Origin of the sequence: Microcystis sp. M31BS1 (assembly GCF_020245285.1) — a bacterium.
GTDB lineage: Bacteria > Cyanobacteriota > Cyanobacteriia > Cyanobacteriales > Microcystaceae > Microcystis > Microcystis panniformis.
This window is the reverse complement of record NZ_JADBVE010000254.1, coordinates 1-44923: the sequence shown is the minus strand read 5'-3', so window position 1 is coordinate 44923 and position 44923 is coordinate 1. Positions and strand designations below refer to the sequence as shown.

At 41.0% G+C, this 44923-nt stretch carries 39 protein-coding genes and 1 pseudogene; 25 read left to right on the top strand and 15 right to left on the bottom strand.

Going from position 1 to position 44923, the window contains the following annotated elements; translation table 11 throughout:
• Nucleotides 1-278: 278 nt before the first annotated feature.
• A complete protein-coding gene (gene rseP, locus IM509_RS15045; protein WP_052275477.1) occupies nt 279-1370 on the top strand; it encodes an RIP metalloprotease RseP in 1092 nt (363 codons plus the stop codon).
• A complete protein-coding gene (gene nth, locus IM509_RS15040) occupies nt 1370-2026 on the top strand; it encodes an endonuclease III (RefSeq protein ID WP_072924402.1) in 657 nt (218 codons plus the stop codon). Before rseP ends, nth begins: the two co-directional genes overlap by 1 nt.
• 103 nt (nt 2027-2129) lie before the next feature.
• Here nth and tnpA read toward each other — a convergent pair.
• Nucleotides 2130-2551, bottom strand: a pseudogene (gene tnpA / locus IM509_RS15035) (IS200/IS605 family transposase); the annotation flags it as partial.
• A gap of 62 nt (nt 2552-2613) precedes the next feature.
• Between tnpA and IM509_RS15030 the strand changes: the two are divergent.
• Together IM509_RS15030 and IM509_RS15025 are read left to right on the top strand one after the other, a co-directional pair.
• On the top strand, nt 2614-3873 hold the full coding sequence (locus IM509_RS15030) for an RNA-guided endonuclease InsQ/TnpB family protein (protein ID WP_052275479.1): 1260 nt from the start codon (nt 2614-2616) through the stop codon (nt 3871-3873).
• A 15-nt stretch (nt 3874-3888) separates the two neighbouring features.
• Complete coding sequence (locus tag IM509_RS15025; protein ID WP_036401120.1) at nt 3889-4497, top strand: rhomboid family intramembrane serine protease; 609 nt, start codon at nt 3889-3891, stop codon at nt 4495-4497.
• Here the strand turns inward: IM509_RS15025 and IM509_RS15020 are convergent.
• Nucleotides 4494-4820 carry an antibiotic biosynthesis monooxygenase family protein gene (locus IM509_RS15020; protein ID WP_002759792.1) on the bottom strand — a complete coding sequence of 109 codons (327 nt, stop codon included), beginning with the start codon at nt 4818-4820 and terminating at the stop codon, nt 4494-4496. The genes IM509_RS15025 and IM509_RS15020 overlap by 4 nt on opposite strands.
• A 160-nt stretch (nt 4821-4980) precedes the next feature.
• Here IM509_RS15020 and IM509_RS15015 point away from each other — a divergent pair, with 160 nt between their 5' ends.
• Nucleotides 4981-5523 (top strand): NADPH-dependent FMN reductase, encoded by a 543-nt coding sequence (locus IM509_RS15015; RefSeq protein ID WP_002759793.1) that lies wholly within the window; start codon nt 4981-4983, stop codon nt 5521-5523.
• Here the strand turns inward: IM509_RS15015 and folB are convergent.
• Nucleotides 5510-5866, bottom strand: coding sequence for a dihydroneopterin aldolase (folB, locus tag IM509_RS15010; RefSeq protein WP_002770608.1), 357 nt, complete (start codon nt 5864-5866; stop codon nt 5510-5512). The genes IM509_RS15015 and folB overlap by 14 nt on opposite strands.
• Before the next feature lie 224 nt (nt 5867-6090).
• Entirely contained in the window at nt 6091-7074 is a 984-nt protein-coding gene (locus IM509_RS15005) for a glycosyltransferase family 2 protein (protein WP_052275480.1), read from the bottom strand.
• 265 nt (nt 7075-7339) lie between these two features.
• On the opposite strand from IM509_RS15005, the gene IM509_RS15000 reads away from it, so the two are divergent.
• From IM509_RS15000 to IM509_RS14965, 8 genes are all read left to right on the top strand, one after another.
• Complete coding sequence (locus IM509_RS15000) at nt 7340-8260, top strand: glycosyltransferase family 2 protein (RefSeq protein ID WP_052275481.1); 921 nt, start codon at nt 7340-7342, stop codon at nt 8258-8260.
• Nucleotides 8261-8274: 14 nt separating this feature from the next.
• The gene (locus IM509_RS14995; protein ID WP_002770602.1) at nt 8275-9234 is read left to right on the top strand and encodes a GDP-mannose 4,6-dehydratase; all 960 of its coding nucleotides are present in this window, start codon (nt 8275-8277) and stop codon (nt 9232-9234) included.
• A 2-nt stretch (nt 9235-9236) separates the two neighbouring features.
• Nucleotides 9237-10454 carry a glycosyltransferase family 4 protein gene (locus IM509_RS14990; protein ID WP_052275482.1) on the top strand — a complete coding sequence of 406 codons (1218 nt, stop codon included), beginning with the start codon at nt 9237-9239 and terminating at the stop codon, nt 10452-10454.
• A 29-nt stretch (nt 10455-10483) separates the two neighbouring features.
• Nucleotides 10484-11461: a glycosyltransferase family 2 protein gene (locus tag IM509_RS14985; protein WP_002788256.1), complete on the top strand. Its 978-nt coding sequence runs from the start codon at nt 10484-10486 to the stop codon at nt 11459-11461.
• A 32-nt stretch (nt 11462-11493) separates the two neighbouring features.
• On the top strand, nt 11494-12048 hold the full coding sequence (locus IM509_RS14980) for a phycobiliprotein lyase (RefSeq protein ID WP_052275483.1): 555 nt from the start codon (nt 11494-11496) through the stop codon (nt 12046-12048).
• Between the two features lie 85 nt (nt 12049-12133).
• On the top strand, nt 12134-12526 hold the full coding sequence (locus tag IM509_RS14975; protein ID WP_052275484.1) for a MerR family transcriptional regulator: 393 nt from the start codon (nt 12134-12136) through the stop codon (nt 12524-12526).
• A 5-nt stretch (nt 12527-12531) separates the two neighbouring features.
• Nucleotides 12532-13752 (top strand): hypothetical protein, encoded by a 1221-nt coding sequence (locus IM509_RS14970; protein ID WP_052275485.1) that lies wholly within the window; start codon nt 12532-12534, stop codon nt 13750-13752.
• Nucleotides 13749-14531, top strand: coding sequence for a hypothetical protein (locus IM509_RS14965; RefSeq protein ID WP_185237065.1), 783 nt, complete (start codon nt 13749-13751; stop codon nt 14529-14531). The genes IM509_RS14970 and IM509_RS14965 overlap by 4 nt, the downstream gene beginning before the upstream one ends.
• 229 nt (nt 14532-14760) lie before the next feature.
• Here IM509_RS14965 and IM509_RS14960 read toward each other — a convergent pair whose 3' ends face one another.
• A complete protein-coding gene (locus IM509_RS14960; protein WP_072924413.1) occupies nt 14761-16176 on the bottom strand; it encodes a mechanosensitive ion channel domain-containing protein in 1416 nt (471 codons plus the stop codon).
• 9 nt (nt 16177-16185) lie between these two features.
• On the bottom strand, nt 16186-16836 hold the full coding sequence (locus tag IM509_RS14955; RefSeq protein ID WP_052275488.1) for a nitroreductase family protein: 651 nt from the start codon (nt 16834-16836) through the stop codon (nt 16186-16188).
• Between the two features lie 206 nt (nt 16837-17042).
• On the opposite strand from IM509_RS14955, the gene IM509_RS14950 reads away from it, so the two are divergent.
• The gene (locus tag IM509_RS14950) at nt 17043-18467 is read left to right on the top strand and encodes a PP2C family protein-serine/threonine phosphatase (RefSeq protein ID WP_185237064.1); all 1425 of its coding nucleotides are present in this window, start codon (nt 17043-17045) and stop codon (nt 18465-18467) included.
• Between the two features lie 28 nt (nt 18468-18495).
• Here IM509_RS14950 and IM509_RS14945 read toward each other — a convergent pair whose 3' ends face one another.
• The gene (locus IM509_RS14945; protein WP_052275490.1) at nt 18496-19737 is read right to left on the bottom strand and encodes an AmpG family muropeptide MFS transporter; all 1242 of its coding nucleotides are present in this window, start codon (nt 19735-19737) and stop codon (nt 18496-18498) included.
• A 307-nt stretch (nt 19738-20044) separates the two neighbouring features.
• On the opposite strand from IM509_RS14945, the gene IM509_RS14940 reads away from it, so the two are divergent.
• Together IM509_RS14940 and IM509_RS14935 are read left to right on the top strand one after the other, a co-directional pair.
• The gene (locus IM509_RS14940) at nt 20045-20665 is read left to right on the top strand and encodes a GNAT family N-acetyltransferase (RefSeq protein ID WP_052275491.1); all 621 of its coding nucleotides are present in this window, start codon (nt 20045-20047) and stop codon (nt 20663-20665) included.
• A 343-nt stretch (nt 20666-21008) separates the two neighbouring features.
• Nucleotides 21009-22421, top strand: coding sequence for an LCP family protein (locus tag IM509_RS14935; RefSeq protein ID WP_002770582.1), 1413 nt, complete (start codon nt 21009-21011; stop codon nt 22419-22421).
• A 23-nt stretch (nt 22422-22444) separates the two neighbouring features.
• On the opposite strand, the gene IM509_RS14930 is transcribed toward IM509_RS14935, so the two are convergent.
• Nucleotides 22445-23128 (bottom strand): Uma2 family endonuclease, encoded by a 684-nt coding sequence (locus IM509_RS14930; RefSeq protein ID WP_052275493.1) that lies wholly within the window; start codon nt 23126-23128, stop codon nt 22445-22447.
• A gap of 155 nt (nt 23129-23283) precedes the next feature.
• On the opposite strand from IM509_RS14930, the gene IM509_RS14925 reads away from it, so the two are divergent.
• Nucleotides 23284-23925 (top strand): Uma2 family endonuclease, encoded by a 642-nt coding sequence (locus IM509_RS14925; RefSeq protein WP_052275494.1) that lies wholly within the window; start codon nt 23284-23286, stop codon nt 23923-23925.
• Nucleotides 23926-24063: 138 nt separating this feature from the next.
• The gene (locus IM509_RS14920; RefSeq protein ID WP_052275495.1) at nt 24064-24567 is read left to right on the top strand and encodes a hydrogenase maturation protease; all 504 of its coding nucleotides are present in this window, start codon (nt 24064-24066) and stop codon (nt 24565-24567) included.
• On the opposite strand, the gene IM509_RS14915 is transcribed toward IM509_RS14920, so the two are convergent.
• The 3 genes from IM509_RS14915 to IM509_RS14905 form a co-directional block, all read right to left on the bottom strand.
• Nucleotides 24494-26176, bottom strand: a complete 1683-nt coding sequence (locus IM509_RS14915) for a mechanosensitive ion channel family protein (protein ID WP_185236760.1) — start codon at nt 26174-26176, stop codon at nt 24494-24496. The genes IM509_RS14920 and IM509_RS14915 overlap by 74 nt on opposite strands.
• A 3-nt stretch (nt 26177-26179) precedes the next feature.
• On the bottom strand, nt 26180-27277 hold the full coding sequence (locus IM509_RS14910; RefSeq protein WP_052275497.1) for a saccharopine dehydrogenase family protein: 1098 nt from the start codon (nt 27275-27277) through the stop codon (nt 26180-26182).
• A gap of 89 nt (nt 27278-27366) precedes the next feature.
• Nucleotides 27367-28809, bottom strand: a complete 1443-nt coding sequence (locus IM509_RS14905; protein ID WP_072924422.1) for a sensor histidine kinase — start codon at nt 28807-28809, stop codon at nt 27367-27369.
• A gap of 392 nt (nt 28810-29201) precedes the next feature.
• On the opposite strand from IM509_RS14905, the gene IM509_RS14900 reads away from it, so the two are divergent.
• The 5 genes from IM509_RS14900 (at nt 29202) to IM509_RS14880 (ending at nt 37407) form a co-directional block, all read left to right on the top strand.
• A complete protein-coding gene (locus tag IM509_RS14900; RefSeq protein ID WP_052275499.1) occupies nt 29202-32324 on the top strand; it encodes a DEAD/DEAH box helicase in 3123 nt (1040 codons plus the stop codon).
• Between the two features lie 13 nt (nt 32325-32337).
• On the top strand, nt 32338-33177 hold the full coding sequence (locus IM509_RS14895; RefSeq protein WP_052275500.1) for an SWIM zinc finger family protein: 840 nt from the start codon (nt 32338-32340) through the stop codon (nt 33175-33177).
• Between the two features lie 225 nt (nt 33178-33402).
• Entirely contained in the window at nt 33403-34674 is a 1272-nt protein-coding gene (locus tag IM509_RS14890; RefSeq protein ID WP_185236761.1) for an AAA family ATPase, read from the top strand.
• Nucleotides 34674-35099 (top strand): hypothetical protein, encoded by a 426-nt coding sequence (locus IM509_RS14885; RefSeq protein ID WP_052275502.1) that lies wholly within the window; start codon nt 34674-34676, stop codon nt 35097-35099. The genes IM509_RS14890 and IM509_RS14885 overlap by 1 nt, the downstream gene beginning before the upstream one ends.
• Before the next feature lie 283 nt (nt 35100-35382).
• Nucleotides 35383-37407: a potassium channel family protein gene (locus IM509_RS14880; RefSeq protein WP_185236762.1), complete on the top strand. Its 2025-nt coding sequence runs from the start codon at nt 35383-35385 to the stop codon at nt 37405-37407.
• 187 nt (nt 37408-37594) lie between these two features.
• On the opposite strand, the gene IM509_RS14875 is transcribed toward IM509_RS14880, so the two are convergent.
• Nucleotides 37595-39379 (bottom strand): hypothetical protein, encoded by a 1785-nt coding sequence (locus IM509_RS14875; RefSeq protein ID WP_185236763.1) that lies wholly within the window; start codon nt 39377-39379, stop codon nt 37595-37597.
• 264 nt (nt 39380-39643) lie between these two features.
• Between IM509_RS14875 and groL the strand changes: the two genes are divergently transcribed.
• The gene (groL, locus tag IM509_RS14870) at nt 39644-41326 is read left to right on the top strand and encodes a chaperonin GroEL (RefSeq protein WP_185236764.1); all 1683 of its coding nucleotides are present in this window, start codon (nt 39644-39646) and stop codon (nt 41324-41326) included.
• Between the two features lie 190 nt (nt 41327-41516).
• Entirely contained in the window at nt 41517-43406 is a 1890-nt protein-coding gene (locus tag IM509_RS14865; RefSeq protein WP_185236765.1) for an ABC-F family ATP-binding cassette domain-containing protein, read from the top strand.
• A gap of 29 nt (nt 43407-43435) precedes the next feature.
• On the opposite strand, the gene IM509_RS14860 is transcribed toward IM509_RS14865, so the two are convergent.
• The 3 genes from IM509_RS14860 to IM509_RS14850 all read right to left on the bottom strand — a co-directional run bounded on the left by IM509_RS14860 (nt 43436) and on the right by IM509_RS14850 (nt 44802).
• The gene (locus tag IM509_RS14860; protein ID WP_002759849.1) at nt 43436-43903 is read right to left on the bottom strand and encodes a hypothetical protein; all 468 of its coding nucleotides are present in this window, start codon (nt 43901-43903) and stop codon (nt 43436-43438) included.
• A 267-nt stretch (nt 43904-44170) separates the two neighbouring features.
• The gene (locus IM509_RS14855) at nt 44171-44362 is read right to left on the bottom strand and encodes a hypothetical protein (RefSeq protein ID WP_002759850.1); all 192 of its coding nucleotides are present in this window, start codon (nt 44360-44362) and stop codon (nt 44171-44173) included.
• Nucleotides 44363-44454: 92 nt separating this feature from the next.
• The gene (locus tag IM509_RS14850; protein WP_249264958.1) at nt 44455-44802 is read right to left on the bottom strand and encodes a hypothetical protein; all 348 of its coding nucleotides are present in this window, start codon (nt 44800-44802) and stop codon (nt 44455-44457) included.
• Nucleotides 44803-44923: the final 121 nt, after the last annotated feature.

Genomic DNA, 44923 nt, shown 5'->3' with positions numbered 1-44923 from the left:
GAAAGTCCTTGACTTGTTTCAGTTTTTCTATTAAGCTCAACATATATTTGAAAGGTTGGCGGTCACTTCTCATTTTACCTGATAGTGATCGCTTTTACTTTTGATATTCTGATGGGAGAATGAAACAGCCCTACCCTTAATAAGGGGGGCATCTGATAATTTTTAACGCCTACCTACTTAAATGATCGGAAAATTAGCGATAACTAAAGATTTTTTGCAATCTGCTTGGGAGGATCGCTTACAATAAACAAAAGCTAAGTCATTATAATTTGATCATCATGTCAGTTTTAATAGCGATCGGTGTACTTGCCCTATTAATTGTCGTTCACGAATTGGGTCATTTTGCCGCTGCTCGTTGGCAATCTATCCATGTTAATCGCTTTTCCATCGGTTTTGGTCCAGCTTTAGCTAAATATCAAGGTAAAGAAACGGAATACGCCCTCCGCGCCATTCCTTTAGGGGGTTACGTTGGTTTTCCCGATGACGATCCCGATAGTCAAATTCCCAATAACGATCCTGATTTATTACGCAATCGTCCTGTTTTCGATCGAGCTATCGTCATTAGTGCCGGGGTAATTGCTAATTTAATTTTTGCCTATTTTTTGCTTGTTACCCAAGTCGCTACGGTGGGGTTTCCCCAAATTAACTATCAAGAAGGGGTAATTATTCCTGAAGTTTTCACTGCTGAAAATTCCGTCGCTAAACAAGCGGGAATGCAAGCGGGGGATATTGTTCTCGCTATCAATGATCAGCCCCTTGGTGCTTCTCAAAATGCCATTATTGACTTCCGTGACATTATTCAATCTTCCCCCGATCAACCCCTAAAATTAACCATCAAACGCCCGACAGAAACGATCAATTTAATCGTTACTCCTGAATTGGGAAGTGATGGTCAGGGTAAAATTGGGGTTAGATTGGCTCCTAACGGTGAAGAAACTCGCCTGAAAGCCGATAATTTTGGGCAAGCTTTTAGCTTAGGTGCGGGTGAATTTCAGCGATTAACCCTATTAACCGTTCAAGGTTTTGGGCAGTTAGTTAGTAACTTCAAAGACAGTGTTCAACAGGTAGCAGGACCGGTGAAAATTGTCGAATATGGAGCGGCAATCGCTCGTAATGATGCGGGTAATCTTTTTCAATTTGCCGCCCTAATTAGTATTAACTTAGCGGTAATTAATATTCTGCCTTTACCTGCTCTTGATGGCGGTCAATTAGTATTTTTATTAATCGAGGCTTTGGTAGGTAAACCTCTCCCAACTAAACTGCAAGATAACATCATGCAAACAGGTCTAGTTTTACTCTTAGGATTAGGAGTTTTCTTAATCGTGCGCGACACGGCTAACCTAGCAGTTTTTCAGGATTTATTCCAGTGATGGCCCCGCGAAAAAAAACTAAGCTTCAACTGCGCGCCCTAGAGATTTTAAGCAACTTAAAGCGATTATATCCAGAGGCAACCTGTAGCTTAAATTATCAAACTCCCGTGCAGTTATTGGTGGCAGTGATTCTCTCGGCACAATGCACTGATGAGCGGGTAAATAAGGTGACTCCTGCTTTATTCGCCCGTTTTCCCGATGCTAAATCCTTAGCTTTTGCCGAGCGAGAGGAGTTAGAAACCCTGATTCGTTCCACGGGATTCTATCGCAATAAAGCTAAAAATATTCAGGGTGCTTGTCAAAAAATCCTCAAGGATTTTCAAGGAGAAGTACCCAAGACAATGGCGGAATTATTAACTTTACCCGGGGTAGCTAGAAAAACGGCTAATGTGGTACTTGCTCACGCTTACGCGATTATTGAGGGGGTGACAGTAGATACCCACGTTAAGCGCTTAAGTAATCGTTTGGGTTTAACTACTAATAACGATCCGGTGAAAATTGAACGGGATTTAATGGCTTTACTGCCTCAACCGGATTGGGAAACTTTTTCTATTAGTATTATTTACCACGGCCGGGCGGTTTGTAAAGCAAGAAATCCCGCTTGTTTTTCCTGTCAATTAGCCTCTCTTTGTCCCGCAGCAAACAGTAAACAGTAAACAGTAAACAGTAAACTCACACCTGATAACTGGTAACTGAATCACTGATAACTGATCTGGTGGCTATCTCAATGGAGCGAGATGAATCGCCACCAGAATAAAACTAACGCGGTAGGGTTTCCACTTTTGGGGAGTTTTTTTGGTTCTCGACGTATTTTTTTAGTTGTTCGACGGTAACGCCGCCACAACTAGCCACGAAATAAGCTCCCGTCCAAAAATAGGGTTTATTGTCGAAATACTTTGCCGCCAAATCCGGAAATTCCTTTCTAATTAAGCGACTACTAACTGTTTTAAGGTTAGCGATTAGTTTGGATAAAGCGATGTCAGGCTTGTCATCGATAATCCGGTGAACGTGATCCGATTCACCGTTGAAATCAAGCAATGCGCTTTCCCATTTTGTGAGCGTTGATACAAAGATTTCTTTCAGTCGGGCTAAGATTTCATCGTTAATAGCAATGGTCGGTATTTGATGACGAATACAACGTGGGCGGTAAGTCTATAAACAGAACGAAATCCATGATTGTAATCAGTTGACATATTAGGCAGTAAGTGTTATAATCTAGCTATACATCACGAAACTAACGACAGTGATAACGCTTACCTACCAGTACAAACTAAAGGTAAACAGGCAACAGGAACGGGAGATCGTCCACATTCTTGATGTTTGTAAGAGCGTTTATAATTACGCGCTCTCGGAACGGAAAGATTGGTTAAACTCTCGAAAGTGTCTTGCGGATCGTTGTTCGTTAGTTTCCGAGTACATAATTCCTGCGGATGAACCCTATCCTAATTACTTCGTTCAAGCCAAAAATCTAACGGAAGCTAAAAAAGTTTACCCGATATTAAAGACGGTTAACGCTCAAGTCTTACAGCAAGTCTTAAAAACTTTAGATAAAGCGTTTGACCAGATGAAATCGAAAGGCTTCGGCTTTCCTAGATTCAAGAAAAAGATGCGAAGTTTTGTTTTCCCCGCGCTGTCAAAAAACTTTCTAGGGGATGGATGTTTGAATTTTCCACAATTGGGAAAAATTCGGATTAGGAAATCCAGAAAGTACCCGTCTGGGTTCGAGCCTAAACAAGCTCGAATTATCCAAAAAGCGTCGGGATTTTACGTTTCGGTTTCCTTCCAATCTACGGAATTAGTTCCCGATATGACATTTGGGAAAACCTGTTTAGGAATCGACGCGGGGATTGAGAGTTTTGTCGCTACTTCACGAGGAGATTTAATCAAAGCCCCTCGATTTTTGTTGAAAGTACAGAGTAAGCTTAAATTGCTACAAAGACGCTTGAAACGGAAAACTAAAGGCTCTAGCAATTGGTTAAAACTTCAGGAGAAGATAGCAAGATTACACGAAAAAGTGTCTAATACTCGTAGAGATTGGCACTTTAAACTAGCTCATTACCTTTGTGATCTTGCTGATAATATCTTTGTCGAAGATATTAACTTCGTTTCCTGGTCTAGAGGGATCGTTAGAAAACAATCTCTGGATTCAGGCATCGGTAGTTTTATTAATGAGATACTACCGTTTGTTATTTGGAAACGGGGAAAATATTATCTTAAGGTTGATAAAAACGGAACTTCGCAAGAGTGTCCTAATTGTGGCGCGATTACCGGCAAAAAAGCGTTATCAGAAAGAGTTCACCGGTGTGATTCTTGCGGCCACATTGAACCGAGAGACACGGCATCAGCAAAGGTAATCGAGAACCGGGGAAAAAACGCGGTCGGACTGACCGTGTTAGAAAACGCTCGCGGAGGCGATTTGACGGGGATCGACCGGTTAAACCAAGTCGATCTAGTTAAAAGCCTAAGAACCGAGAATCCCCCGCTACACCGCGCGAGCGGTTAGCGGGGGAGAGTCAAAATGGGAAAAAATAACTCATCCATCAATCTTATGAGTCAAGGATCACGGCAAGAAATAAAAACCCAAGCAATAATCCTCGCTACCTTTGTGGCGATTTTTTGGCTGTTAGAGATTTTAGATCAATTTGTTTTTCGGGGCAGTTTAGACAATTTCGGGATTATTCCCCATCAAGTCATCGGATTGCGGGGTATTCTCTTTGCACCTTTCCTACACGGTAACTTTCCCCATCTTATTGCTAATACGGTTCCTTTCCTGATTCTCGGTTGGTTGGTGATGTTACAGGAAACCAGCGACTTTTTTATTGTGACTGGGTTGACTATGCTGGTGGGGGGGTTAGGAGTCTGGTTATTTGCTGCTCCGGGATCCATCCATATCGGGGCAAGTATCTTGATTTTTGGCTATTTAGGTTTTTTATTACTGCGGGGCTATTTCCAAAGAAATATTCCTTCTATACTCTTGTCAATTCTAGTCTTTTTACTCTACGGTGGCACAATTTGGGGCGTTTTGCCTTCCCGTCCGGGGATTTCTTGGCAAGGACATTTATTTGGTTTCCTAGGCGGGGTTTTAGCCGCCAAATTAATCGCCACCGAAAAGAAACATTATTCCTAAATGGGGGAACCTTCTATCTCGCTACATACTTCGTAAAAATCGGTGACAGGAGGTTTCGCAAACAGAGGAGCCATGGATTTCAGCAATAATTCGTGGGCTTCGCTTTTATTTGCCTCCATATCATCGATTTTATCCCAGATGATCACGGCAATTCCTTCATCGGTTCCGGGTTTTTGCAACAGAAAAGCTCCCTGGAATCCCGTGGAATAGGTGGAAACGGCTTTTTCGTAGAGTTTTTGGGCTTCGGAAAAACACCCCGGTTTAAATTCACCAATAGCCACATAGGCATATTTATGTTTGAGAAAATCGAGAAATTCTGGCATGGCAATGAGGGGAAATGGAATAAATCTTTCTTTCTACTCCTATTAAAACTTAGATCGATCGCCCCCTCCGCCCCATCGACATATTTTTTTAACTAAGCTTCCCCAATTGTCTCTTTTTTTGTTAGCTTATATGTAGTCGTTATGAGTTTGTATAAGTTCTATGATCAAAATTGTTGGTATTAATGGCAGTTTACGCCCAGGATCCTATAGTGCGATGGCGTTAGAAGTTGCTATCAGTCGAGTACAGGCGTTAGGAGTAGAAACGGAGATAATTGACCTGAGAAAACTCTCTTTACCCTTCTGTAACGGGGGAGATGACTATTCTGACTATCCCGATGTGGCCAAAATGCAGCAAACGGTTAAATCGGCAGCGGGATTAATTTTGGCGACACCGGAGTATCATGGCAGTGTCAGTGGTGTGATGAAGAATGCCCTAGATTTAATGAGTTTTGAGGAGTTATCGGGAAAGGTTGCTGGATTAATCAGTGTTTTAGGCGGCCAATCCAATAGTAACGCCCTAAATGACTTAAGAATCATTCTCCGTTGGGTTCATGCTTGGGTAATTCCCGAACAAATTAGCTTAGGACAAGCGTGGAAAGTCTTCAACGAAGACGGAAAAATCCTTGACGAGAAGCTTTCCCAACGTTTTGACGCTTTTGCGCGAAGTTTAGTCGATAATACCCGTAAACTCAACGGGATCTAGTAATATCGATGGTGATTTTACCGGTGAAATGGGGAATTGGGGCGGCAGGTTTCGATAATTGTACTCTTACCTGTCGCACTCGATCGAGTTTTAGGATATCCTCAGCGATGACTGTGGCCAATTTTTCCACTAGGGCAAATTTGCTGGTTTCAATCTGGTGTTTGACAATTTTGATCGCCTGTCGATAATCTAGGGTATCTTCAATCGCGTCACTTTTGCCAGCAATGCTGATGTCAACTTCTAGGGATAAATCCACCTCAAACCATTGACCTAAAACCTGTTCTTCGGCCAGATATCCTGTGTAACCGTAGGCCCGAATTCCTGTAACGTGAATAGTATCCATAGATAGTTAAATTAAAAAACTGGCAGCGTTGGTCACAAAGATGAAGTGTAACCTAATTTGGTATCGACGACCCACTCCCCAAAATGAAAACTTCCTACCCGACCATTAGGATAACTGCTAAGTACCTAGGCAAAATTATTTACACATGACGATCATTGCCCCGTAAGGGTTTTAGCTCGATCGGGCAGGTAATTAATTTTGCATGACTACTTATAAATTATAGTTTAGACGGCTCTTACCTGTTCGGTGTAATCTTTGGAGCGTAGTTGACGGAAACCTTGAAAAGCCAGTTGTCTCAAGTTCAGAGGTAAATAGGAAAGCAGTAAACCCAGTCTAGCCCGTCGGGATTTTCCTGACAATTGCGAGGCTTTTTCTATTAAAACTCGCCCGGCTTCGTTTTCTCCCTTTTCAATTAATTTTATTCCCAAAGATTCCTGTAAAAAAGCCGTTTTTTTTACTCTTTCTTCTTCTAATTTTACATCATTAAAGTGATAACTTTCTGTACAAAACAGTTTTGCTTGCAAAAAGTGAACCGCTTGTTTTAAGCTAGTTTGACCGCCATGGAAACGATATTCCATTAATAATTCTGGCAGAAAATAAGCTTGTTTTCCCGCTAAAGCTAAACGCACTAATAAATCAAAATCTTCACAACCATCCGCTTGAGAGCGCATATAATCCACATCGACTAAAGATTGATAACGAAAAAGAGTCGAACCCACCTGTAAACTTTGATAGGAAAAAGTTTGTCTTTGTAAATCAGGAATAATCCCTTGTTGTAATCTGTCTTTGCCCCATTTCGCTGAATTTTCTTGGGTGGCAGCTGTAACTTTTTGTCCAAATTTATCAATAATCCAGTGATCAGTACAGACAAAATCAACGTTTTTTTCTTGCTCTAAAATAGGTACAGTTTTCGCTAAAAATTCAGGAGTTAGTCCATCATCATCATCGAATTTAATAAAATATTCTCCCCGAGCAGCCGTAAAACCTGATCGCATATTTAAACTTCTACCAAGATTTTGGGGATGACGCAGATAAATTATTCTCGAATCCTGAAATGCTGCCACCACTTCTGGGGTATGATCAGAAGAACCATCATCACAAACAATTAACTCAAAATCTTCATAAGTCTGCCGCAAGACAGTATTAATCGAATAGGTGAGATAATCGGCGCGGTTATAGGTGGGAATACAAATAGTTACTTTCGGCATAATATTTTCAGTTATCAGTAATCAGTTATCAGTTATCAGTGGAGAGTGTTATAGCAGTTATCTTCATGGTGAGATAGGAAGTTTTCCTTTTGGGGAGTCGGTCGTCAATACCAAATTAGGTTATACTTCATCTTTACGAGAAACTCTATAAGTAAAAAGCAATCTCCTGTCTCCTGTGTCCTGTCTCGGAGTCTCCTCAAGCATTTTTACATTTTTGCAAAGGAATGTTAAGTTTTAGGGTATTGAATGAGTAACCTTGATAGCCATGGCTCCTAAAATAGCAGGGATTATCTGTACCCACAACCGCGATCACTACCTAGCAGCAGCGATCGATAGTCTTTTAGCGCAAACCTGCCCAGATTGTGAGATTTTAGTGGTTGATAACGCATCTACCGATAAAACCCGTCAAGTGGCCCAGTCACGTCTGGGAGATGGGCGGCTAAAATACGTTTACGAACCTATTTTAGGGCTATCTACCGCCAGAAATCGCGGGGCGAAGGAAACTAGAGCGCCGATTTTAGCCTATTTGGATGACGATGCGATCGCTAGTCGTCAATGGTTGCAAATTCTGTTAAATGCCTACGAAAATAACGAAAAACTGGCAGTAGCGGGGGGAAAAGTCACCTTAATTTGGCCGCAAGGCTACAGTCAACCCAATTGGTTATCCGATCAGTTAGCAGCGGGTTTAGGGGCTTTCGATTTGGGCGACAATGTGGTATATATCAGCCAAGCGAATTTAACTCCGCGAGGGGTTAATTACTCAATTCGGCGAGATTTCTTGGAGAAGATTGGCGGTTTTGACCCTAATTTGGGAAGAATTGGCAAAAAACTTCTATCTAACGAGGAATTATACACTACAGAACTGGCACTGGCCCAGGGATGGCAAGTGGGCTATTTTCCCGCAGCACTGGTGGAACACAATGTTGCCCCAGAAAGAATCAATCGTCAATGGTTTATGCGTCGCAGTTGGTGGCAAGGCATCAGCGAACACTACCGGGAAGAAGTGGCAGGAAGAACGGGATTGGCTCAATTTAGGCGAGGAGGTGAGCGTTTGGTGAGAGGATTGGTTAAATCTGTCAAATTTATCAATGATCCTGCTAAAAGCTTTGATAATCTTCTCTATGCCTATGGACAAATCGGTTATTTAAGCGAAGCCGCCAAGGCGATGTTAAACCCTCAAAAGTAAATTTTTGTAAATAAATGAGTAAAAAAGCGTTAATTTGTGGTATATCGGGGCAGGATGGAGCCTACCTAGCCGAATTACTGTTAAAAGCAGGCTATACAGTTTGTGGCACCTCCCGGGATGCCCAAATGTCATCTTTTAGTAACCTGAAACGTTTGGGAATCAAGGAACAGGTAAAACTAGAATCGATGGCACTGAACGACTTTCGCAGTGTCCTACAGGTCTTAATTAAAATTCAGCCGGATGAGGTCTATAATTTGGCTGGACAAAGTTCTGTGGGTTTATCTTTTGAGCAGCCAGTGGAAACCTTAGAAAGTATTGCCACGGGAACCTTAAATCTCTTAGAAGCAATTCGATTTACTGGAGCAAAAATTAAATTATATAATGCCGGATCGAGTGAATGTTTCGGGGATATCGGCGATAATTCTGCCGACGAAAATACCCCTTTTCGTCCTCGCAGTCCCTACGCTGTGGCTAAATCGGCGGCTTTTTGGGAAGTGGCTAATTATCGAGAAGCCTACGGAATTTTTGCCTGTTCAGGCATACTTTTCAATCATGAATCTCCCCTGCGTCCCGAGCGCTTTGTCACCCAAAAAATTATCGCTGCCGTGGCTAGAATTGCCCAGGGAAGTCCTGAAACTTTGCAACTAGGAAATATGGATATTCAAAGGGATTGGGGTTGGGCGCCGGAGTACGTTGAAGCGATGTATTTAATGCTGCAACAGGAGCAACCCGATGATTACGTCATTGCCACGGGAGAAAGTTCAAAACTAGAGGATTTTGTCGCCACAGCTTTTGCTACTGTGGGCTTAAATTGGCCAGATCATGTAATTTCCGATCGAAGTTTATTAAGACCAACAGATTTAGCCATTAGTCGTGGCAATCCCAACAAAGCTAAGGAAAAATTAGGTTGGCAAGCACAATACAAAATGACCGATATTGTCCGCATGATGGTAGAAAATCGTTTAGAAAAATAGCTATGAATATCTTAATGATTAGTTCCACCTTTCCCTATCCACCTAGCAAAGGAGGAACTCAGGGCAGAACTTTTAATTTACTCAAGCATCTCAGCAAAAATCATGATATTACTCTCATCGTTCAGCGTACTGCTGATGTCGGAGATGAGGAGGTAGAAAAGTTAGGTAACTTTGTTAGTAAATTGGTAGTTTTTCCCCGTCCTCGAGATGCCACAACTGGAATAATTGCTAAACTGCAAAGATTAGCTCAATTCCTGCAAACGGGAACCCCTCCCAATGTACTTTTTGGCTATTCTCAAGAGATGCAGAACTGGATAGATAGGGCAGTTAAGAGTCAAAAATTCTCAGTAATTACCAGCGAACATAGTGTTAATGAAATTTATATTCGTTCCGAATGGCAAAGGCAAATTAGGACAGTAATTGATGTGCATAGTTCCCTCTATCAAACCTGCAAAAGTCAATTAGAAATTGGGGTTTCTAGTCAAAAATTACGGGATCGTCTCTACCTTCCTCTCCTGCGTCGCTACGAACAAAAAACTGTGCAGAAATTCTCAAAAATTGTCGTCACCACCGATGAGGATCAAAAACAAATGGAAGAATTTGCCCCCAATGGAGAGATTTATTTAATTCCTAATGCAGTAGATTTAGATTTGTTTCCCTATCGTTCCCAGGATGCTGCGGGACATAATTTAGTGTTTATCGGTGGTTTAGATTATTGGGTTAATATCGATGCGGCCTGTTTTTTAGCTAGAGAAATTTTACCTCGTATTCAACTTACTTACCCCGATACTACTTTAACTCTAGTCGGTGCTAATCCATCCCTAGAAGTGCAAGAATTAACTAAGTTAAAAGGAGTGATTGTGACGGGACGAGTACCATCAATGACCACCTATCTTCATCAGGCAACTGTGGCAGTTATTCCCCTAAGAACGGGTTTTGGAATGAAGTTCAAAACCCTAGAATCCATGGCGGCGGGGGTGCCAGTGGTGGCCAGCGATCGAGGTTTAGAAGGATTAACAGTGGCAGGAAATAATGTTCCTATAGTAGCCTTAAGAGCTAATAGTATTGAGGAATATTGTACGGCGATTAGTAGTCTTTTTGAATCGGCAGAGTTGCGAGAAAAATTATCTAGAAATGCTCGCAAGTTAATCGAAGATAAATATACTTGGCAACAAGCAGCAGGTAAGTACGAACAAGTTTTAATCGCTGACATTTGTTAGGAAATTTCTCTAGTTTTTTGTCAATTAATATGCTATCAAATCAAATACCTGTAAAAATATCTGTTGTTGTTCCTCTGTATAACGAAGAAGAAAATATCGATGCTCTCTTTCGGCGACTTTTAGCAGTTTTAGAGGCACTAAATACCAGTTATGAGATTGTTTGCGTTAATGATGGGAGTCGTGACAATACTCTCAAAAATCTCGTGGAATATCATCAACGTTATCCACAAATTAAAGTAGTTAATTTATCCCGTAATTTTGGTAAAGATATCGCCATGTCAGCAGGAATTGATTATAGTCAAGGGATGGCAGTCATTCCTATTGATGCTGATTTACAAGATCCCCCCGAATTAATTGCCGAGATGATCGAAAAATGGCAGCAGGGTTATGATGTGGTTTATGCGTCCCGTCGGGTTAGAATTGGCGAAAGTTGGTTGAAACGTTTTACAGCAGAAGGTTTCTATCAAGTCATTAATAAATTAAGTCGCGTTCCTATTCCCCCTAATACGGGAGATTTTCGCTTGATTGATCGCCGAGTGGTAGAATCAATTAAAAAAATGCCCGAACGTCAAAGATTTATGAAAGGAATATTTGCTTGGGTGGGATATAAACAGACATCAATTTTATTCGATCGAGAACCCCGGTATCAAGGACAAACTAAATGGAATTACTGGAAATTATGGAATTTTGCCCTTGATGGTATTACCTCCTTTAGTTTTTTACCTCTGAAAGTCTGGACCTATGTAGGATTTATCATTGCATTTATTAGTCTTGTTTATGCTAGTTTTTTAATTCTCAGGACTATTATTTTAGGAATCGATGTACCTGGATACGCTTCTCTGATGGTTGCTGTCCTATTTTTAGGAGGAATTCAATTACTGACTCTTGGTATTATTGGCGAATATATTGGCAGGGTTTATGAGGAAGTCAAGGGTAGGCCACTTTATCTTGTTCGAGATTGTTATGGTTTTGAAAATAGGGAACAAGTTACTGATAAAATAACTTAAAATTAAGATATGACATGAGGAGAGTTAAATTTATGAATACCGAAGTTTTTCAGCAATTTTTTGCCTATTGTGTCGGTAGTTGGCAAACGGAAAGAACCTATCATTATCTAGCTGCTCAAGAAGTGGAACGTTCCCGTACTGAATTCCTCATTCAACCCCTCACCAGAGAGATTAAACAGAAAGTTCTGACAGATAATAACTATCCTGATATTGCGGATTTAGAAAGTATCCCCGGGTTTAATTTAGGTTTCTATACCATCTCGGAAAAAGGGGAAGAAGTGCGACAAAATCTTAATCTTTTATTTGTGGTTAAAGCAGAAAATAACGGTTATTTAGAAGGGGATTATCTTCGTGATCGCGCCTACGAAGAAGCAAGACCAATTATCTCCGCTTTTCGCTTTGATTCCACTACCAGAGAGTTATTAATGACCACCAATTATACTCGCAGTGTTTCCGTGGATTCAATTACTTTAATCAATCCAGACCTGCGAATTCGCAAAATTATTAACTATCAACGTCCCAAGGAGGGGGAACCCTTGGAAAAAGTTCTCTTGGTCGGTTTTGGAGTTGAGTGTAAAGTCAGTTAAAAAAATATTTCTTTCCCCCCCCTTGATTCTCCAGTCAGGGGGAGATTTTATAATAGGGTAACGATAGGATTAAGGAGCAAAAATAATGCTCAAAATCGGTCAACTTTCCCTAGAAAGTGGTGTTTCAATTAAAACGATTCGTTATTACGAGGAATTAGGACTAATTCAGTCCCCTGAGAGGACAGAGGGACAATTTCGCCTATTTACTCCCGATACTGTCCATCGCTTGCTGTTTGTCAAAAGATTACAATCTTTGGGTTTAAGTCTGCAAGAGATCCGCGAATGTTTAGTAATTCATGACCATGGTGAGTTACCCTGTGGAGATATTCAAGAAAAATTAATTAAACATATTGCTGAGATCGATCAACAAGTGGAACAATTGCTTTTATTGCGTCAACAATTAACCGAAACCCTGCAAGGATGGACGGATACACCAGTAAAAGACGATCAATTTATTTGCCCTAATCTCAAGGTTTAACTATCATGAAAAAGTTAATTTTATTGGTAACTGTAGCAATGATTTCTACTCCTGTCATTGCTCAACATTTACATCTTGATTCACCTCAAACTCAGACTTTACAAGCAATTCCTGATAATATACCAGCTTGGATGTATAACAAGCAACGTAATCATATTTATCCCCAAAGAGGGGTTTATAACAATGCCATTTATAATGTCAGAGATTTAGCTTTAGACTTGAATGCGATCGCTGTTGGTCATGCCTTTGCCTACGAAGATATCGTAACAGGAAAAGCGAAAGATTTAGAAACTAAGACATACCAAAAAATTAATTGGGTTTTAAAAAATCCGCCTAAATTTATGCCCGATGAGGGTAATATTTCCCCAACTTTTGGCAGAAAATACGGTGTTTTAGAACAGGTTTTCGAGTGGGCGCATATTTTCCATGCTCAAACCGTTGATGTTTTAGCCAGCAGCAAATTAACCAACAAGGAAAAAGAGGCGGAAATTGAAAAATTATATCAATTTTACTTGACAAAAGTTCCCTATGCGATTACGGGATTACCCATGAATATGGGTTATCTGGATTCCCAGCCTTATTCTAAAGCCTTTCGCCAGAAATATCCGAAAGTTAATGGCTTATTTTGGGGCTACCATTGGTTACAAGGAACAATGTATGACTTGCTCTATGAGAAGACGCTAGAAGAACAAAAACAAGCTTATAAACAGGTAGGAAAACAATACCATAGTCAGGAATTGTATCGCACCGATCGAGCTTTTATGCCGATGTTTGCCGAACTTAGTCCCAAGTTTGCCCGACGTTTTCCCGCAATATCTAACACCTTTGATAACCTGCATATGTTGCACGATATGGTTAATGATATTCTGGCATCAGCTTGGCTAACTCCCCAACAAAAAGACGAACAAATTACCCGCGCTATTTGGTTAGTAATGGCCGCTAATCATCAAGGAATGGCAGCAGGAAAAAATTATGGTGGTGAAGGACTACATGATCATCGTTTTGAGTCAGGAATTCCGGGTATGGGATTAATGCCAACAGATATTTCTCACGAAGGTCATAATCACGATAATCCTGATAATTCTGAGAAAAAACCTGATAATTCTCAGGGACATGAGGAAGAAGATCACCAACACCATAACCACGAAAATTACTCTCCAGAAAAACCTCCTAATACGGAGAAAAAACCTGATGACAGCAATGATCAAGAGGAACTGAAAAAATGAGAAGATTTTTATTAATTGCTGTGGGTTTAGTTGCCAGTTTTACTAATCCAGTTTTTGCCAACGATCATAACAATCTTGATTCCGGTCGTCCCCTTTCTTTTGATGATGCTGAAAGTCTTGGTTTTGGGGAACAATCGATAGAATTTGGAGGAAGTCTAGTCTTTCCTGAAAATAGTAATCTTGGGGGTGAGTTTGATATTGAATACCTCAACGGTATTATTCGCAATGGTCACATTATTATCGGCATCGATCCGCAAGTGGGAGGACGAGTTAATAGTGATGATACGGATTTTGATGTGGGAAATTTATCTGTAGGTTTTTTCTATAATTTCAATCGAGAATACGATAATGTTCCCGCTTTTGCCATTCGTACCGATTTAGGATTACCGACGGGAAATAATGCTAGGGGATTAGATTTTCGTCTGCGGGGAATTGCTAGTAAAACTGTTGGTCAATTCGATCGCGTGCATCTTAATCTCGATTTAAACATAAAAACTGACCCCGATAACGGCGATCGAGCTTTTTCCCCGGCAGCAATTCTCGGTTATTCGCGACCGATTGGTTATCCGAAACGTTTTGATCGCACTTTTTTAGCAGAATTGGGCGTAATTACCGGCGATAATAGTAATGGTGGCGTTTTAATTCGCACTGGTATGGGAATTCGTCAGCAAATTAATCGCCAAGGTGTGATCGATTGGGGTATCGAGGGAGATATTGCCACTAATGGCCATGATCAAAGTCAATTAAAGCTAAAAATCGGTTATTCTTTCGGATTTTAGGATTTTTCCCTAGCCTGCTCTTAAAAGCTAAAATAGATGAAGTATAACTTAAATTTTGGTTTGACTGGGAGTACGAGGGGGTTTGGACGTCCACATCTTCTCATCCCTGAAAACAACAGGGATATCTGATCAGTTGTCCGCAGGTAGCGACTCCCTATTCTCAGCTTCGTACCTCATCATTAGGATAACTGCTAGAGAAAAAAGGCTGTAAATCTGTTGTCATTCCCTTTTAAGTCGCAAAAAAGCTCTTTAACCGTTGTCGCAGCCAAGAGACGGGATTTTTCAGGTCTTCCGAGTCTAAAAGCCCCATTTCTCCCAATTTCTGCTGACATTCGCGCAATTCCTCTTGACGTTGGGTGAGTGCCTGAGTGAATTCCTCCGCTAGAGCCGGATAAGTAGTGATAAGATGCTGAAACCCCTGACGATCGAGCAAAAATAACAAGGTTTCCCCCACTGCTTGCATAGTGGTGGGATAGGGAACCTCTAATATTAACGGTAATTCCCCAAAATATTGACCTTTATTAAAAGTAAAAATTTTACGACTGATTTTATCGTTTTCATAAAAAGCATCCACTTGTCCCTGCAAAACAATACAGAAATAATTAGCTCTTTCTCCCTGTCTAATTAAAATATCCCCGTCCTGGAGATGTTTACGACAACCCATTTCAATTAATACACGCAATTGCAGATCGTTAAAATGTTTAAAGTAACTCACCTCCAATAACATTTCTTTTAACGATAGCGGTTTTGAAGGTTTAACTATCTCCTGATCCTGTTCCTTAACTGCCTCAAAACTGTCGGTATTATGCAACCATAACTCTCGCTGGGGAAAAGGAATCGTTATGCCCCGATGACGCAGATTATGCTCGATAATGAAGTGTAGGGAACTTCTCAGAAAAACGGCCTGTTCGACTTTTTCCACCCATACCCACAACTCAAAATTTAAAGCACTATCACCAAAACCGTTAAAAATCACCTTGGGAAGCGGATTAAAGGCAATTTCTCCCGACATATAGGCTGATTGCAGCAGAATTTCCGTTACTATCAAAGGATCCGTACCGTAGGCAACTCCCACCGGTACAATGACTCGAATGCGCGAGTCGGTATAATGCCAATTCTGGACGCGATTGCTAGTTAGGATTGTGTTAGGAACGATTAACTCTGCACCATCAACAGTGCGAATGGTGGTGGAACGAATCGATATTTCCCGGATATAACCCTTTGTTTGCTCAAATTCGATAAAATCGCCCACTTTTAACTTGCGTTCCACCAACAAAGTTAAACCACTGGTGAGATTTTTGGTTAACTCCTGCAAACCGAAACCGATACCCACCCCCAAACCACCGGCTAAAACAGCGATCGAAGCGAGATTGAATCCAGTCAATTGTAGGGCGATAATATAACCAAAAGCCCCAAAAGCAAAACTAGCCAGAGTTGCGATCGCTTCTCGATTACCCTCATCAAAACCGATACTTTTCAGCAGACGATTTTTTAGTAAACTTTTAAAAGCGATCGTCAGACAGGTGACAAGAATAAACAGTACAAGAGTACCAATAATCCAACCGAGAGTGATGGACACACCCCCAGCGCGCCAAAGGGGAGTGTAAAAAAAGGGCGTTAACCAAGCTGAGGGAGAGAAAGTCATCGCTAAAGTTTAGATTTGATAGGGATTACCCAAGCGATCCACAAAAACATTGTAATCTAAAGGTAAACGCCCCGGATTAAGCCGCGGTTCCGCCGCGTAACCGATGGGAACGACAACAGCGATCGCCAGATGGGGATGATCGGCAGCACCGATCACCGCTTTTACCTTGTCCTCGATCCAACCGTTGAGAAAACAACTAGATAAACCGAGACTTTCGGCAGCTAAAACCAGATGAGTAGCGGCGATCATGGCATCTTTAATCGCGTATTCCCGGGTTTTTTCGCCTAAATTCTTTTGAAATCCCGGGATTGCCTGTTGAAAATATTTTACCGTGCCTTCGTTCCAAGCACCCGTACTGAGGGCCTGTTCATAGATGGGGGTTAGATCTCCTCCTCCTGCGGCAGCATCGGCAGCGAAAACAAAAGTAACCGGCGCTTGGATAATTTGCTTTTGTCCCCAAGCGGCCTCGGCTAAAGCGGCCTTTTGTGCCTCATCTTGTACTAAAATAATTCGCCAATCTTGGATGTTGAAACTACTAGGTGCGGCAACGGTTAATTCTACTAGGGTTTTCAGCAGTTCCGGGGCGATCGGATCGGTGGTAAAAGTTTTAATAGAACGACGTTGATTAATCGCCGTGGGAACATCGAGAGGCAAGGTCATAAAGTCAGTTGATCGAGTTACATATTTCTAATTATTATAAGGTCAAGCTATCAGCCTCAGCCTTCGGTGTGGCAAAACAGAAATACTAAAACATCAGGATTAAATTGTGGCAGTCAGGAAAAGATCCACTATACTGTTAGACTTAAACAGGTCATAACCCAATGACCATCTAGCTATAATCATGTCACCGCCACAAAAATCATTTTATGCGTTCTGAGCCGGAACCGAGCGACACCCTCACCACTGCCACCGTCAATATGGGCGATCAAAATACCGATATCAAGCCAATTTTAGCTTTAAAAGAGTTGGTAGCCAGTTTATATCGCGAACAAAACAAAGTTCAAAATCTCTTAAGTTCCCTCGGTTTTGCCCTGCGGAGTTTCAATAATTTAAACCAATTCCTCGATCTTACCCCCCTGATGGCCGCACGAGTGGCAGATGCAGAAGGAGGGGCGTTGATTTTGAGCAAAAATAACGGTCAAGTGGCGCTTGATCAACTGCATTGCCAAGATAATCAAATTAATGGGGAACTACGCCGACAATTAGAGGCAATTATCCGACAATTAAACCAAGAAGCGGCACTTGAGAATAAAAATAATCGATCGCTTCTCGATAGTCTCGACCATAAAATCCGGCAAACTCTCGGACAGGGTACGCAGGTTTATAGTACACCTGTTTTGGTAAAAAATAGTGAGCGGGGACGTTTATACGTTTTCAGTCGCGATCCCGATTATGGTTGGACCCCCACCCGTCGTAAACTGCTGCAGCTAGTGGCCGATCAAACGGCGGTGGCTATAGCTAATAATGAATTAACGATCGAATTACGGGCCAAGGAACGTCAGGATCGAGAGTTAGAAATCGCTTCCGAAATCCAAAATCGTCTTTTACCCCGGCAATGTCCGAAAATTCAGGGGGTAGAATTGGCAGCCCACTGCAAAACGGCTAATCGCGTTGGTGGCGACTATTATGATTTTATCCCCTGCAACTACGATCAATTTAAACCGGCAACGGAGGCGGAAAGGGAAGCCAGTACCGCTCCTTGGAGTATAGTCATCGGTGATGTCATGGGTAAAGGTGTCCCAGCAGGATTATTGATGACCATGACCCGGGGAATGTTGCGAGCGGAAGTGTTAAATCGTCACTCCCCGGCCCAGATTTTGCGTCATCTCAATCGGGTTATGTATGCCGATCTCGATAATTCTCATCGTTTCGTGACATTATTTTATTCCGAGTATGATCCCCTGACGCGCCGTCTTGGCTACAGTAATGCTGCCCATTATCCCACCCTCTGGTGGCGAGCTAAACGGGGAGAGTTAGAGTCTCTCGACACGGAAGGGACATTAGTTGGTTTAGAGGCCGATTCTATCTATGACGATTCCCAAGTGCAATTAGAAGCGGGAGATACGCTGATCTATTACACCGATGGCTTTACCGATGCAGTTAACTCGAAAGGGGAAAGATTTGATCAGAAAAATTGGCTATCGGCAGTTAAAGAAGCCTGTCAACAGTACACCGATCCCGAACAGATTCTAGAATATTTATTTGGAAAAGTGGCCGCTTTTACTGGGTTGGTAAATGACAGTAGCGACGATATGACTTTAGTAGTTATGCGAGTGAAATCGGAGGAATAAATTATCATTACCTAGCTCATAAATTAGCCTAATTCGGCTCTTGCCAAGGAGCAAATAAAGGCAATAAAGCTAACCCAGGTAAAGCGGCAATTACCGTGATTAAAAAGAACCACTGCCAACCGATTGCCTCGGCTAAAACTCCGGCGGGAGCTACTAAAATATCGCGACTAAAGGCCATTAAACTCGATAAAAGGGCGAACTGAGTAGCGGTAAAACGAGCATTGCAAAGACTCATTAAAAAAGCCACAAAAGCGGCAGTGCCTAAGCCGCCGCAGAAGTTTTCAATATTAATAGCTAAGACCATAAAAGGATAATTTTGCCCTAAATTTGCTAAAATAAAATAGGCTAAATTACTAATAGCTTGCAAGCCGCCAAAAATCCAGAGCGATCGATTAATTCCCCAACGACTTAACAGGGAACCACCTAATAAAACTCCCACCATAGTTGCTATCATGGCCATGCCCCCTTGGATCGCCCCGATATCGGTTTGACTGAAACCAGTTTTTAAGAGAAAAGGAGTCACCATATTATTAACTAAAGCATCCCCTAAACGATAGAGAACAATAAAGGCGAGAATACCGATTCCTTGACCGAATCGATAGCGTTGAAAAAACTCTTGGAAAGGCAACCAAACTGCCTCTAAAAGAGTTTGAGGAGTATCATCTCTAGGGGGAGTAGCTGGGGCGAAAAAAGACCAAATAATCGTTAAAGCCATCAATCCAGCTAGGAAAAGATAGACGAGAGGCCAGGGAAAGAGATCGGCTAAAATTAAAGCGATCGAACCAGTTAAAATTAAAGCCAAACGATAACCTAAAACCCCGATCGCCACCCCAGCACCCATCTCCCATTTTTCTAAAATATCTGTGCGATAGGCATCATAGGCAATATCTTGGCTGGCACTAAAAAAAGCGATCAGTAAAGCATTAATTGCCAATAATTCTAAAGATCGTTGCGGTTGTTGAAAAGCCATGAAACCAATCGCTAAAGTTAAACAAATTTGAGCGATTAAAATCCAGCCGCGACGACGACCAAGCAGCGGGGGAAGATAGCGATCGAGTAAGGGAGACCAAAGAAATTTAAGAGAGTAGGGGAGAGCGACTAAACTAAATAAACCGATCGATTTCAGATCAACTCCTTCGGTGGTCATCCAAGCTTGCAGGGTGCGACTGGTGAGCAACAAGGGCAATCCAGAAGCGAAACCTAAGAATAACAAAGCCGCCATTTTTTGACTGCGGAACACTTGCAAATAAGCGGAAATTTCTTTGATCATAGAGGGGGGTAGGAGGATAGATTAGATTAAAGAATATAGTTAATTGACCCAAAAAGAAAGAAATTAGTTCTGACCGGCATCGTCCCATCTTAACCATAGCCCGGCGATCAAAAAAAATTCCCGAAAAATAGCGGTCTTTCCCCCAACTGGGGCTATAGGCAGTAGAATGGATGAGATTTTGATTCAGTAGTCTTGAAAAATTGCGGTATTCTCCTTAAGATAGATGCTTGATTCTCCCAACTAGCTCCTACCCCTATTTACCTTTCCCAGATAAGGACTGCCATCCCCACCTTCCCTGCCGACTCCTGTGATTAAAGTGGACTCCTGTTTTATCTCATACCTATTGTCTAATCCCTCCGACTCGGAAGCGACCGGTGACAATGCCACCATTACCATCGAGGTGCGTTTGGCCCAAAGCCAAGATCTCAAAAGCTTGGCGGAAATTCTCACCGATAGTTTTTTCCCCACGGCCAATTATTGGTCTTTTCTGCGTCCTATCTTTAAATTGGGCATTTACGAGGACTTACGGGGACGATTGCGCGCCGATACCCCTTACTATCACTGTCTGGTAGTCAGTCAAACCAGCGTCACGGCTGCGGGTTCTCAGGAAATTATTGTCGCTACGGCGGAAATCGGCTTAAAATCCAGTTCTTTTTTAGCTGTTCCCATTCCTTATATCTCTAATTTAGCCGTTAGTCCCGATCGCCGGCGTGCCGGTCTGGCCCGGAGATTGCTGCTCAAGTGTGAACAGATCGCTAGAGAATGGGGTTTTGAGGAACTTTCCCTCCATGTTCTCGATAATAATCTAGCGGCCCAGTCACTGTACTCAAGTAGCGGTTATCGTCTGCAAAAAACCGACGGTTGGTTGAGCAATTGGTTATTTAATCGACCACAAAAGTTATTTCTGCACAAGAAAATCAGCCAATGAGGAGATAGGAGATAGGAGACTCCGAGACAGGTTTTAGGTGTTGGGGGTTGGAGTTTTGGGGTTTTGGGGTTTTGGGGTTTTAGTTCAATTTCCCCACTTCCCCATTTCCCCACTTCCCCACACCCCACACCCCACTTCCCCGCTCCCACGAAACAAACCCTAGATATTTCGACAAAATTGCGATGCAGAACAATTATAAGGAAAAATTCTGCTATATTATCTGCTAACTCTCTAGAAAACCCACTTAGTTTAATAATCTTTTCCGGGTATCTGAGAAAAAAAATAGTTCATCTCTTTAAAATATGGTTTTAGGGAGATATTTAGTGACCGTGTGAGGCAATTTGTGGTTAATAAGACAAAATCAAGGCTTAAAAGCGGAAAATCAAGCAAATTAGCGGCTAAACCTGTTAAAAAGCGGCGATTGTCCGGTAAATGGTTCCTGACAGCCCTAGGCTTAACCGGCTGCGCCCTAGTTTCCGCTACGGCCGGCGCTATGTTGGCTGTGTCTCTCTCCTCCACACCTTTGCGACAAGCTGCTCTCAGTCCCCAAGAAGCCGCCGCTTTTAACAATCAGCAGGCCATATCCTATCAAAATCTGCAACTTCCCGCCCTCAACCGTCCCGTTAATATTCTGGTAGTTGGGGCTAAAGTGTTGACATCCGATGTCAAGGAGGCACAAACCCCAGATTTGGGTTATCATGCCCCGGTTAATTCCTTAGATGGTTTAACCGATACCATGCTGTTACTGCGTTTTGACCCCCAAAGACAGAAGTTAACCATGCTTTCCATCCCCCGGGATACCCGCACCGATATCGAGGGTTATGGGGAGAAAAAAATCAATGAAGCTAACGCCCTTGGTGGACCTGCTTTAACGGCGGAAACGGTTAGTCATCTTTTGGACGGAGTGGCTATCGATCGCTATATTCGCATTAATGTGCAGGGTGTGGAAAAATTAATTGATGCTTTGGGGGGGGTGACGGTATATGTTCCCAAAGACATGAAGTACAAAGATTTTAGTCAACACCTCTACATTGACCTGAAAAAAGGGGAACAACACCTTAACGGCGAGAAATTCCTCCAGTTTGCCCGTTTTCGTTACGATGCTAACGGCGATATCGGTCGTATCCAACGACAACAGCAATTAATGCGGTCTTTAGTGGAACAAACCCTAAAACCAGCAACTTTATTGAAAATTCCCGATATTATTAAGGTTATCCGCACTCATATCGATACTAATCTCAGTTTAGAGGAGTTACTCGCTCTAGCCGGTTTTGCCTCCAAAACTCAGCGCGCTGATGTGCAAATGCTACTGCTACCCGGAGACTTTAATGGTGATGGTCGGCAGGGGATCAGTTATTGGCTACCCAATCAAAGTAAAATTCAAGAGCTAGTGGCTCAACATTTTAACCACGGCTCTTTTATGGCTGACATCGAAGAAACCACGCAACCGACTCGCATAGCTGTGGAAGATAGCACCGATAATCCAGAAGCGGTGCAAACTCTAGTCAGATATCTGCGCTCATTGGGTTATGAAAATGTTTTTGTCTCTAAGTCTTCATCGCCAATTCTAGAAACTACCAAAATTATTGCTCAAAAAGGGGATAATTCCCTGGCTGCTGCCCTACATAATAGCCTTGGTGTCGGGGAAGTTTTGGTGGAAAGTACGGGGAATCTCGCTTCTGATGTGACGATTAAAATCGGTCAAGATTGGCAAGAAAAATCGGCTAATCTTTCTGAGCCATCCCTAGGCAACTAAGAAAAAAATCAAGTTTATCTGGGTTATTTATTAGCCAAAATTTGACAAAAATCTTGGTGTTCTTGACTAGCTATTCCTTGTTGTAATATTGCCAAAACTTCGGCTAAATTGCCCGATAATAAAGCATTTTTATCCAGCCATAATCCGGGGAAGACTTGGGAGCAAAATGTCTTATCTTGATTTGATTCTAGGGGCAAATATTCCCCATCAGTTAAGCGAAACCAATCCAATTGAGCATCATAAACTCGCCAGATAATATACTCTTGTACTCCATGGTGACGATAAACTTTGAGTTTTTCGTGTAAATCGTAGGAAGCAGTAGAAGCAGCAATTTCTACGATTAATTCTGGCGCGCCTTCTACATAATCATCTTCACTAATGCTTGATTGTCCACTGGTTTCTATTCTTAATAAAGCATCTGGTTGTGGTTGATTATCCCCATCCAGTCGCACAGTAGTATTATCCAGTGTTTCTACTCCCGGTGTCGCCACTTCGTAGGCAGTTAACCAACCGATAATATTAGCGTGGGGTTTACCGTGGTTTTTGGCTCTCACCGCGGCTGCCATATAAACAACTCCTGCGATTAATTCAGCTTTTTTTAGCTGTGTCATTGCTTGATAACGGCGCTCGAATTCAGGACGAGTTAATCTATCGCCATTTTCGAGAGGGGGAATAATATGGGGGGAAACTGTGTTAGTCGATAGCATAATTTTTGGCTCATCAAGAAACTACTATCAAGGCTTAAGTTTTCTTACCAAACTCAGTTAATTTATCGATTGGGTTCAGCTGGGTATCGAGAACATCGAAGATATCCTATACTTATTTTACAGCGTTTCTCATCATTTACCTGGAACCTTGCGCCATGTTTGCCTTAGTTTCACTAGATAAAATCGAGCTACCGGCGGGATCCTTAGTGAGATTACCTGCCACTTGGCTAGATTATCAAACTTTGTCTCGGCAAAGGGGCGACAATTCTCAGCCTAAAATCAAATATCACAATGGAGAAGTCTTGCTTATGTCTCCACTTCCTAAGCATGGACGTGATGCCCATTTAATTGCTAATATTATCATCACCTTATTGGATTATCTGGGGCGTGAGTACGAGGCTTTTACTCCCGTAACCATGGCATTACCAGAAACAAGTGGTATTGAACCAGATTATAGTTTTTATATTGACCATTGGCCGGCTATAGCAGGGAAAGCCAGAATTGACTGGGTAAATGATCCTCCTCCCGATTTAGTATTAGAAATTGATGTCACCAGTTACTCGAATGTGGATGATTATCTGCCTTATCAAGTGCCTGAAATTTGGTTGTATCGTCAGAAAAATCTCTATATTTATTGGCTAGATAATCAAGAGTATATCCCTCGCCATCAAAGTCAATATTTTCCTAACTTTAACCTACAAAATCTAGTTTCTTTCTGTGGAGAAATTGCCGACAATCGCAATAGTAGTATGGCAATTCGTCAACTAAAACAACATCTCGAAGATTTTTATAAGTAGGGAGGCACAATTATTTGTAGGATGGGTTAGCGGTAGCGTAACATGAGCGGACGTTGGGTTTCATGCTTCAACCCAACCTACGTTCATCTTATATTTAATTCCACTTTGTACCTCATCATTAAGATAACTGCTATAACCATGAATAATTTTAAAATACTGCTCATCGGCTACGGTAATACTTTAAGAAATGATGACGGAGTGGGAGTGAGAATAGCCGAAATTATTGCCGGGGAGAATTGGCCTCATGTGCAAGTTATCGCTACCCATCAATTGACTCCTGAGTTAGCAGCCGATATAGCTGATGCTTCCCTAGTTATTTTTGTTGATGCAGTATTATCTAGTCAAACCGATATCCGGATAGAAAAATTAGCGGCAGTTACCGAATGGAATAATTTCGGTCATGCAGAAAGTCCCGCTTCTTTATTAGCATTAACTCAAGCAATTTATCAACAAACTCCCAGGGCCTGGGGAATATTTATTCCTGCTATTAACTGTGAATTTGGTGAAGAATTATCAACAATAACTCAAAAGGGCTTGACAAATGCGATTAAAGCTATTAGGAAAATTATTACTTCTGAGGATTTGACTGAATACCAAAAGCAGGACTTTGATAATCTTCCGGCAGATAATTTTCAGGAATAGTGCTGTGATTGCCATCCCGGAGAGCCTTGTAGTGAGGAGACATAATTTCGATACCGACTTCGTTACATTTATCCTGAATATTTTGGTGTAATTCAGAATAAATATACACCATTTTGTTAGGATGATCGGTGTAGGCATTTAGCTGATAGCTGACATAAAAATCATCGAGACTGGTTTGCAAGACAAAAGGAGCAGGTTCTGAGACAATAAATTGGGTGGCTAAGGCTGCTTCTTTCAGAGTTGCGTGAACCTTACGCCAAGGTAAATCATAACCGAGAGTGACTGTGGTTTGCAAAATTAAAGGCTGTTTGAATTCCCTTTGAGAGACACTAAAGTTAATCACATTGGTGTTTAACAGCGATGAATTAGGAATCGTGATAATTCTATTAGCCGGTGTGCGAATACGGGTGACTAATAATCCTTTTTCAATCACATCTCCAATAACATCACCAATAGAAATTTTATCTCCTAGTTGAAAAGAGCGGGTATAGATGAGGATAATTCCTCCTACCACGTTAGCGATAGCAGAGGTGGAACCCAAGGAAAATAGCACCCCTAAAAATACCGACACCCCCTGAAAAGCAGGAGAATTAAATCCGGGTAGATAGGGAAAAGCGATGACTATAGCTAAGGCAATTATCAGCAGTGACAGTAAATTATAGGTTGGGTTTGCCCAATCGGGATAGAAACCATGGATTACTAAATTTTCTCTTGCCAAGGCGGTGAAAAATGGTTTAATCGCTCTCAACAGATAGTGAGTTATAAAAACAATTAGCAGTATAATAAAAATATTGGGTAAATATTTTGCTATCTCTTGGGAAAAAACTTCCAAAGCACGAAAAAAGTATTGCAGAAAACCATCACCAAATTTTCTAGTCCAGGGAAAAAGACGAAGGACAAAAGTTAAATAAAAATAGAGAATAGTTAAAATAATTAGAGTGCGGATAAATTGCAAAATTCTTAGGGAAAAAATTCCTATTGTCCTAGAACTAATAATCTCAAAATTTTGGAATCCGACCCCAGGAACTAGGGAGGTGATTAATCTCTGAATCTGGGGAAAACCCCGCGAAGATATAAAAATCATCACCCAGAAAATTAAGACCGTGGACAGGGTAGCACTTACCGTCAAAACTGCATCTTTTAAGAGGTTATCTGGTTGACGTTCTTGACGATAACGGACAATGGCCGCTTTAATCTTTGCTAAAGCTCGTTCGGCCAATACTTCTTGACTTACCGCGTGTAATTTGGCATCTTTAGAAGTAATAGTAGCAATAACCGTATCTCCCAAAATAATCGAAGGGTTTTTGTCTTCAGGATCGATTTTTATGGTTAAATCTTCAGGAGAAAGAGCATCGTCATCGGCAATTTTTTCAATTCTAGCTGTAATCGATTTCGCTCTTTCTTGCGCTGAAAAAGAACCTATTCCCTGCCGAATCGTAAAAAGTTCTTGATTATCAAGCATGACGGGAAAAACTTCTCCCAAAGTTTCCAGGGGTGTTTCCTGTCCTTGTTTAGCAGGATTATTCTGGGCTGCTATCATGAGGATGGGGGATAAAGTCAGTAACAAAACTAAACAAAACAGCCCTAGGTAACGCCAGATTTTTTTCATCTTCTAAGCCACAATTGCACAGGAGCGATCGAGTTTAATACCTCTTTTTTTCATCGTAGCATGGAATAGTTCTGTGGATAACACCTGTTCCACGGGATAAATCCCGGCTTTTTGGAGTTTTGCCCCTAAGATTAATTCTGCCACGCTGCCAGTTCCCCAGCCAGCTGCTTGAGCAGTGTTCTCGTGAACCATAGTTGCTTGATAAACTGCTTTTTGCTGCCCTTGCCATCCGGCGACTTTTGCTAACATTGCTACCCCAATTCCCGAAAATTTATCGGTTACTTCTGTCATGCGATAACTAACTTGGGAAAAAAACTCGATTCCCCGAGAACTTTCTACCCAAGCATCGGGAAAAATATGGGCAGTAATCCAAGTTAAATGATTATAAAAATCGGGAATAGAACCAAATTTTGTGATCACATTTTGCACTGGAAAAGATTCAGCAAAAGTATAGGTTTCTGGCATATCAAACCAATAAACACCAGTTTTACCCAAAGGAGCGGGAAAGTCAATTACTTCTCTAGCAGTATAGGGTTCAATCTCTTGCCATTTTCCCTCAATCCAAGCTAAAAAAGGCTTTTTTAAACCGAGAAAAGTTGTCCGCATCACAGTTAATCCCGCACCTCCTGAACCGGCTACGGCATAATTTAAACGGATCGTTTCTACCCTATCTAACTGTTCGACTCCCTCTCGCACTATACTATTAGAAATACCGGGGAAAATTCCCGTATTAACCACGGCAGTTATTCCCGCTTTTATCGCTAATTCTCGATAGGGGATTAACTTTTGATAAAAAGAACGATGATCACTAACATCAATATAATTGACTTTTTCTTCGATGCAAATTTTTACTACCCTGCCATCGCGATAATGAAAGGGACCAGCACAATGAATAACTAAATCACTCTTTTTAATTGCCTGTCTAAGCTTGTCTATTTCTTCTAAATCTAAAGCCAAAAACTGCATTCTTGGCAGTAATTTAATCGCTTTTTCCTTGCGTCCTGTGATAATAATTTTAGCTGCAGTATGATTAATAATATCTAGGGCGACACTTTGACCAATGCGACCAGTGCCACCTAAAATTAAAACAGTTTTTTCCATGGCAACTATTAATAATGTTTGCCCTAGTATAGCATCCTCTTGGCAAGTTTCCCTATTTTCCAAGATGCAAATTTTAGAATAATCCCAACTTATTTAATGCGTCCGAGGGGCAAGAAAATGGTTAAAATCTCACCTTCTTCGGGTTTTTCACGCACAATAAATTTACCTCCCAAAGCTTGAAAAAGGTTTTTAGTTACCTTCATATTCAGACTTAAACTACCGGTTTCTGGTTGAAACATTAGGACTTTTCCCAAAGCTTTGAGGGTAAGATTAGGTGATTTTATTTGAGTTTGAAACTGCATTTTTAATTGATTTCCTGCCGTTGATATATGTACTTGCAACAGGCCACCACTAGCCATACTGCGAGTACATTTTTCCACGACTCCATTTAACATTTGATCCAATAAATTCGGATCACTAATTACCGAAGGCAATTTTTTCGGTACATTAACTTCTAAATTGACATTGCGCCTTTTAGCTTGTTTTTGCCACCGGGGAATACTATCTTGAAAGACTTTTTCTAGAGCAATTGGAATTAATTGAATCGGTTTATCCCCCAGAGGATTAATACCCAATTCTGCGGCTCGGAAAATTAATTCCATGCGCTGAATTTGTTCACTACATTCTAAATCGATTGTTTCTAAATATTTCTGCACATCTTCCGTTACTTTTGCCCGTTTTAACAATAATCTGGTAATGGTGCGAATGGTGGTTAAAGGGGTGCGAATTTCGTGGGTTAAAGCGCGCAATAATTCCAAATCACAACCCGATTCTAAATTAGAATTATCTTCCTTTGGCGGAGTGATTTCGGCATTGATAGGCGATTTCGTTTTTTTCAGGTCTAAGTTAGACTGGTCGGGTAAATTTTGCAGTAATTGGCGACTAAATTGGCTAACTAGACGATAATCTGGCGAGGGACTGCCATTAGCCTCGATAATTGCCTCTAAAGTCTCGATTTGCGGATAACGCAGATTAACTAATCGTTGCCGCAACTGCTGCCAAGCTTGCTGAGTGAGGACGGGATCAAAGGAAAATTGAAAAGAGGATAAACCCCACTGATCTTCGCCTAAAACCAGCAAAAGAGCGAAACTTTCGCTAAAAACCAGACAAAATCTTTCATTAGCAATCGGATCCGTTGGCAAGAGAGGCAATTCATGAATCTCTGTCGGGGAAATATCGGCGGCGGATTTTTCCTGAGAAGGCAATTGCAAACCCAGCCATGGTAAATGTTTTAAAGCTTTAACGGTGAAAACACCGAATTTAAAACCCGTTAAAGCCTTGCTTTCTCTGACTAAAGCCGTCGGACCGGAGAGAATTAAACCCCGACCGGCGGCAGCATTATTTTGGTTTTGTAATAAGATATTTTCTAAAGCGGCGATCGCTGCGAACCATTCACTTTCCGCTTTTAGATGCGATCGCTTGAGCCATTCTGATAAATTAGGATAAAAAGCATTGGGGGTGAAAGTTTCCCGGTCCTGATGGTCAGTCGGCGGGAAAATATCGCTTAATTTCGGTAAAGACCCCTTTAACATCGTCTTCATCACTGACTAGATACAAATTCCTTAACTAGAATAGTACCCCCGTCAATGCTCATCCCATAACGGTAAAACCGAACTCTATTGGCAGTGATATCCGCGTTTTGATAACAGTTATCTTAATGGTGAGGTACAAAGTTTTACTTTTGGGGAGTCGGTAGTCGATAGCAAATTAGGTTACACTTCATCGAGGATGATCAGAAAGGCTGTATCAGTTATCAGATGTGAGTTTTCAGTTTGCTGATCATATTTTTCTCTGATCCAGAGAACTTTTGGGCTCCCAAAGGGATAAGAATAGGAAAGTGTGGAGAATCCTCCCATAATCGCTACAATTTTTCTAGAGGCTAAATGTTGCCCTCATTTAAGTTCTTTTGTACTCATTAAAAACCATGAAAATTCTTCACGGTACTTGGATTCCTCAATCAACGGACGAATTTATTCAGAAGGGTAGCTTTTATCTTTGGGGAGAAACTAGCACCCCGAAAAAGAGTCGCACCACTGCCGATAATTATCATCCTTTTCAGTTAAGCAAAGAAGAATTAACTAGCTTCCTTACCGGAGAGTTAGGAATAGTTCAATCGAATTATAATCCTCTTAGTCGGCAATTTGTCCCCCGCTACTTTCTTTTACCTAGCCAGGATAATCAACCTTTACCTTCCTTAGAATTACTGCGTTATCTAGAAAAAGAACCCCCAGAAAATAGCCAATGGCAATCTTGGCAAATTGATTGTTATCCCCTTAATCCTGTACTTAAACTGCTCAATGATCTGCACTTTATCTGTCTTTACAACTCCTCAGAGATTCAGTTAGGTGCAGATTTACTTTTTTGGTATCACTACAGTCAAGCTTTTAAAGAAATAATTCTCAAAGATAACTATATTCCTGCCTTTAAATATCGAGAATTAGCTACAAATAACCAGAAAACCGCTAACTTTGCCATCTACCCTCTTTGGGAAATTATATCAGCAACCTACGAAACCAATCTCGATCACTATCTCGAATATCTTCCCCGCATTTGTCTTGCTGGTGCTGAAAATCCCCATGCTTCACCACAATTATACGATCCCAAAACCCTACTCCGGCACTTCTCCGAATGTCTCCTCAATGAAATTGTCACTAATACGGCAATTCCTGCCAGTTTTGATAAAAAAATTGGCGAGACAATTATAGGTGACTGCCTCTCTGTGACTAAAGCTGCTGGATTTCTGCAAACTGCCGCTGCCTTAGAAAAATATCAACAGTGGCAAACTTGGAGACAGCAATTACTAGGAGACCAAAATATATCTAGTTTTAGCCTTGGTTTTAAACTAACGGAAGCGCCAGAAGATAATATTGAACAGTGGCAAATTACCTTTATCCTCATCTCTAAACAAGACCCCTCCCTGCGATTAGAATTAGACGAATATTGGTATGCAGTCCCCGATACTAGAACAAGCATACAAGCGCATTTTGGTCAAGATTTAGACAAAAATATTTTACTAAGTTTGGGTTATGCTGCCCGTATTTATCCCACCATTTGGCAAGGATTAGAAACGGATAAACCGACGGGATTTTCTCTAAACCTTACAGAAGCTTTTACTTTCTTAAAAGAAACTGCTTGGATTTTAGAAGATGCGGGATATAAAGTGATTATTCCCGCTTGGTGGACTCCCCAAGGTCGTCAGCGCGCCAAAGTTCGGCTAAAAACTACTTCTAAATCGGGCAAATCTACCCCCGTTAGTAAAGGGATTTTTAGCCTCGAAAACATCATTGAATATCAATATGAATTAGCCATCGGTGAAGAAACTATTAGTCAAGAGGAATGGCAACAATTAATTAACACCAAAACACCCCTAGTTAAATTTCGAGGTCAATGGGTAGAATTAGAACAAAATAAAATGCAGCAAATGCTGGATTTTTGGCAGAAATATCAGCAGGAAAATCCTGAGATGAATCTGATTGAATTAATGAAAAAAGCTGCCGAATACCCAGAAGAAATTATTGTTGAAACCGATGATTTTTTAGGTTCTATGCTAGAGAAATTACAAAATCCTAGTCAACTAGAACCGATCGAAAATCCTCCCCAATTACAGGGAACGCTGCGGGAGTACCAAAAGCGGGGGGTTGCCTGGATTCAATACCTAGAACAATTGGGGTTAAATGGTTGTCTTGCTGACGATATGGGACTGGGAAAAACCCTACAGGTAATTGCTAGATTGATTGGGGAAAGAGAGGGAGATAATAATGTTTTGCCAACTCTGCTAGTTGCACCCACTTCTGTGGTGGGAAATTGGGCAAAAGAAATTGAAAAATTTGCCCCCCATCTTCAGGTTTTAATTCACCATGGTAGTAAGCGCTATCAAGATGAGAACGAATTTCAGACAGTAGCTAGTCAAAAGGATATCGTCATTACTTCTTTTACCTTAGTTCGCAAGGATTTGAAATTATTTAACTCGCAATCTTGGCAACGTTTGGTAATTGATGAAGCACAAAATATCAAAAATCCTAAAGCAGCACAAACTAAAGCAATCTTGAGTTTATCTGCACAACATCGTCTCGCATTAACGGGAACTCCTGTGGAAAATAGACTGCTTGATTTATGGTCAATTTTTAACTTCCTTAACCCCGGTTATTTAGGCAAAGAAACTCAATTTCGTAAAGCTTTTGAAGTGCCAATCCAAAAACAAAATGATCGTCTCCAGTCCACGGTTCTCAAAAAATTAGTGGAACCTTTTATTCTGCGTCGGGTAAAAACCGATAAGCAGATAATTAAAGATTTGCCTGATAAAGTGGAAAACAAACAGTATTGTAATTTAACTAAAGAACAAGCTTCTCTCTACGAAGTTGTTATCAAAGAAGTGGAAAAACAATTAGAAGAAGCAGAGGGAATAAAACGCAAGGGATTAATTTTATCTACCCTGATGCGCTTGAAACAAATTTGTAATCATCCCCGTCAATTTCTACAGGATAACAGCGCTTTTACTCCTGAGCGATCGCATAAGTTAGAGCGTTTGGGAGAAATGCTAGAAGAAGTAATTTTAGAGGGAGATAGTCTGCTAATTTTCACTCAATTTACCGAAATCGGTGACTCCTTACAAAAGTACCTCAAACAAACTTTTCGCTATAATACTTATTATCTTCACGGGGGGACTTCTCAACCAAAACGAGAACAAATGATCGAAGAATTTCAACATCCCGAAACAGAACCTTCCGTATTTATTTTATCCCTAAAAGCTGGGGGAGTGGGGATTACTTTAACCAAAGCAAATCATGTTTTTCATTTTGATCGTTGGTGGAATCCTGCGGTGGAAAATCAAGCAACCGATCGCGCTTTTAGAATTGGTCAACAAAAAAATGTTTTCGTGCATAAATTTGTTACTTTGGGAACCTTAGAGGAAAGAATTGATGAAATGATCGAGGAAAAGAAAAAGGTAGCTAATGCTATTGTTAGTAATGATGAATCCTGGTTAACGGAATTAGATAACGAAAGTTTTCGTCAGTTAATCGCATTGAATAAACAGACAATTATTTAATCGAGGTAAACCTATGAATAAATTTAGTAAAACTTGGTGGGGACAACGCTTTATAGAAGCATTAGAGGAATTTACCGACTCAGCGCGCTTGAGTCGAGGACGTTCCTACGCTAAAAATGATAAAGTCAAGAATTACGAAATTGACGGTAATTTAATTACTGCTCAGGTGCGAGGTTCCATTAATCCCTACTTTGGAGTTTACAAAGAACCTTTGTATAAGGTGAGTATCGAGATTAAACCAATTACTAAAGCAGAGTGGTCACAAGCTTTATATAATCTTGGTTCAAGAGCGAGTATGATCTCTAAACTGCTGCTCAAAGAAGTTCCCGATAATATTGATGAAGCATTTAGCGATCTGAATCTGCACTTATTACCCCACAGTCAAAAGGATTTTATCACCAATTGTTCCTGTCCCGATTGGGAAAATCCCTGTAAACATATTGCTGGAGTTTATTACCTCGTTGCTTCCCAATTAGATCAGGATCCTTTCCTCTTATTTGAATTACGCGGTATCTCTCGTCAAAAATTACTGCAAGAGTTAGCAAAAACTCCCCTCGGTAAGCTGCTTTCCTCCTCTATCCAAGAGGAAAAAATTCCTCTTAACCCTGTCACTTCCTATCACACTAAACCCGAAACTATACCAGCATCAGAAATAATTGATCTCAAAGAATTTTGGCACTCCCATCACCGTTTACCAGAAAATCCTCAGTTAGTTAAATCCGCAACTATTCCCGCAATTGTCATTAAAAAAGCTGGTGATTATCCTGCATTTTGGGATAAGGATACTTCCTTTATCGAGGTAATGGAAGAAATGTATCAACGGGTACGCAATAAAAATGCAGGGATACTTTAAAAAAATATAAGTTTTCCTTTTGGGGAGTCAGGAGTCAGTCCCGATGCAAAATTAGGTTACACTTTATCTTGATGAGAAACGCTGTAGCTAAATTGCTGACTTTTTGACTTAGGTATCTATCCATAGGAGGGTAGATTAGAATAAACAGGTTAACAACTGACAGTAATTGAAAATCTACCCCTAACCTGCTAGTATTGTTATGAGACTGGACATAAGAGACATACAATGGAATCCTTAATTATTGAAAATTTTCTGATTATTAAGTATGCGGAAATAGAGATAAAAGAAATTAATGTTATCATCGGTGAACAGTCCACTGGTAAAAGTATTATTGCTAAATTAGTTTTTTTATTTGAAACATTTTTGTTTTATCAAGTTAAATTATTAGTCACTAATCTTCAAGATCAGCAAGAACTCAAAAGGCACATACAGAAGCGATTTGAGGAATTATTTCCTAAATACGCATGGAAAGAGCAAGTATTCAAAATAGTTTATCGTTTGGATGACATGAACTTTTTGATTGAAAGATATAAGGACAAATCTGGCTATTTTAAACTACAATTTACCTATTCAGATAATTTTAAAAAGTTTTACAATACAACAATTAGACAAGTGAGTAAAATTGCCAAAAGCAATAACAAAGTCACTCAAGATATTTATTCATATATGAATGATTGTGTGGTCAAAAATATTGCTGATTTTTTTCAAGGCAATGAAAAAATTTTTTCTACAAAGATTTTATTTGTCCCAGCTAGTCGCACTCTGTTTGTTAAATACTTTACCAATAATATTTTTACCTTTTTAGCTAATAATTTTGATCTTGATCCTCTGATTATCAACTTTGGCTCTAATTATGAAAATGCTCAACGCCTATACAGAATAATTAATGAATCAGAAAGTTTATTCCAAGATAAAAAAGATGATAAAAAACTTTATGATCAAATTAAATTAATTAGCGAAAAGATTCTATCAGGCAGCTATGCGCGCGAGAAAGATCAAGATTGGCTTTATCATGCCGATGGGAGAAAGATCAACCTAATTGATGCTTCAAGCGGACAACAAGAAGCCTTACCAATGTTATTAATTCTCTTAGTTTTCCCCTTTTTTGCCACTCACGAATCTAATCAATTCTTTATTGAGGAACCCGAAACCCATCTTTTTCCCTCCGCTCAAAGAGATATGGTAGAACTATTTACCTTACTTTATGCTAATAAAAATTGTCGTTTCTTTCTCACTACCCATAGTCCCTACATTCTCACAGCTTTGAATAATAAAATCATGGCGGCTAACGTTGAGCCTGTCAAAGCGGAAAAATCTTTAGGTTATAAAAATACTATTCAATTTCAAGATGTGTCAGCCTACACAATTAGCAACGGACAAACTCAAAGTATCTTAGATACAGAGGTGAACTTGATTGGTATCAATAACCTCGATGCTGTCTCCGATGAACTTAGTCAAGAGTTTGAAGAAATCTTAGAAAGAAAGGCTCAACAATAATGGATATTAGTCACTGTTCTGAATGCAATACTAATAAAATAGTCAAAGTTAAAGAAAATGGTAAAGAATTCATCGTCAACAATAATAGTCAGAAATTAGTTACTAAGATAAAAATAGATAATTGTTTAATCATCGAGGGAAAAAGATGCGACTGGCTGTTAGAAATTGATTATCCCTGTAGCTTGGCTCTTTATATTGAACTCAAGGGTAAAAATATTGAACAAGCTTATGATCAATTATTGTCAACTCTAAATCATTCTTACTTACAAGAAAGACATAAAAAATCTAAAAAAGAATGCTATATTGTGGCTTCTAGAGTACCAAAAGCTGGAACCAATGTTCAGGTTTATCAGGCGAGATTAAAGCAATCTCATCCCGAAGTTAGTTTAAAAGTCAGGTCGATGAAAGCTGAAATCACTATTTAGGTTTTTCCCTCAGAAAAAAGCTGAACTAATTATTCCTGTCCCGATTGACAAAATCCCTGTAAACATATTGCTGAAGTTTATTACTTCGTTGCCTCCCAATTAAATATGGAAGAAATGTATCAACGGGTACGCAATAAAAACGCTGGTATGTTATAATTAGGTAGGTGTTTAAAATCGTCTAATACCCCCTTGGTTAAAAAAAAATTAAGGGTAGATTAAAGTGGGATTAAAGGGGGATCAGAAGTTTGAAAAAGCATTCTATTTTTTAAGACAAGCAGAATCTATGAACCAAGAATCTCTCAGCTTTGTCCATGGGAATGTCAAGTTAGCCGATCGCTTTTTAGTTTGTGGATTGGGTAGTCTCGGACAACACTGCGTCAAATCTTTAAAAGAGTTTGGGGTTAGCGTTGTCGGTATCGAACTAATACAGCCTCCCAGTTGGGAAATTAATGATTTTCCCGATTTATTAGAGGAAATAATTATCGGTGATTGTCGTCAAAAAAACATTTTAGCAAGAGCGGGAATCGATCGCTGTCGGGCTGCTTTAATTGTCACCAGTGATGAGCGAATTAATGCCACCACTGCCCTAATTATTCGGCAATTAAATCCCCATACCCGCTTAGTGGTGCGTTCTTCTAAAGATAATCTCAATCAGCTACTTAAGGAACGTTTAGGCAATTTTATCGCCTATGAACCTACCCAACTACCCGCCAATGCCTTTGCTTTAGCCACATTAGGCACAGAAACCCTCGGTTTTTTGCATCTCGACGGTCAGAAATTGCGGATTATCCAGAGACAAATTAGTCCCGAAGATGGTTTACTCGATCGCTTTTTAGGTGATTTAAATACCCCCACCCGTCGTCTGTTAGCACACACAGCCCCCGATGAACCTTTAAGGGCCGGATTTTATCAATGGTCCCCCACCACCACTATCCGGGCCGGTGATACCATTACCACCATCGAAACTACCTATCAAAATATCGATGCTACCCGCCAGAAACCGTCAAATTCTCGCCAGAAGTTGCGGCATTTTTGGCAAAAATTAGGCAAAGAAACCCAACAATTCTGGCAATTGAGTTTTCAGCAGCAAATTCACCGGGTGGCTTTCCTGTCAGTATTTATCATTATCCTGCTAGTAATGATCGGGACTTTTCTTTTCCATCTCTACGCCCCGAGAGCTTCCTTTATTTCCGCTCTTTCAGGAACGGCGATTCTTTTATTAGGTGGTTACGGTGATGTTTTCGGTGCCTCTAACCCCGAAGATTTAAATGCAGTCCCCTGGTGGATGCAGCTATTTAGTCTCTTTTTAACCTTAGCTGGAACCGCTTTTATCGGGGTTCTCTACGCTATTTTGACAGAAACTTTATTATCATCAAGATTTCAATTTATCCCTAACCGTCCCCCAGTTCCCCAACAGAATCATATCGTTATTGTCGGCTTAGGTCGAGTCGGCAAAGAAGTGGCTAATTTATTACTAGAAATGCAACAGGCGATCGTCGGGGTCAGCTTAAATAGGGATTTTGATGCGACTATCCTGCCAAAAATGCCCCTGATGACGGGAAATATCGAAGAATCTTTAAAAAATGTCAATTTAGATAGGGCCAAAAGTATAGCGATTGTTACCGATGACGAAATCCTCAATTTAGAAGTGGCCCTAACCACCCGCAAACTCAACCCCCAAAGCTACTTAGTCATCCGCACCACCGACGACAACCTTAGTCAACAATTAAGTCAAATTCTGCCCCGCTCTCACATTTTAGGAACCAACACCGTGGCGGCAGAAGCCTTTACGGGAGCGGCTTTCGGAGAAAATATCATCTATCTGTTCCGTTGGGCGCAAAAAACGATTCTGGTGACGGAATACGAGATCGAAGCTGGAGATACTCTCAATGGTAGCTCGATCGGAGATATTGCCTACGGTTATCGAGTCGTGCCGATCCTACACCAACGAGAACGGGAAACCACGAAATTAATGCCCGAAGATTATCTCAATTTACGCATCGGCGATCGCATTGTGGTGCTGGCCACCATCAACGGACTGCGACGGGTGGAACAGGGTCGTCGCACTCCCAAAACTTGGCGCGTGCGGGTGGAAAAAGCCTTTAATCGCAATATTGCCGCAGAAGCACCCACCGTAATCAGTCGTTTTTCTAATTGTCCCCTGAAAACCGCCAGCGATCTCATGGAAAATTTGCCAGCAACCCTGGGCGCCCCCCTCTACGAACAGCAGGCGATTCGATTAGTTTCCGAGTTAAAAAAAATTCAAGTTCAAGCGCTGGCTATTCCCATTAACCCGAAATCGAGTTAATCGGAGTTAAGTAAGTAGTTATAATTAAATTGAAGATAGATTTTGCCTCTGCCCCCCCTTATTAAGGGGGGTGCCGATAGGCGGGGGGATCCCCCCTGCCCTACTTAATAAGGGGGGTGTCTGACAACTTTTAACACCTACCTACTTATCCTTTTTTATCAAACTAGAAGGCTCTCTTGGTCTTTTTTTATGCAGTTAAAGTGACCGTAGCCTTGGCAGTTTGTCCAGAATCAGAAGTAGCAGTAATAGTAATTTTATCCCCATTATTTCCTTGTGCAGGTGCAGTGTAGGTAAATTTGGCATCAGTGGTATTTTTATCAATTTTACCGCTGTCTGGCGGTGAGATTGTGATGGTGTAGTTACCAACGGGATTAATGATAAATTCTTGGATTCCATTTAATGCTAAAGTTGCGCTAGAGGGAGCGATCAGAATCGTTGGAGGTAGTCCCTGTCCAGTGGAACTAGCCTCTACAGTTACTTTTTTCTCCACTTGATTAATTAAATCGGGAATAAGACGTTCGCTAAATCCAGCCACAAAAGCCATTGTTAAAAGTCCATATAAATAGATGCCATTCCGATTATCTTCAGTGCCACCCCGAATTTCTAAGGGAGAAATATTAGAGTTAAGAATTAGCAGAATAAAGAAAGCAAAACTTCCCCCTAAAATCGGCTTAGTTAGACCAATTATAAATGGCAAGAGGTCATCGTCATATTTTTGGTTTTTGGGATTATCAAAATCTTGCAAACGAGTTAGAAGACTAACTGCTCCCCCTAAAGTGCCTGTCATCAATATCAATATCAAGAGTCTAAAATTTCCGTCTTTGTCTTCAGTATTTTGGTTACTTTTACCCTCAGTATTGATTGGAGGTAAAGACATAAGCAAATCTTTCACTGGAAGGGAGTTCATAATACCCCAATTCAAAGGGAGAGCTAACACTAATCCAATTAAAACTTTTGTAGGTATTTTGAAAGAATGGAACAGATTATCTCTGAATTCGGCTAGACGAGTCCAAAAACCTGTCTGGGTTTTTCTTAATCCCGTTCTGGCGGCATAGCGTAATTTTTGTGCCAGAATAATATTAGGTTTACCTATTAAAGATTTAATCGCAATTTCTCCAGCATCTACCACCGACTTTACTTGCATGATATCACCAGGTTTGGAAATGTTCTTGAGTTCCACCTGTGCCATCCCTAGTATTTTAATTAATTTGGCTAATTCTCCCTGTACTTCCCGGTCTAATTCTTGAGGGAATCCCGCTACTTGTTCTTGGGTTTTTTCCAGCAAAATATCAATTCTTTTATTTAGTTTGATTCCCTCATCTCTAGCTTTAATTTCATTGATTAAATCGTCTAAAGTTTGAAATAAAACACTTTCTTCTTGTACTTGTAGTTGTGCAAAATTATCTTTAAATTCCTTGACTAACTTTTCAAAGGGTTCATCTACTTCAGGAATTGAACTATATTTGTCTAAGTTTTCCTTCAGTTCAGCAATCAAAGACTCATTTTTCTTTTGTAATTCCACAGTGGTGGAAAATTTAACCAAAGTATCTTTAATTTTTGTTTGCCAAGCGATTAGTTCTTGCTTAAGTCCTGGCAAGTTTGCATCGTTAGCATTAGCATCGAATAGAATCGTAATTGTGGCCACTAAACTATCAGTTTCTTGGCTTAAAGTATCAAGAGGAGTTTCTGAAATTTTGCCCGTAGATAAAAGGTTGATTGTCTCCACAAGCTGATCTGTATGAGCTAGTATTTGTTTTTCTAATTCTTCTCTGCTAGGTAAAGGGTCTGAAAAAGTTAATTCACCTAGTTTTTGAATAAATTCATCTCTTAAATTATTAGTCTCTTGAGTGATTGTTTTGGCTTCTGTTTGGTAACTAGCAAGGGTAGCTGATTTATCCTGACTAAATTTATTTTGGGTTTCCAGAATAAATTGATCAATTTTTTGTTCGATAGCAGGATTTAGATTAATCATGATTGTCTTCTCCTAAAAAAAGGCGAAAATGGGCTAAAATTCGGTTAGCTTCCAGATGCTACAATAGTTATCATTGATTTTCTGCAATTATTCATAAATCTTGATAAATTTTTATTTTTTTAACTCAATTCAGTCTGCCGTAGGGACATAACATCGTTATCTCCTCAACATCGTTATCTCCTCAATGACCGCAGCCGCATCTTAGCACTCAGGCCCTAAGAGTGCTAAATTAACTATAAGGAGTCCTATCACAACAGCGATACCATGTCCAAAATCATTGCCTTTAAAGATGAATCCCGTCGCGCCCTAGAAAGAGGTGTCAACGCCTTGGCCGATGCGGTAAAAATCACCCTCGGTCCGAAAGGACGCAATGTCTTGTTAGAAAAGAAATACGGCGCCCCCCAGATCGTTAATGACGGCATCACCGTCGCCAAAGAAATCGAATTGTCCGATCCCCTCGAAAACACCGGGGCGAGATTAATTCAGGAAGTAGCGGCAAAAACCAAAGATTTAGCGGGAGATGGCACCACTACCGCCACCATCATCGCCCAGGCTTTAATTAAAGAAGGTCTCAAAAACGTTACCGCCGGGGCCAATCCCGTCGCCTTAAGACGCGGACTAGACAAAACCATCGCCTATCTGGTGGAAGAAATCGCCGCCGTCGCTAAACCGATCGCCGGAGATGCGATCGCTCAAGTGGCCACCGTTTCTTCCGGCAACGATGAAGAAGTGGGACAAATGATCGCCACCGCCATGGAAAAAGTCACCACCGATGGCGTAATCACCGTGGAAGAATCGAAATCCCTAACCACCGAATTAGAAGTAGTGGAAGGGATGCAGATCGATCGCGGTTATATCTCTCCCTATTTCATCACCGATCAGGAAAGACAGATCGTCGAGTACGACAACCCCCTGATCCTGATTACCGATAAAAAAATCAGTGCGATCGCAGAATTAGTCCCCGTCCTCGAAGCCGTTGCCCGTCAAGGTCGTCCCCTATTAATTATCGCCGAAGATGTGGACGGCGAAGCCTTAGCCACTCTAGTGGTCAACAAGGCCCGGGGTGTCTTAAATGTCGTCGCTATCAAAGCCCCCAGTTTTGGGGAACGTCGCAAGGCGGTTTTACAAGATATCGCCATCCTCACCGGCGGCCGTCTGATTTCCGAAGAAGTGGGCTTAAGTCTTGACACCGTTAGCCTCGATCTGCTAGGGCAAGCGGCAAAAATTACCCTAGAAAAAGACAATACAATTATTGTCGCCTCCGGAGACAGCCGCAATAAGGCCGATGTGCAGAAACGTCTCGCCCAACTGAAAAAACAGTTAGAAGAAACCGATTCCGAATTCGATCAGGAAAAATTACAGGAACGCATCGCTAAATTAGCCGGCGGTGTGGCCGTGATTAAAGTCGGGGCGGCCACAGAAACCGAACTCAAGGATCGCAAACTCCGCATCGAAGATGCCCTCAATGCCACCAAAGCCGCCGTGGAAGAAGGTATCGTCCCGGGCGGTGGTACAACCTTGATTCATCTGGCCTCTAAGGTGAAGGCTTTCAAAGCTTCTTTGACTAACGATGAGGAAAAAGTCGCCGCCGATATCGTCGCCAAAGCCCTAGAAGCCCCCCTGCGTCAGTTAGCTAATAACGCCGGTGTGGAAGGCGATGTGATCGTGGAAGGTGTGCGCGATACCGCTTTTAGCGTCGGTTACAATGTCCTCACCGGCAAGTACGAAGACTTAATCGCCGCCGGAATTATCGATCCGGCTAAAGTGGTGCGGTCAGCCGTTCAAAACGCCGCTTCTATTGCCGGTATGGTCCTAACTACGGAAGCCCTCGTGGTCGAAAAACCCGTTAAAGAAGCCGCAGCCCCCGATATGGGCGGCATGGGCGGCATGGGCGGCATGGGCGGCATGGGCGGCATGGGTGGCATGGGCGGCATGGGTATGATGTAATTCCTGATGCCCTCTGGCCCCTGAAAATAATCTCATTCCATTGAGCCAATCTGTCCCTTTTCTGGTTATCATCGCCATTAGGGACAGGTTTTTTTTCCTCGGGAAAAACTTTTTCAGCAGAACCTGCTTAATCTATCCTTTGCATTAGTCCAGACACTACACTAGAAAAGAAGGATTATTCCCAGAAATCATGACACTGCTGACGGTTCGATCGCTCAAAAAAGACTTCGGTATCAAGGAAATTCTCAAAGATGCGAGTTTTAGTCTCGATGATCGCGATAAAGTCGGCCTGATCGGTACGAATGGATCGGGAAAATCGACCCTATTGAAAATGATCGCCGGTTTAGAATCGATCGATGGTGGCGAAATTCAAATCAATTCCGGGATGAAAATCGTCTATTTACCCCAGCAACCGGAGCTAGACGACGATAAAACGGTTTTAGAGCAGGTTTTCGCCGATAGTGGCGAAAGCATGACTTTAATTAAGGAATACGAGGAATTGTCCGATCGCCTTGTCCATGAGCCAGAAAATCTGGATACTATTATGGAACGTTTGTCAAGGGTTTCGCAACAAATTGATAAACTTGCCGCCTGGGATTTAGAAACCAATGCTAAAGTTATTTTAAGTAAACTGGGCATCGATAATTTTAATGCTCGCGTGGGAGATTTATCGGGGGGATATCGCAAAAGAATCGCCATCGCTACCGCACTTTTAGCCGATCCTGACTGTTTATTGATGGATGAACCCACCAACCATTTAGACGCGCTTTCCGTGGAGTGGTTACAGAGTTATTTGTCCCGTTTTCGGGGAGGATTATTATTAATTACTCATGATCGCTATTTTCTCGATCGAGTGACTAATCGCATCATTGAAATCGATCGGGGAGATTTATCTACTTATTCCGGTAATTATGCCTATTATCTAGAAAAAAAAGCTTTAGCGGAAGAATCGATCGCCAGTAGTCAACGCAAACACGCGGGAGTTTTACGACGGGAATTAGAATGGTTATCCCGGGGACCAAAAGCGCGCAGTACCAAACAAAAAGCGCGGATTGATCGCATTCAGGCAATGGGTAATAAGGAATTTAAACAGGTGGAGGGAAAAGTCGATATTGCCACCGCAGGAAGACGCATCGGCAAAAAAGTTATCGAAGTAGAAAAGATCTCGAAAGCTTACGGCGATCATACTTTAATTAAAGATTTTACCTATATTTTTACCCCTGAAGATCGCATCGGTATTATTGGCAGTAACGGGGTAGGAAAATCTACTCTCATGGATATTATTACCCGGAAAACTCTCCCCGATTCAGGCACGGTTGACATCGGTTCCACTATTCATATTGGTTACTTCGATCAACAATCCGATGATCTCAATATCAACGAAAATCAAAGAGTGATCGAATATCTGAAAAGTGTGGCCGAATTAGTCAAAACCCTAGACGGCAGCGTGATTACCGCTTCCCAGATGTTAGAAAAATTTCTCTTTCCTCCCGATCAACAGTATGCACCAATTTATAAACTTTCTGGAGGAGAAAGAAGACGCTTATTTTTACTACGAGTTTTGATGAGTGCACCTAATGTTTTAATCCTAGATGAACCCACCAATGATCTCGATGTGCAGACTTTAGCAATTTTAGAAGAATATTTAGAGGACTTTAACGGTTGTGTGATTGTCGTTTCCCATGATCGCTATTTTCTCGATCGAGTAGTTGATACTATTTTTTCCTTTGAAACCGGGGGTAATATCCGTCAATATCCGGGTAATTATTCCCTTTATCTCGATCAGAAAAAAGAGGAGGAGGAACCAAAAGAAAAAAAAGTCACCCCAAAAACTGTTAAAGCTTCTCCCTCACCCGTCAATAAGAAAATCTCTTTTAAAGAGAAAAAAGAATACGAAGACATCGAAAAACAAATACCAATTTTAGAAGCAAAAAAAGCTGAAATTGAACAGGTACTTTATGGAGAACCCCTAGAAGATTTTACCAAAATAACCGCGCTGACCGAAGAATTAGCTCAATTAAGTCAAAAAATTGATAATTTAACCGATCGCTGGTTAGAATTAGCGGAAAAATTAGGCTAGGATGATCCCTATTTTCCCGATCAATTTAGTTAAAACTGAGTGATAATTTCTGGTGAATCATCCTCATCCATGACCAGATCTACCGACTCCACCCGCAAGAGTGCCAAATTATCGTTAACCACCCCTTGAAGATAGATTTCCCCCATCCCTTCACCCCCCAGATCGATCGAGCCGAAAACTTGACCGGTTTTGGTATTAAAATTAAACTGAAAATAATTAGCCGAGGAAATTCCCTGGCTGACATTATCGTATTTAGCGATCTCTTGACCACTGTTATCATAAAAAGATACTTGAAAATTTTCTAAAACTCGCATTTTTCCCGAACCTTTTTCCGAAAAGATAGTCGGGGCCGTTTTTTCATCATAACTAAAAGAACCTTTAGCTGTATAGCCTTGATTTCCCAACCATTGAAAATCGAGCGTCACTGCTAAAACCCCTTGGCTATTCATGTTAGCAACTAAAAGCCAAGCTAATAAAGTCAATATTATCTTTTTCATTAGTCGGTTATTTCATTTACAGCAGTTATCCTAATGGTGAGGTAGGAACAAAATCGGTAAAACCCCACACCCCACACCCTGCCACCAGGAAAAACCTTTTCAGCAGACCCTATTATAGCAAAGGGATTGCTACTTGCTTCCAATTAAGTAGGGAGGCACAATTATTTGTAGGATGGGTTAGCGGTAGCGTAACCCATGCGGGAGTTGGGTTTCATGCTTCAACCCAACCTACGTTCATCTTATATTTAATTCCACCCACCTACTTAGTCACTGATAACTGATAACTGAATAGAGTTTGTCAGCGAAACGTTTTTTTGTCTTAAAGTCCAGAAAACGGGTTTCTCCGAGAAACCCGTTTTCTAGGTTAACTTCGGGAAAAAAGAAGCATAAAAACGCTTCAAAATACTCGGTTAATGCTTCTTTCCAGGGTTCATCATAATTGGCGGTTGTTTGGTTCATCAATTAGGGTGATAGTTTTAATTGTTCTCCGCTTCTGGCTAAGAGTTTTAAGGTGAATGGGTGGACAATGCCTACCCTACGGCAAGATTTTCTTATTGGATTCTTGCCAAAGACTGCTTAAATTCTGCGAGAGAATTAGCAGTAGCTGCTAATTTTAGTAGCTCTTCTAAGATAGTAGGGTTAGTGATTTTGCCGATTATCTCTTCAATTTCTGAAGAAATCTGTCCAAAACGCACAGTTAAAACTGTTTTTATGGCATCACGGCTTTTTTGTAACGCTCCAATTTCCTTACCAATTTCCTTGCCTATTTCTTTACCAATTTCCTTACCGCGTTCTATTCCTCGTAACTCCATATTACTCATTAAAGGCATGGTTCTTTCCTCCTCAAATTGTTTGATTTTACTCTCTAAGCTTGACTGTAATTCAGGGGATAAAGTCATCATATTGTCGATGATTTCAAACAGTTTACTAAGTAAGGTAGGTATTACCCACCCTACTTATTTATGATGATACTAAAAGACTTCCTACACTCCTCAAAAGAATTTACTATAAGTGCGGCTT

Excerpts from the sequence above, each read along its gene's own strand:
- IM509_RS14950 (WP_185237064.1), top strand. The coding sequence starts at position 17,043 with ATGCGTTCTGAGCCGGAACCGAGCGACACCCTCACCACTGCCACCGTC.
- rseP (WP_052275477.1), top strand. The coding sequence starts at position 279 with ATGTCAGTTTTAATAGCGATCGGTGTACTTGCCCTATTAATTGTCGTT.
- IM509_RS14965 (WP_185237065.1), top strand. The coding sequence starts at position 13,749 with ATGAGAAGATTTTTATTAATTGCTGTGGGTTTAGTTGCCAGTTTTACT.
- IM509_RS14945 (WP_052275490.1), bottom strand. The coding sequence starts at position 19,737 with ATGATCAAAGAAATTTCCGCTTATTTGCAAGTGTTCCGCAGTCAAAAA.
- IM509_RS15000 (WP_052275481.1), top strand. The coding sequence starts at position 7,340 with ATGGCTCCTAAAATAGCAGGGATTATCTGTACCCACAACCGCGATCAC.
- IM509_RS15020 (WP_002759792.1), bottom strand. The coding sequence starts at position 4,820 with ATGCCAGAATTTCTCGATTTTCTCAAACATAAATATGCCTATGTGGCT.
- IM509_RS14885 (WP_052275502.1), top strand. The coding sequence starts at position 34,674 with ATGGATATTAGTCACTGTTCTGAATGCAATACTAATAAAATAGTCAAA.
- IM509_RS14900 (WP_052275499.1), top strand. The coding sequence starts at position 29,202 with ATGAAAATTCTTCACGGTACTTGGATTCCTCAATCAACGGACGAATTT.
- IM509_RS14930 (WP_052275493.1), bottom strand. The coding sequence starts at position 23,128 with ATGCTATCGACTAACACAGTTTCCCCCCATATTATTCCCCCTCTCGAA.
- IM509_RS14875 (WP_185236763.1), bottom strand. The coding sequence starts at position 39,379 with ATGATTAATCTAAATCCTGCTATCGAACAAAAAATTGATCAATTTATT.
- folB (WP_002770608.1), bottom strand. The coding sequence starts at position 5,866 with ATGGATACTATTCACGTTACAGGAATTCGGGCCTACGGTTACACAGGA.
- IM509_RS14895 (WP_052275500.1), top strand. The coding sequence starts at position 32,338 with ATGAATAAATTTAGTAAAACTTGGTGGGGACAACGCTTTATAGAAGCA.
- IM509_RS14910 (WP_052275497.1), bottom strand. The coding sequence starts at position 27,277 with ATGGAAAAAACTGTTTTAATTTTAGGTGGCACTGGTCGCATTGGTCAA.
- IM509_RS14995 (WP_002770602.1), top strand. The coding sequence starts at position 8,275 with ATGAGTAAAAAAGCGTTAATTTGTGGTATATCGGGGCAGGATGGAGCC.
- groL (WP_185236764.1), top strand. The coding sequence starts at position 39,644 with ATGTCCAAAATCATTGCCTTTAAAGATGAATCCCGTCGCGCCCTAGAA.
- IM509_RS14960 (WP_072924413.1), bottom strand. The coding sequence starts at position 16,176 with ATGACTTTCTCTCCCTCAGCTTGGTTAACGCCCTTTTTTTACACTCCC.
- IM509_RS14975 (WP_052275484.1), top strand. The coding sequence starts at position 12,134 with ATGCTCAAAATCGGTCAACTTTCCCTAGAAAGTGGTGTTTCAATTAAA.
- IM509_RS14860 (WP_002759849.1), bottom strand. The coding sequence starts at position 43,903 with ATGAAAAAGATAATATTGACTTTATTAGCTTGGCTTTTAGTTGCTAAC.
- IM509_RS14955 (WP_052275488.1), bottom strand. The coding sequence starts at position 16,836 with ATGACCTTGCCTCTCGATGTTCCCACGGCGATTAATCAACGTCGTTCT.
- IM509_RS14980 (WP_052275483.1), top strand. The coding sequence starts at position 11,494 with ATGAATACCGAAGTTTTTCAGCAATTTTTTGCCTATTGTGTCGGTAGT.
- IM509_RS15025 (WP_036401120.1), top strand. The coding sequence starts at position 3,889 with ATGGGAAAAAATAACTCATCCATCAATCTTATGAGTCAAGGATCACGG.
- nth (WP_072924402.1), top strand. The coding sequence starts at position 1,370 with ATGGCCCCGCGAAAAAAAACTAAGCTTCAACTGCGCGCCCTAGAGATT.
- IM509_RS14925 (WP_052275494.1), top strand. The coding sequence starts at position 23,284 with ATGTTTGCCTTAGTTTCACTAGATAAAATCGAGCTACCGGCGGGATCC.
- IM509_RS14920 (WP_052275495.1), top strand. The coding sequence starts at position 24,064 with ATGAATAATTTTAAAATACTGCTCATCGGCTACGGTAATACTTTAAGA.
- IM509_RS14915 (WP_185236760.1), bottom strand. The coding sequence starts at position 26,176 with ATGAAAAAAATCTGGCGTTACCTAGGGCTGTTTTGTTTAGTTTTGTTA.
- IM509_RS14970 (WP_052275485.1), top strand. The coding sequence starts at position 12,532 with ATGAAAAAGTTAATTTTATTGGTAACTGTAGCAATGATTTCTACTCCT.
- IM509_RS15015 (WP_002759793.1), top strand. The coding sequence starts at position 4,981 with ATGATCAAAATTGTTGGTATTAATGGCAGTTTACGCCCAGGATCCTAT.
- IM509_RS14890 (WP_185236761.1), top strand. The coding sequence starts at position 33,403 with ATGGAATCCTTAATTATTGAAAATTTTCTGATTATTAAGTATGCGGAA.
- IM509_RS14865 (WP_185236765.1), top strand. The coding sequence starts at position 41,517 with ATGACACTGCTGACGGTTCGATCGCTCAAAAAAGACTTCGGTATCAAG.
- IM509_RS14985 (WP_002788256.1), top strand. The coding sequence starts at position 10,484 with ATGCTATCAAATCAAATACCTGTAAAAATATCTGTTGTTGTTCCTCTG.
- IM509_RS15005 (WP_052275480.1), bottom strand. The coding sequence starts at position 7,074 with ATGCCGAAAGTAACTATTTGTATTCCCACCTATAACCGCGCCGATTAT.
- IM509_RS14905 (WP_072924422.1), bottom strand. The coding sequence starts at position 28,809 with ATGTTAAAGGGGTCTTTACCGAAATTAAGCGATATTTTCCCGCCGACT.
- IM509_RS14855 (WP_002759850.1), bottom strand. The coding sequence starts at position 44,362 with ATGAACCAAACAACCGCCAATTATGATGAACCCTGGAAAGAAGCATTA.
- IM509_RS14990 (WP_052275482.1), top strand. The coding sequence starts at position 9,237 with ATGAATATCTTAATGATTAGTTCCACCTTTCCCTATCCACCTAGCAAA.
- IM509_RS14850 (WP_249264958.1), bottom strand. The coding sequence starts at position 44,802 with ATGACTTTATCCCCTGAATTACAGTCAAGCTTAGAGAGTAAAATCAAA.
- IM509_RS14880 (WP_185236762.1), top strand. The coding sequence starts at position 35,383 with ATGAACCAAGAATCTCTCAGCTTTGTCCATGGGAATGTCAAGTTAGCC.